Raw genomic sequence first — 57,671 nt, forward strand, 5'->3', positions numbered from 1 at the left:
GACGGCTTGTCCGTCGGTGTTGTGGTACTGATCGAAGGCCAGGACGACCGCGCGGTCGAGCAGCTCAGCGTTCAGGATATGGCGGAGGAGTATAGTCTCCATGGCCGCGTCCGTTTCCTGCAGGGGGAGTCGTCGGGGCACACCGAAGAACCACTTTGCGGCTCTCATGCCGATCGAGTTGTTCATTCGCGGGGACAGGTAGGCATCAAGCGACAGTGGCTTGCCGGCGGGCTCGAAGCTGAAGCGGTCGGGTTCCTGGCAGGGTCTGGCCATCTGCCCCATGTGACAGTGGATGTCGACTCTGAGCGGGGCCGGATCCGGTGTCACCGGTGTGACCTCTTTCCTCGTTTCCGGCGTTTCTGGTTCCTGGCTGGTTTCTGGTTCCTGGCTGAAGGTAGTGCGGGTTCGATTGCTGCCGCCGGCAGGGCCAACTGCAGTTCGCGTTCGGGCACGTTGACAGCCGCGATGGTGACGCGGAGCCTGTCTCCGATGGCGATTCGCCGACCGCTTCGTTGACCGCGGATGAAGCCGCCGTTGACGTTGATGTCCCACCAATCGTCGGCCATTCCCTCGAATCGCAACAGCCCGTCGACCAGGTACCGTTGGAGCTGAACGAACAGGCCGACGTTGGTCACGCCGGCAACCACTCCGTCTTCCTCATCTCCCAGCCGCCGCTCCAGGAGCCGGAGGATCTTGATCTGGCGCAGCTCCCGTTCGGCGGCCTCGGCATGTCGTTCGGTCGAGCTGCACCGTTTCCCGATAGCGGCCAGTTGGTCGGCGGTGGGCATCGAGGCCCGGTCGCGGTGGCTCTTGAGACCGTTACTCAGGTATCGATCGAATGCCCGGTGGACTACCAGATCGGGGTAGCGCCGGATGGGCGAAGTGAAATGGGTGTAGTGCTCGCTGGCGAGAGCGAAGTGGCCGATCATCTTGGATGAGTACTCGGCCTGGGCCATCGAGCGGAGGAGGGCGAGGTTGACCGAGAACGACTCCGGTCGGCCCTTGACCTTGTCGAGTAGACGGGTCATGTCTTCGCGGGTGATTCGGCGGGGTAAGCGGTGGCCGAGAATACGCAGGAAGCGGCCGAGTTTATCCTGCGCGTCGCCGGGCGGACTGGGGTGGATTCGCCGCAGGTGGGGGACTTCCAGGCGGGTGAACAGTTCCGCGACGGCCTCGTTCGCCTCGACCATGAACATCTCGATGATGGTGTGGGAGAAGCTGGTATCCGTGGGGGCGACATCGATCACCTGGTCGTCGTCATCGAGAACCAGATCGACCTCGGGCAGGTCCAGGACGACCATGCCGGCCGCCAGGCGCCGTTTGCGGATCAGCCGGGCGAGCTTGTCCATGCGTTGCAGGAGGGCGACGACGGGGGGGGTGAAGCCTGCGGTGCGGCCTGAGATGAGATCGGTTGCCTGGCCGTAGGTGAGTCGCTGGCTGGAGCGGATGACCGTGTTGGCGAAACGGGTTTTCTTCCGCTGTCCCCGGGTGTCGTATTCGATGAAGACGCTCTTGGTGAGTCGATCCTGGGCTTCCTGGAGGCTGCAGAGCCCGTTGCTGAGGACTTCCGGGAGCATGGGGATGACATGTCGCGGGAAATACACGCTGTTTCCGCGGAGGCTGGCTTCGGCGTCGAGGGGTCCGCCGTCGCGCACGAACGTGGACACGTCCGCGATGTGGACGCCGAGCTCGAACCGGCCGGAGTCGAGGGTCCGGATGGAGATGGCGTCGTCGAAATCTCTGGCGTCATCCGGGTCGATGGTGACGATGGTGTGGGTCCGCAGGTCTTCTCGGCGGGTGAGTTCGTGGTCCAAGTCGTGGCCGGTGATGGCCGCCCGGGCATCTGCGAGAGCAGGCTGGGGGAACTCGGCCCGGAAGTGGTATTGGCGGATGATGCTGAGGGTATCGATTTCGGGATCGCCGTGTTTGCCGAGGATTTCGGTGATGACTCCTCTGGCCGGGCGGTTGGCGGACGGATACTCGGTGATTTCGATGACCACCTGGTCGCCCGCCTTGGCCCGTGTTGCCCGGATATCGCTGATATAGACCGGTTCGTGGAGGACGCGGCCGTCGGGCTGGACGAGCCAATCGCGGCCGTGCCTGAGGAGTTCGCCGACAAAGCAGCTGGAGCCGCGTTCGCTGATTTCGACGATCTCGCCCTCGACGCGGGTGTCCACTCCGCCTTTGCCCCGGCGGGTGATCTTGGCCACGACGCGGTCGCCGGTGAGTGCGCCCAGCGTAGCCGGGGGCGGGATGAACAGGTCGCCGTGTTCGGAAGGGGACTCGGGGACGACGAAGCCGAAGCCCCGCGGGTGGCCTCGAAAGACGCCCTCGATGCGTCCCGACACATGTGGCGACGGCAAGATGCAGTTGCCCCCGCCGAGGACCACCCGGCCGGCTCTCATCAGCGTTTTGACCGCCTCTCGGAAAGCGGGGTATTCCACTTCCTGGATGCCCATGGCCCGGGCGAGGGGGCGAGCGCGCTGCGGCCGATAGCTCCGATCGGCGAGGTGTCGGAGGATGCGATCCGAAATTGCGTTGCGGGGTTTGGTTTTCATTGTGGCGGCATATGATAGCCGAATCTGGCTGCCCCGCCAAGCTGGCAGGGTCATGGAGATGCGGATCGACCTGCTCGGCGCGCCGTTCAAGCCGAAGGCCCCGGTTCCGCATGGGTTGTTTGGCCTTGCACATATTACTTGATAATATAATAACGTTCTTACGATATATAGTATTATAAATCCTGCATTGGATGCGGGACCGGATGGACCAATGGAGATGCAGCGTTATGGCACAGCGTTGTCACCGCCCCGCCGGGGGGCGAATGGCGAAGCCGGACACGGCGGCCGAGGGCGAATCGCAGGTTGCTCGGCCGGTACTTGGATCGGCAACCCGGGGCAGCCGGCGAAAGCGTCGAACGCGTTGCCGGGGACAGGTTCAGCGGGCGGTTCTGGCTGTCGAATTGGCCGTCCAGGTCACCGAGGGCCGGCGACTGAGGCGAGCGGGAGTTCGGGTTGCCGGTACGGCGGTCCGATCCCGGCGTGGGCCGAAGGCGGCGTTTCCAGGCGTTCGGGAGCGAGAACGCATGGCTCAGCAGGTGGTTCGCGGCATTGACGCGGCCAAGCTGGCTGGGATGCTGGCGGCCATTGCTCATCCTCAGCGGTTGACCATTCTGTTTCGCCTGCTGGCTTGCGAGGCCAGGCACCAGTCGCTGGCCCGTGTCACGGGTCTGAAGGCAGGGCCCTTGTACTACCATCTTCGCGAGCTTCGAGCGGCGGGGTTGATCGGCCCGAAGGTCCGAGACCTGTATGTGCTCACGCCGATGGGTACAGAGGTCGTTCTGGTGGCGGTGGCGTTTGGGCGGCTATGCGGCCGAGGGGGATCGGCGAAGGCGTTGCGGTAGGGTTGGGCGGGATGAGGTGTTGGCTGGCCGAAAAGGGTGATGAGAGCCCCCCACCGCGACGTCCCATAATGTATGTTATGTTGCGTTCATCGCTGCGTGGGAGGTTAGGGCGGTCGGCTGGCCCGGCTTAAGGCCTGGCGGGCTGGGCTTTAGCTGGCCGGGGTACCCCGCGAGTTCGAGTCCCAGATCGCGAACCATCTGGCGGTCGGTTTCGGCGGCCCGCCCGCAGGTGGTCAAGTAGTTGCCTATGAGGAAGCCGCTCGCCCCGGCCGCGAAGATCCAGCTCTGCAGGTCGCGGAGGTTGGCTTCCCGCCCGCCGGCGATTCTGAGTTCTTGGGCGGGTAGGATGAATCGGTAGATGGCGATGATCTTGAGGCACTCGAGAGGCTCCGGGGGCTGACGGCCCGCCAAGGGGGTTCCCGGGATGGGGATGAGGAAGTTGATGGGCACGACTTGCGGATTCAGGTTGCGCAGTTCGAAGGCCAGATCCAGCCGGTCCGACCAGGTTTCGCCCATGCCAAACAGGGTTCCGCAGCACAGTTCGATTCCGGCCGCTCTGAGGTGCTGAAGCGTGGTGAGTCGCTGATCATAAGTATGTGTTGTGGTGATCTGCGGAAAGAACCGCCGGGAAGTCTGGAGGTTGTGGTTGTAGCGTTGGACGCCGAGTTCAGCCAGCCGCCGAGCCTGGTGATCGGTGACGATACCGAGGCTGGCACAGGCTCGCAGATCACCCCGGGTCCGGAGTTGTCTGATCACTCGTCCGCAGGCCTCGATTTCCGCGTCCGTCGGACCCAAGCCGCTATGGACGATAGCGAAGCTGTCTGCCCCGCTGATGGCCGCTTCCTCGGCAGCGCGGAGCATCTCGGTCTCGGTCAGGTGCCCGCCACCGAGGACGTGTGTCGCGTAGTGGCCGGACTGGCTGCAGAAGGCACAGTCCTCGCTGCAGAGTCCGACCTTGCCGGCCGCGATACTGCAGCAGGACACCTTCCTGCCGAAGACCTGCTCCCGAATGCGGGTAGCCCCCACGAGAAGGTCCGGCAGACTATCCGGTCCGACCTCGTCGACCAGCCACTCGGCCAACGAGCGATTCACATCCTGGCCCGCGACGACCTTGCACGCCAGTGAGTGGATAGTCTCGGCAATCAAGGATTCGCCCCGGTTGGGTTGAGTCGACTGGATCTGCTCGCACGGGTACGGGGGGCTCACTTCCGGGCCGGACCTCCGGGCTCGCCTGGTCTATCCATGCCTCGCCCGAGCCGTCGAGCCTTCTGGACCGCCTCGGTTATACGTTCCAGGTCGATGCCCTGGATCATGTCGATGCGGCCCATGACCTTGTTGAAGGCGTACACGTTCATTTTCTGGCCGCGTTCGCTGACCACCAGCAGCAGTTCAGTCGTGCCGTCCAGTTGAGCGCTGCTCATGGTGTAGCCTGGTGTTCGGTCGGTCTGGGCAAAGGCCATGGCGGTTCGCGGCTGGAAAGCGTTAAGGAGGAGTATCGCGGTGAGCAGGATGACGGCGGTGATGCTGAGCACGCCGATGGCGAAGTCTTTGGTGGTGAGGTGTTGTGAGGTGCTCATCTGGCTTTCTCCCGATCCCGGTCTCGCTCGCGGAAGTCGCGTGCCAGGTCCCGGCTGTCCATGTAGATGAGGCCGATCGGATCCTCGACGGTTCGTGGGTATGGCATGACGCGCCAGGCGTGGAGAAGGTGATTAGCGCCATCGAGGACATAGACGGCGTCATTGCGCAGTTCGGCCTGGGCGGAGACCACTGCGAAGCCGGAACCGCCCCCCTCGACCTGGGCCATAGCGGCCGGTGGCGAGTAGGCCAAGAGGATGAGGCCGCTCAGCAGGAGCAGGTTCGCGCCGGCCAGCACGACGAACAAGGTATTCCTGGACATTGGTTTGAAGCCTCCTATCGGGAAGCCGCCGGTGGTCTTTGGGGCGCTACTCATTTCAGGTTGGATCGCCGGGCGGGCTTGAAGGCCACTGCCAGGCAACACACCATGAAGATGGCGGCCGCCAGCCATTCCACCGCGCTGCCCTTCTCGGTGGGTATCTTCGGCGCTGGTTCAGTGTAGCTCTGCCCCAGCAACGGCGCTACCCAGACGGTCAGACCGAGAAGCCATGTCATCAGCAATCGCATGCCGCGCTCCAGAAGAGAATAGACATCCAATGCCCGCTATTATGGAATCATCAAGGCCCGGCTGCAAGGTCCCGGATGGGCGAGGCGATCCGGCGGAAGACCCTGGCCGACACGCTCAGGGTCTGCCAGCTCCCCGAACGCGGTCGGCAATGCCGCTCATAGTCCGCCAGGGACACGCCGTAGAACGCGTAGCACTCTCCACGATAGGCGTGCAGCTCCCCTGCCGGCCATCGTTCGGGTGCTCCCTGTAGATGGTAGGTGAAGACGAATCGGGATTCGAACTCGCTCCCGAATACTTCCTGCCACTCCCCGAGGCCCTCGAGGTCTTCGCGTGTGACCCAGTTTTCCCAGTAGCGCTTGTTGCCCCTGGCTGTGGTGTAGGGAAACTGGCGGCCCTTGACATCGACGATCCAATGCGGACTGCTGCGGGGGTAGACCAGGAAATCGAAGGATTTGACCCGGTTGTCGGTGATGACCGTCCTGCGGGTCTCGTCGATCGGAACGAACGGTACCCCCCTGCCACGAAGGTAGTCCGCGAACGCGGCCTCGTAATGGATCCGTCGCCGGAGCATCTTCGATGTTGCGGAGCTGGCATTCCCGTCTAGGCGGCTGACCCGTTGGCGGGCAACGGGCTACGGTGGAAAGCCGTCGAGGGGAACTTCGGACTGTTGTCCGGTAGCCAGGTTCTTCACCACCAGGGCTTTCCGGTCCTGGTATTCTGCTCCCACGATGACCGCCTTGGCCGCCTGCCGGGTGGAAGCCTGCTTCAGCTGCTTGCCGATCGCCTGCCGCCGGTAGCTGAACTCGGCGCCGCGTCCGGCCCTTCGCAACCTGGCGGTCAGCTCGATCACCACCGGGAAGAGGCTTTCTTCGGCGTCGATCACGAAGTAGTCGAGCCGGCTGGTGACCTTGGCGGAGGCCGGAAGCCGGCCCAGGTCGTTGAGCAGGTCGAGAATGACGACATCGCTCGATCCGAATCCCAATCCGGACATCGGCGGGCCGCCCAGGGCCTGGAGCAGGTGATCGTACCGCCCCCCGCCGCAGATCGCCCGCTGCAAACCGGCCTTCCCGAAACCTTCGAACACCACCCCGGTATAGTATGCCAGGCCGCGAACCACGCCCATGTCGAACGTGCAGTAGTCGCTGACGCCCATCAGTGCCAGGGTGTCAAACAACGACCGCAACCGGGCGACTTCTGCTTCGGCGGCTTCATTTCCCCGGCCGAGTGCTGCCAGATCGCAGAGGCCGGACTCCCCTTTTGCCTGAACGATGGTTTCGAGGTCGGATCGCTCCTCGGCGCTTCGCGTCACCTTGTCGAGCACTTCCGCGTATGCCTCCGGAGGCAGCTTGTCGCGCTTGTCGAGCACGACGTAGAGATCGGCATGCCGTTCGGGGGCGAAGCCCTTGGCGGTGAGCAGTGCAGCCAGCAGTGACCGCGAGTTGATCTTCATCACGCAGTCGGCCGGGGTCAGTCCGACGTACCGGAAGAAATCCAGGACGACGAGAATGCACTCGGCATCGGCCAGGACGTCGTCCACGCCGACGATGTCCGCGTTCCACTGGAAGAATTCTCGCTGCCGTCCGCGCTGGGGTTTTTCGGCCCGGCAAACCCGGGGTACGCTGAACCACTTGATCGGGCGGGGCAGCGACTGGGCCTTGGCGCAGATCATCCGGGCCAGTGTCGGAGTCATCTCCGGCCGAATGGCGAGTTCCCGATCGCCTCGATCCACAAAATGGAACAACTCGGAGACGATCCCTTCGCCGCTCTTGGCCTTGAACAGGTCCAGGTACTCGAAAATCGGACCGTCATATTCCTCAAATCCATTGCGAAGCGACACATCCCGCCAGGCCTGGAGGATCCAGTTACGGACGGCCATATCCTCCGGGTAGAAATCGCGCGTGCCTTTGACTGCCTGGAACTTCATGGTGGGCGAATTGTACGGTTCCGTTGGGGTGGCAGCAACCGGCCCGCGGTTGCCGACGGGCGACCCATCTAAAAACCCAGCGCATGGCGATGGCAGGCGATGTGAGGTGTGACGTTCGATCGCGACTAGGTCAGGCGTGTCTCCGATTACCCGGCAGGCCAAGCCGCGGTGTGGCGTGGAACCGCCGGCCTGGCCAATCGCCATCTGCACGGTCGGCGTCGAGTCTGGTATAGTGTCGCCATGCGGATCATCGCGGGACAATGGCGAGGACGGCGAATCGAGCCGCCACCTGGCGATCAGACTCGGCCGATCCTGGACCGCGTCAAGACCGTGTTGTTCGATCAGCTTGGCCACATGCTGGCGATGCCCGGCCGATTGCCGTCCATCGCCGTGCTCGACCTGTTTGCCGGGACAGGCAGTCTCGGGCTCGAAGCCCTGTCGCGCGGGGCGCGTTTTTGTCGGTTTGCCGAGCAGCATCGGGCCACTGCCGCCCTGCTGCGCAAGAATCTGGATGCGCTGGGGGTGATTCGAGAGGCGGAGGTGTTGGAGGGCGACGCGACGGTTGCCGATCTCAAGCCTCCCCCGGCGGCCGGCAATCTGCCCGCCCAGTACGAGTTGATTTTCCTCGATCCCCCCTACCGCATGTTGGCCGGCGCGCGTCCCGCCCCAGCGATGGCCGGTCTTCTGGAGCGGCTCGCGGGGGGCTGGGTCATCGCCGAATCCGCTCTTTTCGTTGTCCGCCACGACGCGCGGAGCGGAGTCCGCCCCGATTTATCTCCTCTGATTGAGATTTCCTCGCGTGTGGTGGGTACGATGGTGCTTCGATTCCTGGCTCGCTCGGGGACTCGTTCGTCGCAGGCGACGGAGGAGGCCCCGTGAGGAAGCGCGACTGGACCATCGAAGACGCCGCTCTGGCGGTGATCGGCACACTCCGAGAGCATGGGCACCAGGCCTTGTGGGCGGGCGGTTGCGTCCGCGACATGCTCCTCGGGCATCCGCCGCACGACATTGACGTGGCCACGGATGCTCCCCCGCCGGTGATCTGTCGCCTGTTCCCCAAGACGCGGAAGGTAGGCGTGCAGTTTGGCGTGGTTCTGGTGCGGCAGGGTCCCCACTGGATCGAGACGGCGACGTTCCGTACCGACCTGGACTACCGGGATGGCCGTCGACCGGCGCAGGTTGTCTTCACCACGGCGGAGCAGGACGCCCGGCGCCGGGACTTCACCATGAACGGGTTGTTCTACGACCCGGTCGGTAAGCACGTGATCGACTACGTCGACGGCCGCAGGGACATCGAGGCGGGTATTGTCCGCGCGATTGGCGATCCGGAGGCCCGGTTTGCGGAGGACCACCTTCGGATGCTCCGAGCGGTGCGATTTGCCACTCGGTTCGGCTTCAGCATCGATCCGATGACGGCCGGCGCGATCTGCCGCCTGGCGGAGAGGATCCGCCGCATCAGTCCTGAGCGAGTCCGAGAGGAACTGGAGAAGATGCTCGTCGGCTCCTCCCGCGGCCATTCCGTGCGGCTGATCGCCGAGGTAGGGCTGCTGCCCCACCTGTGGCCGGGTTCCGACTGGTCTTCGGATCGTTTGGACGAGGCCGTCCGAACGCTTGACGCCCTGCCGGAGGACGCGGACTTTGTTTTGTCCCTGGCTTCCCTTCTCGATCGGGAGTCCCACAGGGAGGCCGAGGGGGTGGCACAGGCGTTGAGATGCAGCAACGATCAGATCGAGGATGTCGCCTGGCTGGTGGCCAACCGGCGACGACTGGCGGATGTCGAAGCGATGGATTCGGCCTCCTTCAAGAAGCTCGCGGCTCACCGGCGGTTTTCTGCATTGCTGGCCCTTCATCGGGCGGCTTGCAAGGCTCGACACGAGCCGTTGACGGCCAGCGAGGCCGCCCGGCGGCGGCTCGAGGCCATCCCTCCAGGGCAGATTGCCCCCCCACCGTTGACAACCGGGCAGGATCTGATTGACCTGGGGCTGGAGCCTGGTCCACGGTTCAAGGCCATTCTGGACCAGCTTTATGATGCGCAACTCAACGGACTGATCCGCGATCGCGTGCAGGCCCTGGCTCACCTTGGCGGCATTATCCGTCGAGGCTCCGGACGGTGACCGCCGAGGACATTCCGGCGGACGGTGAGGGTTGGCGAGACGATCTTACCAGACGCTGGGCTGTGGCCCCCGACCGGACGCCTGGTTTTGTGCTTGATCCTGATGGCCGTGGTGTGTAAAGTATGGTGTGTGACTGGGAGAGGATGGGGTGGTTGACCCGTTACATCTCCGGTTGAATTGTTGTCCTATCGAGGAGAGGAGCAGAAGCATGTCACTTCGGAATCTTTGCGTTACCCTTGTTGTCATTGTGGCCGCGGGGGCGGGCACGGTTTTCGGGAACGTGTACGCCACGAATCTCAGCCAGAGTTCGAGCACCCTGGACTGGGCGGGCGCGGGCCAGACGGTGCACCTCGGTTACCTGTTGAACGAGGACGCCACCGCGGGGGTCAAGGTCGAGGTGCTCGATTCCAGCAACGCCGTTGTTCGGACGTTCAATACTGCCTCGCAGTCCAAAGGGAGTTACAGCGTGGCCTGGAACGGGCGAGATGACTCGAACGCCCGCGTGGCTCCTGGCAACTACTCGTTCCGAGTGACTGCGGCCGCCACTGGCTACGGCTCCTGGACCGAGATCGGGCCCTCCACCGAGCAGACCAGTTTCTACTCGCCGCGCGGCGTTGACGTGAACAAGGATCCGGCGAGCAAGTATTACGGCCGCATCTACGTCGCCGAGTCCAGTGGGGGCACGACCACGTTAGCGGTTGTCAATCGGACGACCCAGGACGGGGTGTACATACTCAATGCCGACGCGACCGATGCGGTGGGCCAGGGTAATACGGCCCGGACCGGCGGGCTGACCTTCGGTGGCACCAACAGTCCGTTCCGTCTTGTCTGCGGGCCCGAGGACAAGGTCTACCTGACCGACTGGTCGGACACCAACTCCAATCTCTATGTCGGCAACGCGGACTTCAGTTCAGCCAACGAGCTGCTGGACAACACCGGTCGGGCCACCTCTGGGAAGACTGCCAATCACGGCAGTATCCCGACCGTGTATGTCCAGGGCGTCGGCGCCAGCCGCGCGGTCTATACGATGGATGAGGATTTTGACGCCGGCACCGATACCGCTCACGGCGGTATCGGCAGCATTCTCAAGTATGATGTGGGCACGGCCACGTCGTTCACCGACCAGCCTTCGATCTTCTACGACGACGGGGCCCACGGGACGTTCAAAGGCCTGATCCAGAACTACTACGACGACATGGTCCGTGCATCCGATGGCACCTGGTGGGTCTCTCAGAACCGCAGCGGCGGGGCCAGCGATACGCTCGCCAGCCTGATCCAAATCAGTGCGGACGGCTCGACCGTGTTGTGGAAGTCCGTGCCCGACCTGGCGGCCAACTCTCTTACCGATCCCCTCAAGAAGAACTATGGCCTGGCCTGGGATCCGGTGCACGACTACCTGGCTCTGGCGACCTCCGATACCGGCAAGATCCTGATCTTCGACGACGACGACAAGGCCGTCATTGCCACCATTTCGTTCGGCGGCACTTCCTCGAGCGCGTGCCGTGACCTGGCGTTTGACGCCGTGGGCAACCTGTATGTTGTGAACAACAGCGTCGAGCGGCTGAAGATCTTCTCGCCCGGCGACGGCGCGAACTCGGCGTTCACCGACTCGTTTGCTGTTCTGGGATCGATTACCGTCACCCCCGAGCCGGCCACTCTGCTGTGCCTCGGCCTGGGTGCCCTGTTGACGCTGCGTCGTCGCTCACGCTGATCGTAAGCCATGGCCGGTTGACCGGCCGCAACGAGCGAGGCTCAATCTGGAGACCGGCGGGAAAGAGTAGCCGCCGGTCTCTTGTTTCATCTGAACTGAGAACCGAGCCAGCCGAGTCTCTGCTGCGCGAGCGTGCCCGTCGCAGTGAATGCAGCAGCGGACCGTTGACTGGGGGGTGCCCTGGGCCGCGATTGGCCCAATGGGGCGCGTTGCGGTATCATCTCCGCCTATGCTTGTTGTGCCTCGCGTTGAATCAGAAGAGTCCGCCAAGAGGTCGCTGGAAAGCACGACCTTCAAGCACTTTCGCCGGCTGTTGCGTTATGCCTGGCCGCACAAGCGGTATCTCCTGCCCGCCGGGGTGTGCATTCTGCTGATGGCGGTCACCTACTCGGCCAGTATTGGCTCCATGCTGCCGCTGCTGACCGTGATGCTGAAGCCGCAGGGTCTGCATGGCTGGGTGGACCAATACATTGCCGAGAGTCGGTTGAGGTGTGAGCTCGGCTACTACGAAGTCCTCCGCCATGGCAAGATCGATGAGGTTCCGGCGGGCGCCGGGCTGATCAGGACCATCAAGTCCCATTCTCCTCTGAGCGGGCAGCTTCACGAAGGCGATTTCATTCTCGCGGTCAACGGCCATACGGGTGATGCGGTGGAGGTTTTTCGCCAACTGGCCGGAGCCGAGCAGGAAGTGAGCATCACTTACCGCACGGCCCAAGGCACGAGTGGGACGGCGGTCGTCCCCATTCCCCCACCCCGGACGATGAGCGATGCCGCCTATGCCAAGGCCCTGGCTGTGGCCAAGAAGGCCGTCGGCCTCATTCCCGGCGGTCGTTCACCCGAGGAGCGATGGCTTACCCTCGTTTACGTGCTGGGCGTGCTCTTGGCCACGGCCCTGATCGGCGGAACCGCCAACGTCCTCGCCGAGTACCTGGTCCTGATTGTGAACTGCCGGGCGATCATCGATATTCGCCGTCAGATGTACCGCCACGTGCTGAATCTGCCCCTGAGCCACTTCAGTCGGAGCACGGCTGATACGATGAGCAAGTTCCTGCAGGATACCCAGGACATCTTCCGGGGTCTCACGAACTTTTTCCAGAAGGTCGTCACCGAGCCTTTCAAGGCGATCGGGGTCACGGTCGTGGCTTTGTTATTGGACTGGCAATTGACCCTTGCCCTGCTTCTCGGTGCTCCGCTGGCCGTCCTCCTGTTCCGCAAGTTGGGCAAGATCATCCGCAAGGCGAACCGCAAGCTGCTGGCAGGATATGGTCGGATGCTCAGTCGTCTGGAGAGCACTCTGGTCGGTCTGCGGGTGGTCAAGGCCTACACCCGGGAGAACTACGAACGCAAGCGGCTGTTCAGGGTGGACCGATCCATGCTCAAGCAGGAGTTGAAGATGGGCCTTGTTGAGGCGTTGACCAGTCCGACCATCGAGTTCTTCGCGTTTCTTGGCGCGTCCGCCGTGATTCTGTATTTTGCCACCGGTGTACTCCATCAGCCCGACAAGCTGGCGGACTTCATGACCATGCTGGTTTGCATGGGGGCGATTTTCGACCCTATCCGCAAGCTCAGCTCCGTCTATCCCAAGCTGCAGCGAGCCAACGCCGCCGCTCAACGGATTTTCGAGTTGATCGACAGCCGCAATGAGTACGAGCAGGATGCCGGTCGGCCCGCGATCCGCCCCATCACCGAGTCGATCCGGTTCGAGAACGTCAGCTTCGCCTACCCTGGCTCCGACCGGCCCGCGGTTTGCGACTTCTGGCTGACCGTCAGGAAAGGTGAGACCATCGCCATCGTGGGGCCCAACGGCTCAGGGAAGACCACGTTGCTCAGTCTTCTGCCTCGGTTTTTTCCTCTGGATAGAGGGCGGATCCTGATCGACGGGCAGGACATCGCGGGCGTCACCCTGCGTTCACTCCGCAGTCAGTTCAGCATTATCACCCAGGAGTCGGTGATTTTTCCCGATACCGTGGCGGAGAACATCGCTTACGGCCGACCGGCAGCCAGCCGTGCCGAGATCGAGGCGGCCGCCACCCAGGCCTTCGCCGACGAGTTCGTCCGGCAGATGCCGGAAGGCTACGAGACCGTTCTCGGGGAGCACGGCGCCAACCTCTCCGGCGGCCAGCGTCAGCGCATCGCGATCGCGAGGGCGATCCTCCGCAACGCCCCGATCCTCATTTTCGATGAGGCCACCGGCCAGGTGGACCCGGAATCAGAGATGAAGATCCACCAGGCCCTCGACGTCGTCCTGAAGAACCGGACCACGTTCATTATCGCTCACCGGTTCAGCACGATCAGCGGTGCCGACCGCATCGTGGTCATGGACCGCGGCCAGATGGTCGCCGCCGGCCCGCACGCCGAGCTGATGGAGAATTGCCCGCTGTATCGATCGCTGTACGAAAGCTCGTTCCGGGAGAGCGGTTGAACGGATATCCGTGACTTCTGCGTGTGGGATGCGGAGATCAGCGCTGCCCCAAAACCCGCTTGCGAACCGCGTGGTAGGCGGTCACGACCAGGTTGTTTCGCACGAAAAGCGATTCGGCCAGCCGCTCGATCGAAACAAAGTTGACCCGTTCATCGAGCAGAGCCCCGTCCTCGGCCACCAGGCCGCTTTTCACGAACAGGGGAACGCGGCCCTGCCCGGACTCCGCCCAGTACTTGCTGTCGAAATCCGCCAGGAAGTCAACGCCGACCTCATACTCGAACTGCCGATCTGGATCAGAGTGGCCGATCATGTAGAGGTTGTAGATTGGACCGCGGAAAATCATCTGATGGTGGATCCGGCCTGTCGGTGTTTTCTTGAACCAGGAGTGCATGTAGGAGAAATCGAACCGGGCGAGATTCAGGCCCGGCAGGTAACGGGCCATCCATCGCGGCGCCGCCCGCCCGATGACGCTTCCGCCCTTAATGATCAGCTCTCCCTGGCCGACCTCGTAGTTCGGGTCTCCGACCTCTGGCAGCAGCTTCTGGTAGGTCTCGTCGATGAGCGTAAGCGGGCCTGTCGCTTTCATTCCTGGAAACGACAGTCGCAGATACCCGTCCACGAGCGGGCCCGGATGGATGTCCTCGGCCGTGTATTTCAGGTGGTAGACCGGGTCGCTGGATTGGGTTGCGGACACGATCTCGCCGGTGATCACGCCGCCGTCGGCCAGACCCTGGAAGCTGACTTGCACCGGCCCCTTCTGGATCAGTGACCGAGCCGCCACCGCGTCCGCGACGATAGGCTGTTTGGGAGGAAGGACCGCTTCCAGGACGTCGATGTGGGCATCCACGGTGACTTCCGCGGAACGAAGTCGCTCAATCACCGCGCGGACGATTGCCCGGCTGCTCCCGGGACTCCCGGGTGTCCCGGTGGCCGGACTCCCGCTGACTGCTTGCAGCCGGCGCCGCAGATCGCCGATGTCCAGGTGCTCCATCGCAACGCCGATCGTGCCGACCTGGGTGTCTCCTTGCTGGCGGACACTGCCGCTGATCACGCCTCGCGAAGCGCCCCACTCGCATCGCAGCTGATCGAAGGACAGGCCGTCCTGTTCGATGGCCACGGCACCGTTCAACTCGATCGGTTGGTCGCGTGTTCCCACCGCCAGTTCGTCGAACTCAAGGCGGCTGCGTCCCAGTCGCAGGCCGCGCTGGTCCTTGAGCAGGTTGAGCCATGCCTCCGCCTTGCCTTCGAGATCGTTGATCCATGACTCTGGCAGCATGGCCGCCAGGCTTCTCGGTTTCTGCACCCGTATGTGGCTGGTGAGGTCCACCTCCACGTTGTCTGGACGGCTCGCGTGGCCGAGCGCGCATCTCAGCGTTCCGGCAACCGATGCCTCGTTTCCATCGAGTCTGAGCACCAGATCTCGAATCAGCAGACTCCGCTCGTCATCCTCCCGCTCGGGTCCGAGGACCGCATCCCAGCTCAGCGAGAGTGGAGTCCCGGTCGCTTTTCTCACCTGCGGGAAGGACTCATGTCCCGTTGCCAGCGAGAATGCACTGGCTCGGGTGTCGAGCGAGCCGGTCAGCGCGAGGCCGTCGGGGCGAGCGTGGGCTTCGCCGCGCCACTCGGCGGTGCCCGTGACCTGGGCGCGGCTGAGCCACTCCTGAAGGCGCGGGTGCATGGATCGAAGCGAGTCGTCAAACGCGATTCGACCGCTGGCCTCGAAATCCGCGAGCCGCAACTGGAACGGAATCGTGCCGGCATTCTGCCCCGAATCGGAGGTGGGGTTCTTCGATTCCGCCACCCGCCCCTTGACGCCGAAAGCCGCCGATGCACGATCGAGCTCCAGGCCCGCGATTCTCGCGCTGCCGCCGGTGATTCTGAGGATTCTCTCGTTGCCGTCCTCCGGAGATGGTTCATGGTTCCATGCGAACGCCACGTTGAGCGGGTTTCCCGCCGGCTTGCGTGCATCCGGGGATCCGGGGATGCGGAATCCCGCCTGGGAGGCCTCGAGGCTAAACGAACCTTGGCTCCGCGCGCCGGTCATCTCCGCCTCCGCACCGACCTTCAAGCGGCCGCTCGGATCCCAAGCTTCCGCTTGTTGCGACAGGGATGGAACCATGTCCAACCATCCGGCGACATCGGTAATGTCTGCCCTGAACTTGGTCCGCTGCGTGGTCCCTTCACTTGGTCGAGGAAGGAAAAAGCCTCCATCCGCATTCACTCGGTCCCGCGACCATGATCCTGATACGGTGCCCCCAGTCCCTTGCAGCGTGACCTCGAGGCTCTGATCCCCCTCTTTCTTTGCCAGCCGGACGTGATGGGACACAGACACGGACAGCGGTACGCCGGTTGCCTTGGTCACCGCGTTGTCCCAACGAAACTGCATCCGGTCGGCGACCAGGTCCGCGCCGGTCCGGAGGGTCCTGTTCGGGCCGACCAGGGCCAGCTCGCCGTGCAAACGGATGCCGGCCGTCCCAGCGACCTCCCGATCAGGACCGGCCTCGCACCACGTTCGCCACTGCGGCCAAAGCGTCAGCAGATCTTCGACGTGTGACGCCTGTGCCGCCAGCGACCAGGATGCCTTCAGCAAGCGCTCTTGACCGGACTCAAGTAGATCTTGCTTCGGCAGCCTCAGTTCATAATCCAGTCGGACATCGTCGGGTCCGGCCACGATTCGGGAACGCCCGCAATCCACCTGCACGCGGAGATCCTTCACCCGGCCAATCGCGGTCGGAGCGAAATCCAGCCATGCGCTGGCTCGCAGGCTCTGCCCCTCAGGTTTATCGAAGAGGTCGCGGTACTTGATGCGCGTATCCGCCTGGGTAATGAGGTCCAGCTTGATGCGCCGATTGTCTGCCTCCGGTTTGCAGGACAAGCCGAGCTGTACGGGCCCACGGCAATCTCGCAAGTCCTCGGTGACGCTCGACGGCGGCAACAACCTGAGGATCTCCTCCATCTGCCGGGAGAAGATCTCGATTTCCCCCTGGGCGCTCGGCAGGATTTGCGCTGCAATCTCGCTGAGGTTGCCCGGAGTCAAATCGCTCCAGGCAACAGGCGACACCCAGTCCGCCCATCCCGAAATCGACAAGCTACCCAGCGTCCCCTCAAATCGTGGCTGAACGCGCTGGGGCAGGGAGTGGCCGGCAATGAGGTCGATCCTGGCGGTCTTGGGGATGTCGGCGATGACGGCCAGAATGGGTCGTTCGCCGCTGGTGATGCTGCACGCGGTCCGGGCGCCATCGATGGTGACGAGCACATGGTCTTCATCGCGGCGTCGTGTTACGTTCAGTCCGAAATCCGTGCCGCCTGAGAGGACCAGGCCAGCCTGCCGGACGCGATCCTCGAGCTGCGGCCACTCCTGGTAGAGGATGCTCCAGTCCTTGACGGTGCCGGTCGTGTGCAGTTCCAGCGACACCTCGCCCTGGGGGTCGATCCTGGCCGCCGGTGATCCGGGGCCGGCGGGGCCAACCAGTTTGATGGCCGGTGTCTCATAGCCCAGCGACTTGAGTACGAGCACATCCGTGGTCGGGTCCCAGTGCCCCTCGCCGAGAACTTGGGCGTCGGGCAACTGGGGCCATCGGCCCCGATCCCCACGCTGCAGTCTGACGCCGTGCAGGGTGACCTTAAGCCCGAAGTCAATACCCAGGTCCGGCTGGGCGTGGATCGTCATTCGCCCGGCGCTTGTTCCCCTGACTTGCTCGAAGGGCAGCTTGGGCACCAGGCCGAGCGGCAAGTCCCGCAAGGACAGCTGGTCCCATTCGATCTGGATTTCTCCGGTCAGGTTCTCTCCCCGTTTCAGACGCGGCACGGTCAGGTGAGCATGAATGCTCAGCCGTCGGCTTGCCGTCGCCTCTCGAGCGGCGAGATTCACCTCCGGAGTCGCTCCTGCGCGTCCCCGATCTTCCTTGCCTGTCCAGACCTGCCCCAGAAGCCGCAGAATGCCCGTGTCATGGTCCAGATGACATTCCAGCGACTCGAGGCCCACCGTGTCGAGTCCCCGGGGCGTGTGCACGTGGCACGTCAACCGCCGTACCAAGAAGTTGCGGGACGGCAGGCCGCGGAATTCCTGGCTGGCCAGATCGTCGATATTCAGTCGCCCATCCTGATCCACCGCCAGAAACAGGCTGGGGTCATCGATTTGGAGTTCCTGGACCCGTCCCTTGACCGCCGTGATGATCGGTTTGAACTCGCACCGGATCCGTCCGAACTGGGCCAATATGGGCACCGTGCTGTCCGGACGATCCTGGATGGTAACCCCCTCGAAGACGATTCCTTCGATCCAGCCGAGGCGCACCCTGTCGATCTGGACCCGCCGGTTCAGTGCGGTCGAGAGCTGGTTCATGAGCTGCCGGGCGAGCCACTCCGGCGGCAGCCAGAACGGCAGTGTCGCATACCCGATCGACAACACGCCCGCCACCGCAACCAGGACGCGGATCAGCCACCACGACTTGGGTCGTCTTCGTGGTGTGCTGGTCGGCAATGTCGGCGCATCCGCTATCCTCACCGATCGCTTCTCACTTGGCCGGAGTTTCCGCCGGCCCGGGCGGCTGGCTCGCAAGCTGCACCAAGGCTTCACGGACACGGGCGATCTGCTCGGGCGTCACCGTCAGGTAGCGGTGCTTTCCGTCTGGCGAGGGCGCGTGCGCCGTGTGTCCTTCGCCGTCGATCAGCACGCGGCCGGGCTCCGACAAGCCGAAGTAGCCCCGTTCCGGCCGGACGGCGAACAGGACGGCCGTCAGGTCCCACGTCGGCCGGTCGTAGGGCATCTTCATGTAATGCCGATACGCCTCGGCCAGGGGGTGGTGCTTCACGTAGCCGTAGTCCTGCTCGATACTCACCGCCGGGTACTGGATCGCCCGGCCGATCTCGAAACCGCTGACCACGATCGGTGTCGGCCACTCGGCGAACACCTTCCTTGCGGCGGGCAGGTCCTCGACTACGTTGTATTCCTTATGCTGGTTGCCTTTCTCGAACATGCCGGCCATGCTCGAGAGCAGGCGGCATTTTCTGGCTACCAGTTCCATGCCTCTCAGCGGTGAATAGCCGTCCGGAGGCGAATCGAGAAGCCGGGCGAGATTGGTGGAGAATCCGACCACGGCGATGACGACACTTCCGTCCGGTTGTCCGGCGAGCACCTGGCGAAGCAGGCCCACCGCTTCAGGGGCGTCCTTGCCGCTCGCCAGATCGTGGGGATAGCGGGGTTTTCCTCCATCCTGGGCCTGGCAAGGCGGTCGAATGTAGTTGCCGTCCTCCGGTGTCTTGCCGTCGCGAACCACACCGACAGGAACGTCTCCCCGGCCGTAGAACGTGTTCACCAGATCCACAAACGGGCCGCTGAACTCATTGTCCTTGCTCAACGTCACCGCAAGCAGCCGGCATTCGCCACGGCTGTGCAGGGCATGAATGACGCCCAGCGCGAGGGCGTCGTCAATGTCGTTGCCCATGTCGGTGTCGAAGATCAGCCGGACGGGTTCGCGGCCCCCACCGGCGTCCGCGGCGGCGGTACCCGGGATCATCAGTGACACCAGAGACAGCACGGTCAATGAGATGCTGATAGATCGACTCATGCTTTCGGGCATCCTTTCTCGGTAGCGCAACGTCGCCCCCGGCAGACTTCCCAGGCTGTCGGTGCCATCATCGCCGTGCCGGATCGTGAAATCAACCTCCCTGTGATGGACGGGCTCAGAACCGCGGTACGCCTGTCCCCGGCCTTGTTCACCTTCGGCCGGATGCGGTATAAACTCGCCGGAATGCGAATTGGCGTACTTTCCGATACCCACGACCGGCTGCCCGCCATTGACGCGGCTCTGGCCGCTTTTGCCCGGGCGGGCGTGCAAGCGATTCTGCACCCGGGCGACCTGGTGGCGCCCTTTGCCGCCAGGCGGCTGCTCGGCTGGAAGGGACCGCTATACGTGACCTACGGCAACAACGACGGTGAGCGGGAAGGGCTCCGGAGCATACTCCCTCAGATCCAGGACGGCCCCGTCTTCGTCGAGCTGGCGGGAAAGCGAATCCTGCTCCAGCACGATCTCGCCCGGTGCAAGTCGACCGACCTGGACAAGGCTGAGATCGTCGTTACCGGTCACACCCATGAGGTGGTCAATGAGGTCCGCGACAATCGACTGGTCTTGAATCCGGGCGAGTGCTGTGGATGGGTATCCGGACGCTCGACGGTTGCAGTGCTTGACACGGACGCCTTTTCGGCGAACATTGTCGAACTGACGCTATGAAGGATACCCGCTTCATCTGCCGGTTGGTCACGACTGCGTGTATCGTGCTCTGCTCGGGCGCGCCCGGCTGCGTACGGCGCACGCTGACGGTCAACACGGTTCCTCAGGGTGCCAGGGTGATCCTCAACGACGAGGAAGTCGGTACCAGTCCGGTCCAGGTCGACTTTCTCTGGTATGGGGACTACGACGTCATCTTGAGGAAGGACGGTTACAGCACGCTGCGCACGCACCAGAAGATCGATCCCCCCTGGTATCAGATCCCGCCAGTGGATTTCTTCGCCGAGACCCTGATTCCGGTCATGCTTCATGACCAGCAGCAGATGTCCTTCACGCTTGAGCCGGCCCAGCCGATCGACAAAGCTGAACTCATCCAGAAAGCCGGCGAAGTCCGCGAGCGAGCGCTTTTCAGTGAGGATTAGCCACCGGCGTCGTGGCGGGCGTGGGCTCGCCCGGAGTCAACTCGTCCTTGTCCGCGTCGAATTCTATCCGCCTACCCTGCCGGAGGGACATGGCCGCCATCGTCGTCGCCAGGGCGGCATCGAAGGCTCCATCCACGCCGGCACAAGGTTGGCGCCGGGAACGCATTGACGAGAAGAAGTCCGACATGTGATCGCGATCCGGCTTTCCCCTCAGGATAACGCCGCCTTTGACTCGGTCGGGCAACCGGCGGAGGGCGTCCGTCGTGTACTCTGGGAACCGTGCCCCCGGGTTCTGCAGTACCACCTCTCCCCCCCCACCTTCACCGAACGCGACGCCAGCCTGGAGATCCAGCGTGCCGTTGGTGCCATAGAACATCAGCTCCCGGGTATGTGCTCCGTTGCCCAGACGCATGTGAAAACTCACCAGGCATCCGCTGGGATACTCGAGCAGGCAATGCACGGTGTCGGGGTTGTTGCGGCCGTCCTGCCACAGGTAGATACCGCCGGACGACACCGCGGTCCTGGGTTGCTCGCCGAGCACGAGGTTGACCTGGTCGATGGAGTGCGTCATCCATTGGCAGATGGGGCCGGAGGAATACGGCCAGAACAATCGGAACTCGCGATAGTAGCGGGCATTGAAGGGGACCTTGGGCGTGTAGCTGATAAACTCGCCCCAATTGGTGTCACTCTCGCTAAGCGACGTTTCCGCACCTGGGATCCGCCACCTCTGCTGGAATGTGGGCAGTGAGGTCTCGACGTAGGTGATTTTGCCCAACTGACCCTTGCGAACGAACTCGCGAGCCGCCCAGACCAGACCCTCGCTTCGGCGCTGGGTGCCAAGTTGGAGAATCCGGCGTGTCCGCTTCACGGCGTCACGAGCGAGCTTGATCTGTCGGAAATCGCAGCCCAGCGGCTTCTCCACAAAGACGTCCTTGCCGGCCTCAACCGCCTGCTTGGCCTGTGGGGCATGCTGGAAGTCCGGTGTCGCGATCACGAGGGCGTCCACGTCTCCCAGATCGCACATCTCGGATAGCGTTCGGCATTCGCGAACCGATTGTCCGAACAACTCGGCGGCCTTCTGTGCGGCGGATTCCCGTCTCTGGTTCCATATGTCGCAGACCGCGGTCACGGTGACGTTGTCTTGGCGTGCAAGTCGATTGATCCATTCCATGAGGACCATTCCACGGTCCCCGGCCCCCACCAGGCCGACTGAGATCCGCTCGTTCGCCCCGGCGGGTCGACTGGTTGGCACAGAACGTGCCGTCGGCGCTGCGGCCGCCAGGACCGCCGAGCCAAGCGAATAGCCTATCAACTCCCGCCGTGAACGATGAACGCCTGCCATCAGAACCTCTCCAAGACTGAGAACCTGTGTGGCTTCAGGATGGTGGCCACCCTGGCCTGCCCTCGCCTGAGATTGCCTATTCTATCATCAACGCCGCTTGACGATGAAGTGAGCGTGCGTTGGTCGGAAATTGTCTCGGAGCCGAGTCAACATTCTGTCCCACCTGTGATAAGATCCTAATTGACAGCAGGTAAAAAGGGAGTATGCTGATCGCAAGTGCTGGCTCGACGGCATTTGTACGAATAGCATCACCAAAGGAAGGCGAGAGGAAAGAGGCGAACCGTCCCTTGGTAATCCCGTTCACCGGGAGGCGTGCGCCATGAGAGTCCTGATGCTTGGCTGGGAGTTCCCGCCTTTCATTTCTGGTGGTCTGGGTACCGCGTGCTACGGTCTGACCAAGGCAATGAGTCAGATCGGCACGGACGTGATCTTCGTTCTGCCCAAGCCCATCGATCCTGATTTTGCCAGCCACGTGCGTCTGCTCTCTCCTCGATCCCTGGCCGCCAAGCGTATGGCGGGTCTTGCAGCTGACTATGAGCTTCAGGAGATGCAGCACGTGAAGTTCTGCGCTGTCGAGGCCGGCCGCGGCATCTCGCCGTATCACACGCCGGAGCAGTATGAGGAGATGGCTCGTGAGCGGACTCGCCGTGTGCGGGCCCTCGATCGAGGTGAAGTCCCGGCCGAGGGAAACGAAGCGGCGGGGGTTCCCGCTGGGGCCTCCAGCCCAACGACGACTACCGACTACGGCGGTGATTTGTTTTCCCAGATCGAGCGCTATGCCCGCCTGGCCACCTACATCGCCGACCACGAGCAGTTTGACGTGATTCATGCCCACGACTGGATGACCTACCGCGCCGGCATCGCCGTCTCCGCTCTGACTGGCCGGCCGCTGGTCGTCCACATCCATTCGACCGAGTTCGACCGCAGCGGCGAGCATGTCAACCAGCGGATCTACGACATCGAACGTCAGGGTCTGCATTTCGCCCGCAAGGTCATTGCGGTCAGCCATCTGACCAAGAGCATCGTCACCTCGCGCTACGCCGTCCCGGCGGAGAAGGTCGAGGTCGTCTACAATGCGATCGATTGGAACGGCACCCAGCCTCCGATCAACCCGCCGGCAATTCGCCGGGACGAGAAACTCGTGCTCTTCCTCGGACGAATCACGATGCAGAAGGGGCCGGAGTACTTTCTGGCCGCGGCCAAGCGGGTGCTCGAGGTCATGGACAACGTGCGTTTCATCATGGCCGGCTGGGGGGACATGATTCGCCGGACGATCGAGCTGGCCGCCCAGATGAACATCGGTCACAAGGTGCTCTTCACCGGTTTTCTGAGGGGTGGTGATGTCGATCGCATCTTTCGCATGGCCGATCTTTACGTCATGCCCAGCGTGTCCGAGCCGTTCGGAATCGCGCCCCTGGAGGCGATGTCCAACGATGTTCCAGTCATCATCAGTAAACAGTCTGGCGTGTCGGAAGTCATCCAGCATGCCCTGAAAGTCGATTTCTGGGACGTGAACGAGATGGCCAACAAGATCATCGCCGTCCTTCGTCACCGCCCGCTGCACAGCACGCTGCGGGAGCACGGCCGGATGGAGATTCACAAGTTGTCCTGGGCTGACTCCGCTCGCCAGTGCATCGACGTCTACCGAGACGCCATCAGCCTGGCCCACGCCGAGTGACGGGCTGGGTCTGAGGCGGGTCCCACCTTGTATACACCAGCCCCCTACCGTCCTGACGCGATGTTCAACGCAGCCTCAGCGCTGCCTTCGCGGAGAGTCTTGAACCGATCCCGCGCGGGCCTGCACAGGCTGCCTTCAAGGAGGTTGGCGCATGGATCAGCGGCCTTTAGCATACGCTGGGACCATGGAGAGAACGGCCCATGCTGCTATCCAGAGTTCTATTGGGCAGCCTGATGATTGTGGCCTTGGGCGGCCTGATCGCCCTTGACGCGTGGTTGTCAGTCGGCGAGCCGCCCCCCGGCCTCGGTTCGGACGGCTACCCCCCGATGGAGACTGGGATCCGGTTCGCGGGCCTGCCCGTGGTTGCGGTTGCCATGCTCCTGGTGGTTCTGGCGGCTTTCGAGTTCGGGGCGCTGCTTCGGCTGGGCGGATATCGGCCGGTGACGCTCTGGGCGGCCTTGGTCAGCGCCGGTCTGGTCGTGATCCCCTGGCTCCCGCCTCGTTTGTCGGTCTCCGGCGAGTCGATGACCGTCGTCTGGCTGATGGGTGGCGTCATTGGCGCCGCCTTGGCCGCCATGGCCCGCAAGACAACGGAACGAGCGACTACGGCCATGGCCACGACGGTCCTGATCATCGTCTACCTGGGGGTGCTCGGCTCGTTTTTCGTGCGAATCCGATTCATCGATCCGGGGCCTGCCGGGGCGATACTCCTGGTGTACACCGTCCTGACGATCAAGGCGGCGGACATTGGGGCGTACTTCACCGGAATGTGCTTGGGTCGCCACGCCCTTGCCCCGTGGTTGAGCCCTAAGAAGACCGTTGAAGGGTTTCTGGGCGCGATGGTCGTCTCGGCCGGTGTTGCGGCCGGCGGGGCGGCCTTCTGGCCGGTGATCGCGCCTGGCTCCCCGCCCTTTGGTGTGCTGCAAGCTCTTGTCTTTGGCGTTCTTATGGCAGTCATGGGTCACCTGGGGGATCTGGCGGAGTCGGCGATCAAGCGAGACATCGGGGTGAAGGATTCGGCCGCCCTGATCCCGGCTTTTGGCGGCCTGCTGGATCTCCTGGATTCGACGTTGTTTGCGGCCCCGGTGGCCTGGTGGATGCTAACGTTCATGCCGAAAATCGGCTAGAATAGCCCTGGGCTGGACCGCCTTACGGTGACCCGATCGCCGTCGAGTTGGGGCCGGACGGGCGGATTGGTGGCACGGGAGTACAATAGCACTTTGGAACTGACCATTACGCTGGAAGACGCCGCCAGACGCGCCGCCCTTTTCGGGTCGGGCGACAGGCATCTTCGAATGATCCGTGGTGCCCTTGGCGTCCAAATCACCGCTCGCGACTCTTCTCTCAAGATCGCCGGCACCACCCAGGCCGTCGGGCGGGCGGTCGCCGTCATTGAGGAACTCCAACGTGGGCTTCGGGATCACGACGATTTGACCGATGATGAGGTGATTGAGGCCATCGCTTTCGCTTCTCGGCTGGGCGAAGCCAAGGAGCGAGACGACCAGGTTATTGAGGTCTACACACGGCAGGCAGTGATCAGCCCCCGCACCGAAGGCCAGATGGCGTACGTCAAGGCCATCCAGGGACGGGATCTCGTCTTCTGTGTGGGGCCGGCCGGTACGGGCAAGACCTATCTGGCCGTGGCCATGGCGGTGTCCTTCCTCAAGGTCGGGGCGATCCAGCGTATCGTTCTGGTTCGTCCTGCGGTTGAGGCCGGGGAGAAGCTCGGCTTTCTTCCCGGCGACATGCAGGCCAAGGTGAACCCGTACCTTCGTCCGCTGTTCGATGCGATGCATGACATGATGAGCTATGACCAGATCAAGCGGTTCATCGCCAATGACGTGGTGGAGGTGGCGCCCCTGGCCTTCATGCGCGGGCGGACGCTCAACAACAGTCTGATCATCCTGGACGAAGCCCAGAACACCACCTGTTCGCAGATGCTGATGTTTCTGACTCGCCTGGGCAATCACAGCAAGATGATCGTCACCGGGGACGACAGCCAGATTGACCTGGAGAAGCCCGAGACTTCCGGATTCACGGACGCTCTACGGCGATTGAAAGACATGCAGGACATCGCTATTGTGCGGTTGCAGCGGTGTGACATCGTTCGTCACCCGCTTGTCCAGAACATCGTCAACGCCTACGCAAATGAGAAGTACAGGTAAGCCTGGAACTTGAGGTCGAAACAGACAAACCGAGCCGAGGCCCTGCGTCAGGAAGCCAAGCGTCAGCTCAGTGAGCATCATGGCACCCTGTGGCGCCGACTTTGCCGAGCCGTCAATCCTGCGACCCTGGCGATCTGGGTGGGCTTCTACGCCATCGCGGTCACGATCCTCGTGGTCGGCGGCGATTCCATGCCCCGCTACCGCAACGAGCTCGTGCAGAATGACATCGTCGCCCGGGTCGGCTTCCAGGTGGAAGATACCGAGCGCACGCAGCAGGAGCGTCAAGCCGCGGCGATCAATGCCCCCGATGTGTATCTTGAGAATCCGGCGCCGCTGGCTTCGCTTCGCAGCGATCTGACTGAGCTCTTGGCCACGGTCAAGGCGGTAACCGAGAATCCTGGCCCTCAGTTGCTCTCCAAAGGGTGGGCCATCAGCGATGCCGGCCTGGCGGCTTTGCGGGCCTACGCCGCCGACGAGTTCCAGAGCAGCGAGTACGACAAGCTGGTCAAGAGGGTACTCAGCGAGCTCGGGGGGCAGTACTTGGTGCACAAGCCGGCCAAGACCTTTCGCGAAGGCACTCCCCAGACGAGCGTTCTGCGTCACAAGGATGCCAAGGATGCGCCGGACATCGAGATACTGACCAGCCGGCTTCAATACGTGGGCGACGAGAAGGTCGTCGATCAAATCGCCACCGAAGTGGCCGAGCGGACGGTGCCCGAGGCGCTGCGTGGACCAGTTCGGGAGCGGATCCGCAGGGTGCTGACCGGCGCGCCCGACAAGAGCGGGACTCAGCCGCAACCGGTTCCGCTCTGGCGATACGACCAAGACGCGACCAAGGAGGCCACCAAGCAGGCCCAGGACCGAATCCCGGTCTACACCCTGCGGTATGAGGTCGGCGATCCGATCGTTCGGGCGCGCACGGTTTTGGCGCCCCAGAAGATCGAGCTGCTCAAAAAGGAGCACGAGGAGTTTCGACGGGCTCAGCGCACCGATCCTACGCTCTACCGCCAGCGCTGGTTGGGCGAGTTGGGCAAAGCGATCATCATTCTCATGGTGACGCTCGGCCTGATCACATACATTGTCATCTACCAGCAGCGGATCTTCCAGAAACCGACGCGCGCCCTGGGCCTGGTGACGCTCCTGCTCCTCCTCCTGCTGTGTACCCGGCTTCTGAACCAGATCCAGTCGCCCGCTCATCCACCCGCCGAGTTCACGCTGGCCTTCGTCGCGACGGCGGCCATGCTCCTGACGATCGCCTACAACCAGCGGTTTGCTTTCGGCACGGGCGGAACCCTGGCCATCCTGGCGACCCTGGCATCCGGTGGTGATTTCGGCCTGTTTCTGACCCTCACTGTCGGCATGAGCGTTGCCGTCTTCACACTCCAGGAGGTTCGAACCCGCAGCAAGATCATCCTGGTAGGGCTCATGGCCGCGGCCGCCGCGTTTGTGGCCGCCACCGCCGTCGGCTTCCACGAGGGCCAGGACGTGAAATACGTTCTCGAGCATTCGGCCGCCGCCGCCCTGGCGGCCCTGTTCGCCGGTTTCTTCGTTCAGGGGATCCTGCCCAGTTTCGAGCGCTGGTTCGGCATCGCCACGAGTATGACCCTACTGGAGTGGTGCGACGCCAGCCGTCCGCTCCTCCGCCGACTGGCCCAGGAAGCGCCGGGAACGTACAGCCACTCACTGGTGCTGAGCCAGATGAGTGAAGCGGCCGCCGGGGCCATCGGGGCCAACGGCCTGCTCGCCCGCGTCGGGGCTCTCTACCACGACATCGGCAAGGTCCAGAAGACCGAGTACTTTGTCGAGAACCAGGAAGCCCGGATGAACCGCCATGACCGGCTATCGCCGACCATGAGCCTGCTGATCATCACCGGACACGTCAAGGACGGTCTGGAGATGGCCAAGGCCTACGGGTTACCGCGCCTCCTTCATCAGTTCATCCTCGAGCATCACGGCACCACCGTGGTTCGCTACTTCCACCACATGGCCACCGAGGCCGCTGCCAAGAAGACCGGCAAACACGATCGCGAGATACCCGAGAGTGAGTTCCGCTATCCTGGTCCCAAGCCCCGCTCCCGTGAGTCGGCGATCCTGATGATCTGCGACGGCTGCGAGGGCGCCGTCCGGGCCCTATCGGAACCGACGCCCGGGCGTATCGAGAGCACCGTCCACCAGGTGGTCATGGACCGGCTCACTGACGGGCAGTTTGACGAATGCGACATCACGCTCCGTGATCTCAACCTTGTCGAGCAGACGATCGTCAAGAGCCTGTGCGCGATCCACCATGGCCGGATCAAGTATCCCAAGGCCGGCGGGAGCGTGCCGCGGGTCCCGAGCCAACAGGAGCCGAAGTTGCTCAGGCCGTCGGTCGAGCCTTCGAAGCCGGCGGTTGTGGTTCCGGCCCAGCCGGTCGCCGACCTGGTCGAACCCGCTCCCGCGAGTAGCTCATCATGACCCCCACTCCTGCCGCTGGTGCCCCAGTCACCGTTCGCATGGTGTGTCGCGTTGCCGGTCTGTCCAGGTCGCGGATTAAGGGGGCGGTGCGGGCCGCGGCAGGCGATCAGCCTATCCGGGCGATCGGAGTGGCCGTCGTCGACGATGCCATGATCGCCCTGTTGCACGGGCGCTACCTCGCGGATCCTCGGGCGACGGACGTGATGAGCTTTGATTTGCGCGACGATCCGCGCGATGGCGAGCTCGAGGGTGAGATCGTCATATCCGCCGAGACCGCCGCCCGGCAGGCCCGGGCGCTGGGCCTGAGGATGGACCAGGAAGTGCTGCGTTACGTCGTTCACGGCGTATTGCATCTGCTCGGACACGATGATAAAACTGCCTCCCAACGCAGGCGGATGCGGCGGCAGGAGAATGCTGTCCTGTCTCGGCTGGCCGATCGGCCTGAGCCTGCCTGTCGCCTCCCACCGCGAGAAAGAAGGGTGTAGCCAACGTGCCCGACTCGGAACTGTTCATCGGGCTGGGACTTGCTGTCCTGGCCACCTTGAGCACCACTGCGAATGTCGCTCTCCGGCATTTCTCGCGCGTGCAGCTCGACGAGCGACTGGAGAGAACCGGGAGGGCGTCCCTGCTCGATCGACTGACCGAGCGCCGTGACGACCTCATCTTCTCCACCTCGGTCGTCCGCATCTGTTCGATTCTCGGGCTGGTCTTGCTGATTGCCCATGCCTTCGGCTTTGGCCCATCCGCCCACGCCCAGGCCGGCTACATCACAGTTTTCACGCTCTCGGTTCTGGTCGTCTTGGTTTTGGGTGTTGCCTTGCCCCACGCGTGGGCTCGGTACGCCGGCGACGGGTACCTGGCGGCGATCCTGCCGGCGTTGCTGCTTCTGCGCACGCTCCTCTTTCCCTTCCTGGCCATCCAGCATCTGTTCAACGGTCTGGTCCGCCGCTTGGCGGGTGTTCCGCTCGCCGACGAGGAAGAAGCCGAGGCTGACCAGATCGAGCAACAGATCCTGGGGGCGGTCAGCGAGGGCGAACTGGCAGGTGCCGTTCACGAAGAAGACGCCGAGATGATCCAGTCGGTGATGGGTCTTCGCGACAAGCACGTTGCCCAGATCATGACTCCCCGGACCGAGATGGTGGCCTTGCCGGCCAGCATCACGCTGGACGAGGCCAAGGAGTTCATCGCCCGCGAAGGGCACTCCCGCATCCCCATCTACGGCGACAGCCTCGACGACGTACGGGGCGTGTTGTACGCCAAGGATCTGCTCATGTTCACCGATCGCGACGAGTTCGAGCCGCTCGAGGCGATGCGGAAGGTGCCCTTCGTACCCGAGACCAAGCGCATTCCCGACCTATTGACCGAGCTGCGCGAGAAGAAGGTCCACCTGGCCATTGTCGTAGACGAGTACGGGGGGACTGCAGGCCTGGTGACGATCGAGGACATCATCGAGGAGATCGTGGGTGACATCGCCGACGAGTATGAGAACCCTGCGCCCGAGAGCATTCGCCACATCGACGACAAGACGGTGGAAGTCGATGCTCGCGTACACATTGACGAGCTGAACCACGAACTCGGCATCGAACTGCCCGAGGACAGGGACTACGACACAGTCGGTGGTTTCCTATTCAGTGAGATGGGCAAGATCCCGGCAGCGGGCGAAGAACTGAGCTTCCGCAACATCCGGTTCAGTGTCCTGGACGCCGAAGAGCGGAAGATCAACCGTCTGCGCATCCAGGTCGTGCCGGACGAGCCCGCTCACTGACGGCGGATACCCGGCCCATTTCCGCGAGAAAGGACACGCCTCATGAACCTGGTCCTCAGCGAACACGAGCGGCGAGTCATTGGCGTCCTCATGGAAAAGTCGATGGCCCAGCCGGAGTACTACCCTATGACGGCCAATGCCATTGTCGCCGCCTGTAACCAACGCAACAATCGCGATCCTATCATGGAGCTTGACGAGGTGGCGGTCAGTGCCACGCTGGATGCTCTTCGAAAGCGCGGACTGGTCGAGCAGATCCTGCCTGCCCCGGGTGCGCGAACCGACCGTTTCAGGCACAAGATCGATGTCTGCTTTGGCTGGGGCCCGCGTGAGCGGGCGATCGTGGCCGAGCTCTTGCTCCGGGGACCACAGACTCCGGGTGAGCTGCGTTCGCGCGGGTCGCGGCTCACGGCGTTCGAGAACCTCGATGCCGTCCACACCGTCCTGGAGGCATTGCGGACCTGCGATCCCCCGGTTGTCGCTCCCCTGCCTCGTGAGCCGGGACAGTCCGCCATCCGCTTCACCCACCTGTTCTACCCGGAAGGCGAGATACCGACGGTGGCCGGTGTAGTCCCAAACACCGGGCGGCACGAGAGCTGTGAGCCGCCGGGGATGGCGCGGCCTTCTCCGGAGCGGGTAGCTGGAACGACGTCGTCTGGCCGGACCGACCTGGCCCGACTCGAGGCCGAGCTGGCTGAATTGCGCAGTCATCTCCTACAGCTTGCGCGGCGGATTGAGGCCCTGGAGGCTGGCCGGAGCTCGTGACCGGGCGAGGTGGTCTTCCAGGGCGGTGGCGAAAGCTGGCATGTCTCGTGCCATTCCGGAGCGCCACGTTCCAGATACACGATGAAATAGAGCGTTTGCCCTGCTTTTCCTCAAGATTTGGAGTTGAAGCCGACGATCATGCCCTTTGGCCTCGCCGCGTCGAAAGCGGACCAGGGCCGTGGAGGCGTGGGGTTCATGCTGACGGTGGAGCCACCTGCCGGCCTGGACCGAGGAGCACAGTTTTGTTCGCCGATGCAGACATCCCGCCGGCCGCCCCGAAATCGCAGGATTCCGTGGTCATTTCTTTTGAGGAGTTCACGCGGCTCTTGGCGCTCATGCAGACCATGACCAGCACGATCGTTGAGCTCTACGTCTGGATGGCCACCGCTGGCCAGCGTGTCGATACCGATCGCCGTTGAGTTGTTACCCCAATACTGAGCCGGTACAATGACCCCTGCTGTCATGCATGTAGGCGATTGGCCGTAATGCACGCAGGCAAACTGTGATGTGCCCGGGCGATTAGCTCAGCTGGCTAGAGCGTCTCGCTTACACCGAGAAGGTCACTGGTTCGAGTCCGGTATCGCCCAATACCCCCACGTGACGCCAAGAACCAGCGCCAAACGAAGCCAATTCAGAATCAGCTGTGAGCCGGAGCGGTGGGAGCTGACCTCGTCCGAGCCTGGACCGCGGCGAGTCAAGCGGCAGGGCTATTAGGATTTCAAAGAGCTGGGAGGCGGACCGCAGGGATCGTCCTCCACACTCATATCACCTGTCCCGTCCCGGGCCAGGAAAGGTGATCAGCGGTCAACGGTCAGCAAGAGGAAACGGGTGGAACCCCTAGTCACCCGTGGCATGAGAACAGCATATCCCGCAAATCACGGAGCCTGCCCCTGTTACCCCTCTTCCGCCTCCTCACGTGGACTGCTTGACGGGGTGCACTTGCCAGCAAGCAGCCGATAGAGCCTGATTGAGATAGCATCGGAACTGCTTACGTACCAACGTTTGCTCTCGATAATACGCGTGAGCTGCCCAGTTTTCGGATCAACTATGCGCCCGTCACGCAGTGCAAGCGATTCGATTGGTATACCCCATTTGACCGAGAGATCCTCAACACGGAGAAGGACCGTAGGTGGCAATTCGCTCGTGGCAACCTGCCACTCGGTCTTCCCGTTCCAAGAGATCGCGCGCAGCAGACCAGCAGACTCCAAATCACTGAACCCGGTGGGCATCCTGCCGTGGGCCTGAACATACAGTTCCAGCACCACTCCGAGGATCACCCGGGTCCGGGACAACAACTGATACTTCGGCACAACAGGTAGCACAGACAGACCGAGCACCGCTACTACTACTACCAGTCCGACGACTGTGATACGACGCCCACGGCTCAATGGCTGGTCTCTCCGAGATCGTTGCAGTCGCCGTTTCTCCAATCGGCATTGCCTGCATCGATGACTCCTGCCGTTAGCCTCATGCCGTTCGGGGCAGAAGCCGTTAGGCCGCCTTCTCGCCTACCTTCCGCGGCCGGCCGACTGGGCGGAGGCTGCTTTCCAGACCCAATTTGACCGCCGTTCGACGCGTCCACGCTTCATCATCGTACGGCTGACCGCGTTGCAGGCAAGTGTGAAGCCGGTCCAGTTCCTTCTTGCTCTGCGGCTCGTTCACCAACCGCCGCCAGCGGCGTGGCCGATCCACAGGCCCATCATCCAGCAGTGCCGTTCCCTTGCCCAGCTTCCCCTCTCGGCAGGCCAGTGAACACCACACCCAAGCCTCCGCCCGCTTGACCAGCTTGGCCCGCAGGGCGTTCCGCTCCACGTGTCGGCACACGCTCAGGAAATGCTCGTTCGCCTGGATCGGGAAGCTCTTGAAGTGCGACTGGTACAGGTGCCCGTGGCCAGCTCTGTGGCGATGGGCGTGCCACCGCTGGGTGTGCGTCATGGTCAGCCACTGCATGAACCGCGAGAGATCCCCGTCCTTTCGCGGCCACAGCACCAGGTGGAAATGGTTGGGCATCAGGGCGTAGGCACAAACCCGCATCCCCGCCCGCTCCCGGGCCTCGGCCAGTACCCGCTCAAACGCCTCATAGTCCTTATCGTCGTCAAACAGGTTCAGCCCGGCTGGACCGCCGGTCCCCTGGTACGTCGACTTGGCGTGGGGGTCGTCTGTCTTGAGGTTTTTGGGGCGGGCAAGCGATTGGGTGACATGCGGAACCACGGCCAGCCGCTACCCCCCGTGGCCTGTGTCCGCGAGGGTGGGGCTGACCGAAAGGTGGCGCCGCAGCCAGCCGCGACTGCAGGCCGGCCATGTGGCCGGTGGGATTCTTGTGCGGTACGGGCGAGTTTCGCCGAGCAAGACGCCACTGGCCGGCACCCCCCGGCGGATGCAGGCTGGGAGATGAACCGAGCAGATCGGGACTTGCCTGTTCTTTGGGCTGACGGTATATTATCAGGTTGACGGTGGCATTTTCCCGGAGCATGTCTGAGGAGAGGAGGAAGATCATGAAGCGTCGTTTTCTGTGCGCGGCATCCTTGCTGGCCCTGATGTGCTCGGGGGCGGCTTTCGCGGCCGGTATCCACGTGGCCGTCGATATCGACAGCGCCCGCCGGTCCGGATCGGACACCTCCGGCACATTCGCTACCCAGAGTGGTTTTACGTCGTGGGACATGACCACGTTTGTTCGCACGCCCGACCCGTCGCTGACATTCGGTGACGTGAAGCTCGAGCTCTTTGGCTTCTCGGCCGACAACCAGAGCCGCGGCCGCGCGAAGGGTGGGGGTGGTGGCCCTTACGACGCCCTTCTCGCCGATTTTGTCTACAACGAAGGCGGCTCTAACCGGGCGGTCGCGCTCAGAATCACCGGCTTGGACGTCGGCACCTATGCGATGCAGAGTTGGCATTACGATTCGGAGATCACCGGGGAGAACTACATCCAGATCGAAGCTCGGAATCAGGGCGATTCCTCATCCACCGTTATCCTCGTGGATCAGCGCCCGTTCGGAGAGGAGCCTGCGTCTTTCACGTTCGATGTGACGGCTGCCGGGCAGGTTAAGGAGATTGTTTTCCGGGAGGACGATTTGGCCACAGTCACGGATCCGACCGACAGCAACCGGGCTCGTCTGAACGGTTTCACGCTAACACCCGAGCCGAGCTCGCTGATCCTGCTGCTTTTGGCGACCGGGGCCTTCTCGACTTGCCGGCGCCGGTAGGCGCCCGTCCCGGGCCCGGAGAAGGAGAAGCGGTCGGCGATCGGCCATCAGCAAGAGGGACGGGATGGCCCCCCTGGCCGGGGAGACGCGGGCCGCAGATCCTGCACAGACCAAGACACCACGGACAGCAGGAAAATCATCCTGACACTTTTTTCAGGGGGTGCCTCTGCGGTCTACGACGGGGGTGGACGGGCCGGCTTCCCGGCGCAGGGACTGGGGCTCGGCGAAGGAGACCCGGGCGTCGAGGTTGAGGACGTTCATCAGCCGATCGCTGATGCCGCGGCGGAGGGTTTCGAGCGTTCGGACCTCATCCAGGGAGGGAAACGCCTCGCACACTTCCACCTTAATCTCGAGCGTGTCCGCCCCGCCGACCCGATCGAGGATGATCTGGTAGTGGGGGCTCGCGCCCTCGACCTGGGCCAGGACCTGCTCGATCTGGGACGGGGTGAAGGCCACGCCGCGGAAGACCACGAGGTCGTCGGTGCGGCCGGAGACGCGGGCCATTCGGACGAAGGTTCGGCCGCAAGCGCAAGGCCGGTGATGGATCGAGGTCAGATCACCGGTTCGGTAGCGGATGAGCGGGAAGCCTTCCTTGGTGATGGTGGTCAGGACGAGCTCGCCTTTCTGGCCGGGGCCGAGGGGCTGAAGCGTTTTGGGATCGATGACCTCGACGATGAAGTGGTCCTCATTGATGTGCATGCCCTGCCGCGCGTGGCACTCTCCGGCCACGCCTGGTCCCATCAGAGCGGTCAGCCCGTAGGTGTCGGTTGCGACGATGCGGAGGCGTTCCTCGATCTGCCGTTGAAGCTGGTCGCTCCAGCGCTCGCCGCCGAAGAGGCCCAGCTTCAGACAGAGCCGTTCGGGATGAAGCCCCATCTGCTCGAGGCCCGAGGCGATGCTGAGGGCGTGGCTCGGCATGGTAATCAGCGCCGTGGTCTTGAAGTCCTTCATGACCGCGATTTGTTTTTCGACGCTGGCCGTCGAGGATGCGGGGATCACCGAGGCCCCGATCTGTTCGGCGCCTTGCTGGAAGCCGAAACCGCCGGGGAACAGGCCGTAATCGAGGGCGATCTGGACCACATCGTGCTCGGTGATGCCGGCCGCGGCCAGGACACGGGCGCTGCATTCGGTCCAGTTCCGCAGATCGTTCCTGGTGTAGCCGACGACGATGGGTGCGCCGCTCGCCGCCGCCCCGGAATGGATGCGGACGATATCGCGCAGTGGAACGGCGAACATGTCGTAGGGATAGCTCTTGCGCAGATCCTCGGGCGTGGTGAACGGGAGACCTGCCAGGGCCGGAAGGTCCCGGATTCGCTCCAGGTTGACGCAGTGGGTATCGAAGGCGTTGCGGTAGAAGGCGACGTTGCGGTACACCCGGTTCAGGGTCGACTGAAGCCGCTCGATCTGGAGTTGTTCCAGTTCATCGCGGCCCAGCGTTTCGCAGCCCGGATTGTGGAGTCGTGCATGGCTCATGGCCTCACCTCACTCGTCGATTCGCTCGTATTCCTTGCCCAAATACGCTCGCTGGACCTCCTGGTTGTCGGCCAGTTCCTGGGTGGTCCCTTCGAGGACAATCTGACCGGTCTCGATGACGTAGCCGCGGTCGGCCACGGCCAGGGCGGCCCGGGCGTTCTGTTCGACCAATAGGATCGTCAGTCCGTTGCGTTTCAGGCGAGCGACGGCCTGGTAGATGTCGCGGACCACGATGGGTGCAACGCCCAGCGAGGGTTCATCCATCATCAGGAGTTTTGGCCTGGACATCAGGGCTCGGCCGATGGCGAGCATCTGCTGCTGTCCGCCGGAGAGCGTTCCGGCGATCTGGCCGTGGCGTTCCTTGAGGATCGGGAACAGGGAGTGGACCTCCTCGAGGCTCGCAGTCACCTCCGCGGCGGACTGCTTCCTCCGGCGGAGGGCGTAGGCGCCGAGGATGAGGTTGTCTTTGACGGTGAGGGTGGGAAACACGTGACGGCCCTCGGGAACCAGCGAGCAGCCGGACTCGACGACGTTTTCCGGGGCACGGCCCTGAATTTCGTGTTTGTCGAATGATACCTTTCCCGATCGCGGTCTGATCACGCCGGCGACCGTCTTGAGAAGCGTGGTCTTGCCGGCGCCGTTGGCCCCGATGATGGCGACCGCCTCGCCCTGCGACACGTGCAGGGAGACGCCCTTCAGGACCCTGAGCGGGCCGTATCCTGCTTCAAGATTTGCCAGCCGCAGCATGATCGTCACCCAGATAGACGCGTATCACCTCCGGGTCGCGCTGAATGGCCCGGGGAGGTCCCTCCGCGATCTTGGCTCCTTGATCGAGAACCACGACGTCGTCCGAGATACTCATCACCAGGGACATGTCGTGCTCCACGACCAGACACGTGATGCCCCGATCCCGAATCCTGAGGATCAATCGGGAGAGGGCTTGCGTTTCGTAGATGTTCAGGCCGGCCGCCGGCTCATCGAGAAGCAGGATTCTCGGCTCGGTGGCCAGTGCTCTGGCGAACTCGACCAATCGTTGGCGGCCGAAGGAGAGGTTGGCGGCCGTTTCCCGGGCGTATTCTGTGAGATTAAGGTCGGCCAGGATCTCCATGGCCTTGCTCCGCACCTCGCGTTCCTCGCGCCAGGTATGGGGCAGGTTGAGCATTCCGGCGATGAAGCCGGACCGGGTCCGCGGATGGCGTCCCATCATGACGTTCTCGAGGACGGTCATGTGCGGGAACAGCTTGGTGGTCTGGAAGGTTCGGGCAATGCCTTGCGCGGCCACGGCGTGCGGTTTCCAGGCGGTGATCGATCGCCCGCGAAAGAGGACCTGGCCGCCGTTGGGTGGGATGGAGCCCGCGACGAGGTTGAACAGCGTGGTCTTGCCTGCGCCGTTGGGACCGATTACCGCCTTGATCATTCCTTGCGCGACCGTGAAACTCACGTCCTTGACGGCATGAAGGCCGCCGAAGTAGCGGTTCAGGTTTCGTGTTTCGAGGAGTGTCTCAGCCATGGGGCTTCCTCTGGAGCCGAGAACGAAGAGCCCGCCAGTTCGGCATGCGCAGAAGGCCTTCGGAGGCGAAGAGCATCATGACGATCAGGATGGCGCCGAAGACCAGGTCGTCGTAGGTACCGAACACGCCTCTCAGGGAGAGGAAGCTGAGCAGGACGCCCATCAGCATTGCGCCCCACAGGTTGGCCATTCCGCCGACGGCCACGATGGCCACGTAGCGCACGGACTTCATCACCGACACCTCGGAGGGTCCGATGCTTCCGTTGTAGTGGGTGAGGAGGATACCGCCCATGGCGGCGAAGAGAGCGCTCAGTACGAAGGTGGCCAGCTTGTAGCGGTAGGTATTGACGCCGAGTGAATGCGCGGCCTCCTCGTTCTCATGGATTGAGCGGAGCGCCCGGCCGACGCGTGAGTGGACCAAGTTGATGGCCAGCACGAGGGCGACCAGGGCGACCGTCCAGGCGATGTAGTAGTTCTGGACGCGGAAGGCCGCCCGCCCGTTGACCTCCAGGCCCCCGAAGAGCTGGAACGGCGGCACGTTGGAGATGCCGTCGGCCTGGCCGAAGACCTGGGCTCCTTGGACGATGCGATGGATGATCAAGCCGAACCCCAGGGTGGCCATAGCCAGGTAGTGCCCTTTCAGGCGGATGACGGGCACGCCGATCAGGAGGGCCACCAGGCCGGTCAGCACCAATGCGGTGATGCATGCCGGCCAGGGGGAGAAGCACAGCATGGGGTGGCCGTAGAGATCCTGCTTCTCAATGAGGAGTCCGACCGACCGGCACCAGCCGACCAGAGCGGCATCGTGGTAAGCGCTGAGGTTACAGGTGGTCATGACGGCGGCGGTGTAGCCGCCGACAGCGAAGAAACCGGCGTGTCCCAGCGAGGCTTGCCCGGCGTAGCCCATCAGCAGGCAGAGCCCGAGGACCACGAGGGCGTAATAGACCGACATCGTGACTTGGGTCATGTAGTAGGGTGCGTGGCTCGCGGACAGCGCGAACTGCAAGACCATCACGGCCACAGCGGCGGCGATGACAGGCCCGTACATGCGCAGGTGCTTGTTCATGCTCGCAAGGCACTCGTCTCTCGCCGAGCGAAAAGGCCGCTGGGTCTGAAGATCAGAACCAGCAGGAGAACCACAATGGACACGACTTCCTTGTAGGCAACCGGAAGCTGGCTGACCGCCAATGTTTCGAGCAGGCCGAGCAGCAGGCCGGCCACGACTGCGGCCATGCTGTTGCCCAGTCCCCCGAGTATGGCCACGGTGAAGCCCTTGATGGCCAGGGGGGCGCCCATGTCGTACTGCGTCTGGGTGAGTGGCGAGATCACGCAGCCGGCGAGGGCCCCGATGGCTGCGCTGAGCATGAACGACAAGGTGACCATCCGCGAGTCCTTGATACCGCAGAGCCTGGCGGCCATCCGGTCGTCCGCACAGGCTCGCATGGCTCGCCCGGTCAGCGTGAACCTGAAGAACAGCGTCAGGGCGGCGACGATCACGGTGCACACGCCCAGTACCCACAGCACCTGCGGCGAGATCCTCGCGCCCATCAGGCCGATGGTGGACAGCGACGATCCCGTGAAATAGGGCAAGCCGCGGACCTGCTCATCCCAGACGTGCAGCATGCCCTCGCGGAGCAGGATAGAGACGCCGATGGTGATCACGATCAGGCGAAGCACGGAAGCATCGCGGACCCGCCGGATGAACACCAGTTCGATCAGGCCGCCCAGGACAGCCGTGATCGCCACCGCCAGCAGGACCGCCACCGGAAGAGGCATGTAGTGGTTAAAGCTGACCGCGGTCATCGCCCCGACGATGAGGAACTCTCCCTGGGCGAAGTTGATGATGCCTGTCGCGCTGTAAATGATATTGAACCCGATGGCAACGATGGCATAGACGCTGCCGACGGTGATTCCGGCGAGGCAATACTGCAGCACCTGGGTGAAGTCCACCTGCGGTCCACTCCTCTATTCTGGGCCCTAAGCGGCTACTTCCTGTAGGTGGCGAACTTGCCGTCCTTGACGGTCAGCAGCTCGAAGGCGTCCATCCCGAGGCCGTTGTGGTCCTCGGCCGACATCTTGAACACGCCGGCCGTGCCGACCACGTCCTTGAGCGTCTCAAGTGCGTCGCGGACCTTCTTGCGATCGGCACTGCCGGCCTTCTTGACCGCCTCAGTGAGCAACAGCATGGCGTCATACGCGTGGCCGCCGAAGGTGCTCGCATCTTCCTTGAACTTGCCCTCGTAGTCCTTCTTGTAGGTCATGAGGACTTTCTTCTGGGCATGCTTGTCGGGAAGCGTGTCGGCGACCAGCAACCGGCCCGCGGGGAAGAGAGTCCCGTTGGCGGCCTCTCCGCTGGCCTGGGCGTACTTGATGTTGCCGAAGCCGTGACTCTGGAACAGGGGTACGTCCAGACCGATTTGCTTCATGGTCTTGGCCACCAGCCCTTGTGCAGGAACGATGGACCAGTTGATCACGGCCTGGACTTGGCGGCCTTTGAGCTTGGTCAGGACGCCGGTGAGGTCCGTTTCCTGCTTGTCATAGGCTTCCGAAATGACCACGGTGATGCCGAAGTCGCCCGCGAGTTTCTCGAGCTGGGCCTTGCCGGCCATCCCGAAACCATCGTTGCTGGTGATCACGCCCACCTTGGTGAGCCCTTTTTCCTTCATGGTCTTGTAGATCCACCTGGCGGCGTCGCTGTCCTTCTGGGGGGTTTTGAAGACGTAACTGGCGACGGGGCTGACGATTGTCTCGGCGGCGGCGCAGGACAGGAGAATCGTCTCGCCTTCCTGGCAGATGTTCTTGATGGCCATGGTTTCGCCGCTGGTCGACGGCCCGATGATGGCCAGGACCTTCTCTTCCTCGATGAGCTGCTTGGTCATCGAGATGGCGCTTTCGGGCTTGCCGCCGGTGTCCTTGATGATGAGTTGGATTTTCCGGCCATTGATGCCTCCCGCGTCGTTGATTTTCTGTACGAACATTTCGGCTGTCTTGGCCTCTGGTGCCCCCAGGAATGATGCGGGGCCGGTGACGGAGAAGACCGCTCCCACTTTAATGGGCGGGGCGTCGGCCGCGGAGGCAGAATGCGCGATGCCCATGCTGAGTCCCATGGCCAGCGCGACGCATAGAATCCCCCGGTTTCCTGTGTTCATGGATCGTCTCCCTTTCTTGATTGTCCCAGCCGAGGCTGGGGAACGCGAAGCGGGCCTTTCCGTCTCCGGCGGCGGGTGGCCTCTTCGCGAGAGTTAATCTGTTGCCAGGGCGAACTTGCCGTCCCTGACGGTCAGCATCTCGAACGCATCGATGGTCAGGCCGCTGTGATCCTCGGCCGAGAAGTTGAAGATTCCGGCCGTTCCGACGATGCCCTTGAGGTTCTCGATGGCGTCCCGGACCTTCTCGCCATCCGTGCTTCCGGCCTTCTTGATGGCCTCGGTCAGGATGAGCAGGGCATCGTAGGGATGGCCGCCGAACGTGCTTGCGTCCTCCTTGAACTTGCCTTCGTAGTCGGTTTTGTAGGCCATCAGGAGGGCCTTTTGGGGGTGGTCGGCCGGGAGGACGTCGGCCACGAGGATCCGGCCGCACGGCAGGAGCGTACCGTTGACGGCCTCGCCGCCGGCCTGAGCGTACTTGATGTTACCGAAGCCGTGGCTCTGGTAGAGCGGAACGTCGAAGCCAATCTGTTTCATATTCTTGGCGACGAGACTCTGGGCGGGAACGATTGACCAGTTGACCACGGCCTGGACCTGCTGGCCCTTCAGCTTGGTCAGGACGTTGGTGAGATCCGTTTCCTGTTTGTCGTAGGCTTCCGAGATCACCACGGTGATGTCGAAGTCACCGGCCAGCTTCTCCAGCTGGGCCTTGCCGGCCATGCCAAAACCGTCATTGCTGGCAATCACGCCGACTTTCGAGATTCCCTTGGCCTTCATCGTCTTGTAGATGAGTCGCGCGGCGTCGCTGTCCTGAGGTGCGACCTTGAAGACGTAGCTGGCGACCGGTTTGGCGATGGTCTCGGCCGCGGCACAGGAAATCAGGATTGTCTTGGCTTCCTGGCACAGGTTCTTGATGGCCAGCGTTTCGCCGCTGGTCGACGGCCCGATGATGGCCAGGACCTTCTCTTCATCGATCAGTTGCTTGGCGAGTGACAGGGCATTTTCCGGTTTGCTTCCGGAGTCCTTGACGATAAGCTGGATCTTGTGGCCGTTGACGCCGCCCGCGGCGTTCATCTTGTCAACCAGCATGGTTGCCGTTCGTTCCTCGGGAATCCCCAGGAAGGACGCCGGGCCGCTGATCGCGAAGATGGCTCCGACCTTGATGGGATCGCCCTCGGTCGACCTGGCTCCCGCAGGCGCGGAGGCGCTCGACGATGGACTGCCCGGCTCCTTGCAGCCCGTCAGGCAGACCGCGAAGCATGCAACCAAACCCAGTAGTGCCACAAGTCGTCTGTTCATGGAAGCCGTCCTTTCTGAACTAAGTGCATCACAGGTTCTGAATAGCGTCCTCCGGGAGAATAGGGATCGCGTTCTTCCTCATGGTTTCCGCGGCCTGGGCCGCATTGTCGATCTTCAGGACCACGATGGCCGTATCCACGTTCTTCCGGAAGAACGTGTACATGTACTCGATATTGACGTTGTCACGATCGAAGACCTCGATGATACGATGCAGGCCGCCGGGTTCGTCCTGGATTTCCACCGCAATCACGTCGGCTTCCTGCACGGCGAAACCGTGGTCCCGGAGTGCCTGGAGGCAACGGAGGCGATCGTCGACGATGAGCCGCAGCACCCCGAGGTCGGGCATGTCGGCCAGGGACATGGCTCGGATGTTGATCTTGTGTTCGGCCAGCAGGCGAGTTACCTCGGCCAACCTGCCCCTCCGGTTCTCGATAAACACGCACAACTGCTTGGTGTACATGGCGTCCTATCCGGCGGAACCTGACCCGGCCCCAGATGATACCTTACCCGCAAAGGGCCTTGCGGACAAGTAGGACTGAAACCCGTTACCGACAATCGAGCGATGTGGCCAGGCCCGGGCTCGCGATCGCGGGTGCCGCCGGCACGGAGGCAGAGGGCGTCTGGGGCGGTCTGCACGATCCGGTTGCCCACTCGATGTCTGGCGGAACGGCCCGCGAAAACGCTCCGCGGCACTCCTGGTATAGTCCGAGTACCGGCGAGGACGCGAGGCGTCGCCCAGGCTTTGGCCCTGGAGTCTCCGAGAAGGGGATTCAGGTTCGATCCCATTTCAGAACTGCGCCGGTGCTGGCGCTGGTCGCCATGGCGGTGTACTTCGCGAGGTAACCGCTCTTGTATCGTGGCTCGGGGGCCTTCCAGTCTTTCCTTCGCTTGGCGAGGTCGGTCTGGGAGAGCCTGGCGTTGAGCTTTCGGCCGGGAATGTCAATTTCGATGATGTCGCCGTTCCGCAGCAGGGCGATCGCCCCGCCTCGAGCCGCCTCCGGACTGACGTGGCCGATGCACGCACCGGCCGTACCTCCGCTGAAGCGCCCGTCGGTGATGAGGGCCACCGATTTCGCCAGCTCCGGGTTGCCCTTGATGTAGCTGGTCGGGGCGAGCATCTCCTGCATTCCCGGCCCACCCTTGGGGCCTTCGTAACGGATCACCACCACGTCGCCCGGTTTCACCTTGCCGGCCAGGATGCCCGCGCAAGCCTCTTCCTGGCTTTCGAAGATGACCGCCGGACCGCTGTGCACGAGCATCTCCTTGTCTACCCCGGCGGTCTTGACCACCGCCCCCTCCAGGGCAATGTTCCCGTACAGGACGCTCAGGCCGCCTTCCTGCGAATAGGCCGCTGGCACGGTTCGAATGCAATCGGTGGGTTCGAACTGTTTGGCTGCGAGCGTGGTCAGCACCCCCGCCCCGCCCTTGCCGGCATGATCGGTAAACTTGCTCAGTTCGCTTCGGGTGGCGGTACTGATGCCGTCCAGGCGCACCGTCTGACCCCTGAAGCGGATATCGTGGGCTCGGATGTTCTCCCCGATGGTTTTTCCCGTGACGGTCGTGCACTTCTCGTTGACCAGGCCGCTCTTGCCCCGCACCAGTTCGCCAAGAATGGTCATGATGCCGCCGGCAGCGTGGCAGTCCTCGATGTGGTACAAGCGCCCGTTATCACCCGACGAAGGGGCCAGCTTGCACAGGTTCGGCGTCTGCCGGGAGACGCTGTCGATGTCTTTCAGGGTGAACGCGACGCCCGCCTCCTGGGCTACGGCCAGGACATGGAGGACGGTGTTTGTCGAGCCGCCCATGGCCATGTCCAGGATCATCGCGTTCTCGAACGCCTGGCGGGTCATGATCTCCCTGGGCAGGGGTCCGCCGGCCCTGGCCATCTCGACGATCCGCCTGGCCGCCTCCCGGTAGAGTGTCTTGCGGTCTTCACTGGTTGCCAGAGTCGTGCCGTTGCCGGGCAGGGCCATGCCCAGCGCCTCCGCGAGGCAGTTCATACTGTTGGCGGTGAACATCCCAGAGCAGCTGCCGCAGGTCGGGCAGGCGTTGTTTTCAATGTCGCGGACCTGGTCCTCGCTCATCAGCCCCGCGGTGTGCTGGCTGACCGCGTAGAAGGCGCTAATGAGATCCACCTTCTTGCCCTCGGACGTGCGTCCCGCTTCCATCGGGCCGCCACTGACGAAGATGGCCGGGATATTGCACCGCGCGGCGGCCATCATCATGCCGGGTACGATCTTGTCGCAGTTGGGGATGCAGACCATCGCATCGAACCGATGAGCCTCGATCATTGATTCCACGCTGTCGGCGATGAGTTCCCGGCTGGGCAGCGAGAACTTCATTCCCAGGTGTCCCATCGCGATGCCGTCGTCGATTCCGATGGTGTTGAAGATGAACGGTACGCCGCCTGCCTCGCGGACGGCTTCCTTGACGAAGTAGCCGACCTTGTCCAGGTGGGCGTGGCCGGGAATGATCTCAACAAACGAGTTGACGATCGCGATGAACGGCTTGTCGATGTCCGCATCGGTGAAATTGCCTGTGGCCTTCAGCAGGCTTCGGTGCGGCGCCCGCTCGATTCCCCGCTTGACCAGATCACTGCGCATGGCTGTTCCTTTCTTGACTACCGGGACTATGAACCCATCCTCAGCCCTGCGCGCCTGGTCTCCAGCTGGTCTGCTCGATGGGCGAGGAGGCGGCTTCCAGGCAATAATATAGCCCGTCTTGGATCGCGTTTCGAGAGCCTTTCCGCAACCGAGCCTTGGGATGGTCGGTATCAGCTTGTAGACATCCCGGCCGCACGACAGACCACCCTTGTTCAAAGGAGCCCATCATGTCCTGTCGAACGATCGTTCTCCTGGTCTTCTGCACGATCCTCACCGGCGTCCTGGTCTTGGCTCTTCATGCCCAGGAGCGGCCGGTGCCACCCGACCCTCCCCGGGAGAGCCGGTCGCGTTCCGAAACTCCGGTGATTCGTGCCACGGCCGTGTCGCCCGGGCAAACCGCTCAGAGCCGGCGTTCGCCCGGCCCTCCGGCTTCCGCCGCACCGTCTCAACCCACGCGGCTCCAGATCGACATCTTCGAACTGGCCTGCACCAGTGAGATGCTTGCTGCCCTGCACCTGGACAGCATTATCGCCAAGAACCCTGTTCCGCCCGAGATGCTGGTCCGCCTGACCAAAATGGGCAAAGCGCGGCTGTTGCTCCGCGCGGACAGCACCGTAGATTTGGGAGCCTCCGCCACGCTGATGCAGAACCAGAAGGTACCCGTGGTGCGGGACGTTGTCGTCAACAAGGAAGGGAAGGCCGTGCAAAATGTCTCCTACGAAAGCATTGGCCTGACCACGGATACCCGTGGCCGTTGGCGGGAGGACAAGCCCGATCGCGCCGACCTCTCCTTCAAGCTGGAGCTCTGCAGCACAGTAGCCGGGGCGACTGAAACCGCTTCGGGCGTCAAGCCCCCGGTTCTCGCCAATCTCTCCACGAGTGGAAGCCTCATGGCGGTCAGCGGGGTGCCGGTCTGGACGATGGCCAGTAGTCTGGCTCTCGACGACGACCAGGCCACGATCACCGTCACGCTCATCCGATTGACGGTAACTCGCCTGGAGCAATGACACCGGATCAGGGGCCGTCATGCTCGCAGTAGGCGATCTGGGTCCGATCGCCCAGGGCGAATCACTTGCCTGGCTGCCTCGCTGTCGGCGTGTTCGTACCGAGCACCTTCAATCCGACGTCGATGTTCTGTTCGCCATGCGTCTGTCTGCAGTGAACTGCAATCACGTTCACCCCTGGCTTGAAGAGGCTCAAGGTCTGCTCATTGCAGGGCAGGCTGATGTAGGTCTTCTCACTTCCCCGGCGCTGAAGGACTCTGTGCCCGTTGAGGTAGATGTCGACGTCTTCATCGTGGTGGATCCGCCAGAGGGCGCCGCGGAGGTTGGCGGGGGCGTCGATCGTGACCCGGGTGCGCAGCCAGATGTCCGGGGTGTCCCAGACGGTATTGACGATCGCGCCTGGTGTCTGCCTGGTGCCAAAGCCGCCGAGGCCCGTTTTCCAGGACCTGGTCTCGTAGTCGGTCGCCATCCACTTCCCGGCCGGCGTTGAGGTCGTGTAGCTCCATTCCGCGCCGCCCTTTTCTGCGGTGGGCAGGACCGTGACCCAGTTTGCGGCCATCCGGGCGACTGCCACGCTTGCCATCGAAGTGAATCCGGCCTTGAGCCCGTGGGGCTTCTCGAATGTCATCAGGCAGGTTGGCTCGAGCGGGTAGGCACCCAGGCCCTCTCCGAACACGGCCAGCCCCCCTTTGTGGGTTGCGTCGGGCGCTACTTCGAAGCGCACGTGCAGGATGCGGTCCTGGCCGATGCGCGATACCAGCTTCCGGAGGCTTTCCCCCTGCAAGGTAGCGCGAGTGAGATATCCGTACGATCCCGGTTCGTATTGACGGAAGTGGGACAGGACCCCCCACGCATCGGCCGGGTCATCGTCAAGCGTTTCCACCTCCCCAAGCACCTGCTTGCCATTGAGAAGCAGGTTGACGTCCGTTGCCCAGGTCTTGACGTCGCTCTGCGGATAGTCCAGCGGGTTCCTGCGTGCCGGCCAATCCAGTTTTTCGGGCCCGGCCTTGCTTGACAGCTCGGCCATCACGGTCAGCTCGCTGAGTGCGTCGAGCGGTAGCGAGGCGGGAATGCTGAGACAATACTCTGCCATGCCGGCACCTCGGCCATGGACCTTATGTGCGGCGACCCCTTCGGGAATTGGGACGCCTTGGGTGAAGGTCCATTCCGCCAAGTCTGCCGGCGACCATCGCATGGCGAGCGTTGTGGCGGTCATGGCCTCGATGCGCGGGGCGGGGCCGCGATCGACCAGTAGATTGATGTAGTTTCGAGCCACGAGCGTCTGGCCATCCAGAAGTTCGACGAGCAGGGCGCCCAGGACGCCGTCGCCGTCGGCCGTCACTCGTACCGCCTGCTGGTCCACGACCCGGTAAGGTTGCCAGGTGGCCGGCTGGTTCTGCCACCGCCCGTGGACGCGCGATGCGAAGCGATCGAACCAGTCCACACGGTATCGAAGAGTCAACGATTCGCCAGGCCGTTCCGACCAGTGGCTGATCTTGATCGGGATTTCGCGGGTCTGGCCCGGCTCGAGTTCCACGACCGGAGGCGCGTCGAGGGCTACGAAGTCCGGACCGTTCAAGTCCTTGAGGGAGAAGCCGGGGTGCCACTGCTCGTAGCCAAAGTCCTTGGGGGTGCGGTCGTAGTTCACGAAACCGTTGTGTTCCCACTCGATGTCCGACAACTCGGTGTACACGTAGCCGCAGATCTTGTCGTGCAGCCGCAGCTCATTGGTCAGGTACTTGAAGCACCAGCTGACGTCCTGGTCGCCCTGGCTTGACCCAATGCCGCCGTACTCGCTGTTGATCAGCGGGGCGTTGCCCTGCCGGTGGCCGCGGGCGTAGTTGAACGTCGAGCCGGGGTAAGTGTGTCTCACGACCTCCTGGATGTGGGCGCGGGCCCTCTGGTGATCATTGATGTAGAAGTGCCAGGAATTAATATCGCTGGTAACGTGATCGTAGAGGCACGGGGAGTTGTCCTCAATCAGCCGGGTCGGGTCGGTTCGCTTGGCGAGATCGAACATCTGGGCCACCCACTGTTGGCGGTCTTCCGAGTACCCTTTGTCGCCGATTCCCCAGGTTTCGTTGAAGAGGCACCAGGAGAAGACGGAGGGGTGGTTGAAGTCCCGCTCGACGGCAGCCGCAAACATCTCCTGCCAGAAGGCCTGGGCCTGTGGGGTATGTCGCCAGTAGCTGGGCATGTCCTGCATGATGAGGATGCCGGTCTTGTCCGCCCAGAACAACTCGCGGGGGACGGGTATCTTGATGTGAATTCGAAGGAAGTTGAGTCCGATCCGCTTGCACAGGTCGTAGTCGCTCTGCATGACGCTGTCGCTGGGGTATTGGTGGATGGCGTTCGGATGGAATGACTGATGCAGGGCGCCTCGGAGGTAAATGGGCTTGCCGTTGAGGAAGATGTACTGGTCGTCGCGTCCCGGGGCGACGCCGACCGAGATCTCGCGCAGGCCGAAGTAGGTTTCCACGGAATCGGATGGCTCCGCCGGCCGGTCGGGATCGCCTAGTGTGAGGGTGACCGGATACAGCGTGGGTGAATCCGGTGACCAGAGTTGGGGGGTGTGAACCCGGAGAGTCGCTTCGACGATGTTCCTGCTCCCGTCCAGCGGCAGGTGGACCGCTTCAAACGCGTTGTCCGGGCTGCGAACGATCAGCGTCTGGTGGGCGGGCTCACCGTCGAGGCGTATCGTGTATTTGACCTGGCCGGTCGCGATTCGCGGTTCTGCCCGGACCGAGCGAATATAGCTGCGTCCCCGCCCCTCCAGGAAGACGGTCTGCCAGATTCCGCTGGTTCGCGTGTACCAGTTGATCTGCTTGCCTGTCGGCTGTTGCGGATCAGTCTTGTCCACGACGCGGATGACAACGGTCACCTTCCGACCGACCTGGCCGAACGGGGACAGATTGACGTCGAACGGCACATACCCGCCGACGTGTTCTGCGGCCAGCCGGCCGTTCACCCAGATCTTGGCTTCCCAGTCGCAGGCCCCGACCACCAGCCAGACGTCGCGTTCTTTCCACGCGTTTCCCGCGGGCAGTTCGATCTCCCGCGCGTACCAAGCCACGCCCCTGTATTCGGTGTCGGTAACGCCGCTCAGGCGGCTCTCCCACGGAAACGGCACGATGATCCTGCGGTTCCACGCGTGTTTGCCCGGGGCAAACCACTGTTCCTTCTCGCCCACGTCCTCGGCGTCGAACGCGAAGCTCCAGGGTCCGTTCAGGTTGACCCACGGTTCCCGTTTGAGATCGGGGCGCGGATGTTCCGGCCAAGGGACTTCAGCGGCAGCGGCCATAGTGATCCATCCCATGAACGAGGGTAACAAGAGCAGCTTCATGATACGAGAATGATACGCTGGCCTCCCTCTTTCGCAAGCCAGGCCGTTGCGATAAGATGCGTGCCACGGCGAGCGTCATCGCAGGAGGAAGACATGATTCGTGTGGGTTTGATTGGTGCGGGATTCGTCGGCCGGAACCACTTCAATCAGTACGAGAAGCTACCCGGCCGGGCTTCAGTCGTGGCCTTGTGCGACCGGGAGGCCGACCGCCGGGCTGGCGACTGGTCCAAGGTTGGCGGCAATCTGGCCGACACCCAGGGGACCAAGCGTGACCTGGGAGCGATCAAGCCGTACACGAACTGGCAGGATCTCCTGGCCGACCCCGACGTCGATCTGGTTGATATCTGCGTGCCGACGACCGCCCACTGCGAGATATCGATTGCCGCCCTCAAGGCCGGCAAGCACGTCCTGTGCGAGAAGCCCATGGCCCTGAGCGTTGCGGACTGCGACCTGATGCTGGCCGCCGGACGTGATGCCCCGGGCAAGTTCATGATCGCGCAATGCATCCGGTTCTGGCCGGAATACGTGTTTCTGAAGTCGGTGTTCGATCAGAAGAAGTATGGTTTGCTGAAGGCGCTCTCGCTCCGTCGGCAGGCTGAGGCTCCCACCTACTCGCTGAACAGCTGGGTACTCAAGCCTGAGTTGAGTGGCGGGGCAGTCCTTGACCTTCATGTGCATGACGTTGACTTCGCGATCCATCTGCTGGGCAAGCCGCAAGCGGTGACAGCGCAAGGCTATCCCTCGCCGCAAGGCTCGCTGGACCATATCCACGCCTTTTGGCACTATGGTCCGGGCCTTGTCGTGAGTCTTGAGGGCTGCTGGGATCTGCCGGCCGGTTTCGGTTTCAACATGGGATTCACGGCCGTGTTCGAACAGGCGGCTATCACCTGGGATCTGGCCACAGGCAAGCCGCTGACAGTCTTCCGTTCGGGATCTGCACCAGAGACGCCGGCGATGCTTGCCGGCGGAGACGGCTACTTTGGCGAGATTGCGTATTTCATCGAGTGCATTGAACGTGGTCAGACGCCGAAGACGAGCACGCCGCAGGAGAGCCGGGATGCTGTAGCCTTGGCCCTGGCCGAGAAGAAGAGCGCCCTTTCGAACAAGCGGGTGAATGTCTGATCTAGCGAGCAGAAGCGGCTGGGCCGTTTCCCCAGCCCAGGTGCTCCGGGGCCACCGGGGTGGAGACGTCGACGTACACCTTGCCCTCGCGAATCTCGTGGCGATAGAACGTAAGCCGCATATGCGGATAGTCCGGATCGGTCAGCCCGGTCCTCAGGTTCCAGGGCCAGCGATGGACGGGACAGATAACGCATCCGTTGGCGACTTCGCCCCTGCCCAGTGAACCCTGGGCGTGCGGACACAGATTGCCCACCACCACGAATCGTCCGGCGTCGTTGCAGATCGCGTACGATTGCTCCCCTACCTGGACGCGTACGGCGCTCCCTGGAGGAGCCTGCGTGACATCGATTGTGTAGACCCATTCCGGGGCCGCCCCGTGACTGCTGCGCATCACCCTGATCCCTCGTCTTGTCTTGCGCGCTCTGTTACCCCGCCCGCAGCTGCCGGCGACATTCGCGACAAATCCACTGGCTCGACTCGATCTGCTGGAGGGAGCCCAGCCGCCCGCAGCCGTCGCACAAATCCACTCTTCCCTTGTGTGAGGCCTTGGCGACTTCCTCGTTGAGCTCGAGGATGTCCTCCAGAAGCTGAACCTGCAGGGAGGCGTTCATTGCCCGGTCGCGATGCATGGCCAGGATCTGCCCCACGGACCCGAAGACCAGGAATCCGACCAGCCCGATGCTGGCCACGGCGGCAGCGCCCAGATAGAGCTGGTTGGAGTTGTATTGATGAAGCAGGCCGGAAAGTGGGCCGCCGACGAGGACGCCGTCGATCAGGGCTTGGGCGCGGAGGACGAGGTAGCCCCCAAGGCCGGCACCGGCGATCAGCACCACCACCGCCAGAGCATAGAAAGAGCCGATGAGGAAGCGAATGATGCCGTATTTGCGTTTCTTGCGCTTACTGGCCATGCGGGTGCCGTCCTACTCACCGGTGGCGGGTCCATGCGGCAGCCGGGCACTATAGCGGCAGAGGAGCCGGCGTTCAATCCGCGCTGACCGTCACCAGCTCCGCCAATCGATCCATCTCCTGCCGCAGGGCCCAATCCGGGAATCGCTCGGACGGGCGTTTCTCGGCCTGGTATGCCCGGATGACCTGCGCGATCGCCAGGTGAACGAGCTCGGCCGGCACCTTGATTTTCCTGTCGCCGTCCCGGCACACAAAACGTCCGAACTCCGGTTGTGAGCCGAGTCGTCCGCCGAGCAGGATGTGATAGTGCTCCACGCCCTTCCGGCCCTTGTAGTTGTACAGCGTCCCCTGCAGTCCGATCTCGGCGATCTGGTACTGGGCGCAGCTGTTCGGGCAGCCGGTTACGGAGATGAAGATCGGCTCCTGCATCGGTACATTGGCTTCGAGATAGTCCAGAATGCGCCTGGCCCGGTCCTTGGTCTCGACCACGGCGAGGTTGCAGAACTGCGTTCCGGTGCAGCTCAGGATTCGCTGCCGAACCAGCGGGGCGTCCGACGGCAGACCGATATCCGCCAGCCCCTTTTTGACATCCGGCAGGTCGGCCCTGGGTATGTTCAGCAGCAGGAGGTTCTGCTTGATGCTCGCGTTGATCTGCCGTTCCGGATCGCGACAATACCGTTCGGCCAGGTCAGCGAGCTGCATCATCTGGTCACCGGTCAGGCGGCCGCAGGGAACCGGGACTCCCACAAATGCCAGACCGTTTTTCAGTACGCCTCCGCCCGCATGGTCATCGCTGGATGCTCCGGCCGGGGCTACGATTTCCTGGTCATGCTCGAGGGGGTAGCCCAGATAGTGCTCCAGCTGAACGCGGAACGCCTCCCAGCCGATCTGGGCGACGTAGAACTTCAAACGGGCTCGCAAGCGGCCTTCGCGGAGATGGCTTTGATCCCTGAAGATGTGTGCGGTTGCCCGGCAGACGTCGATGACCAGGCCCAGGTCCGGTTTCAGAAACACGCGGAGCGACTGCCCGAAGTGCGGCGTGTCGCGCAGCCCGCCACCCACGCTGACGCCGAATCCTCGCTCGCGGCCGTTGGCTCGTTTACGTTCCACGCCGAAGAACGCCAGGCAATTGATCTGTGGCGCATGGCAGTGGACGCGACATCCACTGATCGAGGTCTTGAACTTCCGGGGCAGATTGCTGAACTCCCTGCCGCCCGCCCGGTACATGTCGGTGATGGCCTGAGCGAACGGCCGGGTGTCCACGATCTCGTCGGCCAGCTCACCCGCCAGCGGGCACGCGGTCACGTTGCGAGGGGTGTCTCCGCAGGCGAACTCCTGGTGCATCCCAAGGGTTTGGTAGATGGTGGACAGGGCGTCGGGCAGGTCCTGGACGCGCAGCCAGTGCAGCTGGATATCCTGACGCGTGGTTACATCTCCGAAGTTGCGGCCGTAACGCCGGGCCAGTTGCCCGATCTCCCGCAGTCGAAACGCGGTCAGTGCTCCGCCCGGCATCTTGATCCGGAGCATGAAATGCCCTTCGTTGGGCTTCTGCTTGTAGATGCCGTACCATTTGAAGCGATCCAGATCGTCGGGATCGATGGCCGCGTAGTCTCCTGCGGCCGCGTATCGGTGGATATCGTCCCAGACGTCCAGACCGTCCTTGATTCGCTTGAGTTCTTCTGCCTGAGCAGCTTTGACGGCCATGCCTTGAGTTCCTCGCGACAGCGCTGGAAACCCGGGCAAGCCGTTGCCCGGGCTAGGTTCCGGCGGGCTGGGTGGCGGGTTTTCCAGCGGGCGAGGCGCCCCCCGACCTCAGCCGGTCCACGAACCGCATGAGAGATTCTAGCTCCGGGTGCGTGGTTTGACCGCCGCCGGCGGGCCTGGTGGCCAAGGCTGGATTCATGGCATCGCGGTTTTCGGCCAGTTCCTTGGTCCGGATCGCGATTCCACGTTCCATATGCGTCATACCCAGATCGCTGAGCCCGACGGCAAACTCCGTGTATCCGAGCAAAAACCGAAGCCGGTAGTCGTCCTCCGGCTCCAGTCGTCCCTTCAACTCGATGATCCGATGATTGATGTTCTTGAGGTCGCGGGCGAAGGCCAGGAGATCTGGTTGGGGCTTCTTCGTTTGGTCGAGCAGGCGCACGGCCTGAAACAGTGCCGACGCACTGGTCAGGTACTCACCTGCCCCGAGCAGCGCCATTGACCGGCCCAACGCGGGTGCCGGATCCTGGGGGTCCATCATTTGTGCGATCTCGAACTGGCCCGCGGCTTGATAGTACTTGCCGTCTTTGAGCGATTGGGATGCCTGGCTCAGTCGCACGCCGACCGCGGAATCGCCTTTGTTCATGAAAGGAATGGCGAGCAGAGACGTTGCCTGGTCCGCGCCCGGTGTCTCGGGGGCGGCATCCGGCCATCCGGTCGGAGCTTGCGGCTCGCCCGGTGTGCTGTCGCCCGGTTGCATCGGGCGGTTGATGGGCTTGGCCAACCGTGTCTCCAGGTTGCGTCCGCGTTCGAGAATGGACGCCACCGAGTCCATTCTGGCGGGAGGTACTCCCGGGGAGAGCCGATTGTCCGTTCTGCGGGGATCCTCCGGTCCGGGTGCCTTGACCCGGGTATCCACGAGACTTGTCAGAGGCCTCGGTCCGGTCGCCCCCGTCGTGGCCTGATCTTGGGCGGCATCCCGAACCAGTTGGTCGGCGGAAATCCGTCCGGCGCTAGTCTGGTACAGGTCGGGCAGTTGTGCGGGGACGTTTCCTCCCTGGAGCGATTGTCGGGCGGCAACCAGCGGGTCGAAGGTGGTTGTTCCCAGCAGGCGACCTGATCGGGCATATGGATACGGACCGCCCCCATAAGCTGATCCGACTCGATTATAGCTTTGAGCGGAGGCACCATATCCTGTCGCGTAAGCCGTTGAGGAGTAGTAGGTGCCTGATTGCCATGCCGGGGTATAGGGATCCCGGTTGTCGCTGTAACTATAGCTGTCGCGGTAGAAATTGCTGAGTGGATCGGCTGCATACCCGCTTGTGTAGCCGCTGCGAGTGCGCAGGGTTGAGCTGCTGGTGACTCCGTAGCCGCTCAAGTTTGGGCTGCCCAGGAAGAGCGAGCTGGAATCGCGGATGGGTGAGTAGCCCTGGAAAGCCCGGCCGCCGCTGACGTTGCCGGTGACAATCCGGTTACTCGCGTTGGGCTCGTACATCCGACCGGCGGGGTTGAAGCCGCCGGAGCCGCGCTGAGGATTCGCGTCCAAGGCGTTGCCGTCGCGAATCAGCTGTTGCCCGGTTGCCGGCAGACACAGGACCAGGGCAGATACGATGCCAGGCAGTGAGTACTTGCGAAGGCTCATGTTGCGTCCTTTCACAACCGGGCCGGGTCCGCGTGCAGGCCGCTGCGGAGCCGCCCCCGGATAGTCGTCATGGTGCTTTATCGGCCAACCTCAGGTCCGGGCCGCACAATACTGTCCTGGTGGTCCGGTCAAGGTCCGGATCTCGCCGAGGTTTCGGGCTCACCCGAATTATAGCGGACCTGCGCGCACCTTGTCACCGCAGGTCCCCCCTGTCGTTGGATGCCGTCGGCGAGCCGAAGTTCCGCGTGGAGCCGGGCGTTCCGACGCTGGCGTGTTTGAGGCCGGTGTTTCGGCTCTACTTCTGCTGTTTCCGCACGATCACGTCGAAGTTCTTCACCATGGATCGGTAGGTTCCGGCGACGATCGCGCCATAGAGCGCCGCGGCGATGAATGTCCCTATGCACAGGAGCACGTTGAGGTCGAAGGGGTTTGCCGAAGTACCGAACTGATTCCGCCCGAGGCTGCCCGGGTCGAGCACGTAGTAGATCGCGGTGACGAAGGTGAGGGGAACGGTGATGCTGGCGATTTCCGGGGGCACCTGCGATGTGCTCACGGCACACAGCGACAGGCCGAAGGCCACCACGAGCAGAATACCCATGCTGGCCATCACCGCCTGCACCGATTTCCTGCTTTTCAGCGACATCTGCAGACCGATCATGCAGGCGAATGACGCATAGACGGTCAGGAGGATCGGAAGCAGGACGGCCGACAGGAGCGACACGACCGGCTCCGGTGCTGCCCGGACCATATCGAAGATCGCGGCCGCAAGAACGGTGACGGCGGGGACGGCCATCAGGGGCAGGGCGAAGCTGATGAGCCCGCGAAGCTTACCCCAGACGATGTAGCGGCTGGTCAAGGGGGTGGTCAGGAGCAATTCCATGGTGCCATCGTCGCGTTCCCGGGTAATAGCTGTTCCGGCCGTATTCGCCGCCATCAGCAGGACGACCAGGAATTCGACCATCACGATCCAGATGAGCCACGCCCGGGCCAGAGTGGGTGAGGTTCCGGTCACGGGGTTGAACCACCCGGATCCGTAGCCATACAGGAACAGCACCCCGGTTGTCGCTCCGCCGATGAGGTAGGAGTACCGCATGAAGCCGCTGCTGGCGGCGCTGGCCTTGGTCACCGCTTCGCGCCAGGCGATCGGGTTCGACCAGACGCGGCGAATCCGGTGGCATCGCTCTTCGTCGGTCTTACGTCTGCCGAACCTGACCTGAAGGCTCCGAAGCAGTCCGGCCTCGCCCTGCTTGATGCCGCTCCGCAAGAAGAGCGTGGCGATGCCGACCAACACGGCGGATGCCAGGAGTGTCAGGGTCATGTACGCCCACTGCGGCGAGGCGAGCATGTAGTTGAACGGCCAGGCGCGATGGGCAACCGCCGCGGCATCGGGCGGACGAATGTGATTCAGGGCCACTTCCAGTGCGTAGTAGGGGTGGATGATGGCCAGCCAGGTCATGCCCGTGTTGACACCGGGAATGACGGACTCCGGGACACAAGTCCACTGCAGGTTGCCCAGGCCGAGACCGGCGAACAGATAGACAGCGATGCCCACATAAAACGAGAAGATCGTACCCCGCGAGCCCACGCGTAGCACGCTCACCAGAATGGCCAGCGAGCCGGTCAGGATGGCCGTGCACCCCGCGATGCCGAAGCTCAGGAAGATCTGCTCGCTGGTCACGCCGCCGAAGATCATGGTGATGCAGAAGATCGGCAGGCCGGCGACCAAAAGGGCCAGAACGAAGAACAGCCGGCTGCCCAGTGAGCCAAGCACGATCTGGGCGTTGGTCAGCGGGGTGGTCAGCAGCACGTTGAACGTCTCTGCGTCCTTTTCCTGTGAAATCGCGCCGGCGGTGAAGACCGGTGCCAGGAAACACATCATGGCCAGCTGCAAAACGGCGATAATTTCGAAAATGCGGGTCGAGCCCTTGGCCAGGAGGGTCAGAGACTGCCCGGAACTGGAGTTGGCGAACTGAGCGATGAGCATCACGCCGAAGAGAATGAGCAGATACAGCACGCGGACCCAGAGATGCTGAGTCCGTTTGCCGCCGCCCTGCACGACACGCAGGACGATAGGGTTGGCCGGAAGCAGCCGCCACACCGCCAGGGCCATGTCGTGGAGCAGTGGCTTGGCGATCTCTCGTTTGATCTGCATGCTACAGACGCCTCTCGTGCGACTCCTGGTCAAGCGGCCGAGGTCGTTGGCGGGTTATGGTTGTGCTCCCAGCCCCAGGGCCACGAGATCCGACTCGTCGAACGGCATTCCGTGCTGGTCGGCCCGCTCCCGGATGGGTGCCGCCGCGGCCTCGCGCTGTTCCGCGGTTGCCAGGGCTATCACCGCCGCCTGAAACTCTCGCTGGACCTCCCGGATGGGGCCGGTCAGATGCTCATACTCACGCTCCATGTGGTAGATCCAGGGACGGACGCTCTCTTGGCTCAGCGACCACCGCATCGAGTACTTCATGCGATTCTGCCGGCATTGTGCGCGCCAATTGCCGACCATGAGGGCCTCGGCCCGCTCGCGGTACTTGGCCAGCAGGTCCTCGGCCTGGACCATCTGTTGTTCGTCGTATTTGAAGAACTGCTTGACGGCCGTCAGGTAGCTCCGCCATTGCTTCGGATCGATCTGCTGCAGCTCGTTATCGGCTTGCCACCGAGCCTGGCGCATTGCGGGAGGCTCTTTTGCAGCCGCCTTCTCGTCCATGTCGATTTCCTGCTCAAGCCCGTTGATCGTATCTTCGGAGGGTTTGAGTTCACCTCGAGACCATCGCTGGAGGGTTTCCTCCATGTGGTCGAACTTCCTCCTCATCTCCTCCATGCCCGCGCGGTACTTTGCCCATTGCTCGTCCGAGAGTTCGGCGCGGGCGTCGCTGGAGAAGCCCTTGAACAGCTCGCGAATCGCGGGGGTGAAGCCTGCCCCGCGTCGCCCGAGTTCCTTGGTCATCTCCGGGCCGATCTTCTGGCCGCGGGTCGTCATCAGGGTCTCCATCCAGTACTCGCACAGATCGCGCATCGCCTCGCCGTGCCGGTGGCCCATGTCCATGGTCCGCTCAGCGAAGCTCCCGCTCAGCTTGTCGATCTGCTCGCTGGAAAGCCCGATTTCCTTGTTGACCTCCTTGGCCACGAATTGGCGGGAGAACAGCCGAACGACTTCCGGAGTCAGGCGGAAACCGTTCTGCGTCGGCCGCATCAGCTCATCGGTCGTCGTGGTCTCGTTCGAACCGGTCGCGTCCTGGGCCATGAGCGATCCCGGGAGACCGGCCCCTACCGCGCCGGTCAAGAGCCAGACTGCCAGGCCGCGGCCTCGCCGGACCAGACGTGGTTCCGCACTCATTGGTCTTCTCCTGTCTTCAGGTCGTCGCCGGCGGCAGCGGTCTCGGCCGTGCCAGCCGACTGGCCCTCGACCGTCGAGCCCGCGGGCTGCGAAGCGGCAGGCTCCTGGTAGCCGTGGGCGATCAGCGCCTTTGCGATGCGCTCCTCGGCTGCCGCCCGCTGGGCCTGGGTGGGAATGGCGTCGATCCGCTGCTTCAGGTCGTCGCCGATCGTCTTGATCGGCTGGACCATCACGCTGTGGACGTTGTCCAGGTGGCCCCGAAGCGGGTGGTTCGGCCCGATCCGCAGCTCCCACAGCATATGGTACCATATGCGGTTTCGATACACTTTTTCACGCCACTGGGTATCCTGGGTGATGGCCTGGGCCCGCTCCAGGCACTCGCGAAGCACGGAATCCGCGGTGTTGGACTGCGATTCGTCAAAACCGTAGAATTTCTTGGCCTCCTCGACATATCGCTTCCACTGGTTCGATTCGGCATTGTCGATTTCCCGTTGGGCGATCTGCTTCGCGTTGGTATAGCGTGCCGACTGTCCGCTGCCGTCCTTCCTGACGTCGTTTCCTTCTTCCGAGAAGGGGTTCTCGTAAGGTTTGATGTCACCGTTCTCCCACCGCTGCATGGTCTTATCGAAGATGTCCAGCGCGGTCGTCATGCCCATCAGATCCGCAGCAAAGGTGAGCTGGTCCTTGGCCGCCAGCATTGGGCGGATGTCCTTCGAGACACCCTGGAGCATCTCCCGCAAGGCGGGCATGAACGGCTTGGATGCCTGGCTGATCGCCTTGGCCACACCCGGTTTGACGATCCCTCGATTGTCCTCTCCGCTGTCTTCGATCTCGGCCCGAAGGACCTCGGCGACGA

47 protein-coding genes and 1 tRNA gene (1 of these 48 running past the window's edge) are annotated in these 57,671 nt (G+C 63.1%); 19 read left to right on the plus strand and 29 right to left on the minus strand.

The annotated features are described in order from the left end of the window. The coding region (locus tag KA354_07450; GenBank protein ID MBP7934470.1) for a hypothetical protein at positions 1-327 on the minus strand (327 nt) is incomplete at its 3' end. Then, positions 324-2,558: a ribonuclease R gene (rnr, locus tag KA354_07455; GenBank protein ID MBP7934471.1), complete on the minus strand. Its 2,235-nt coding sequence runs from the start codon at positions 2,556-2,558 to the stop codon at positions 324-326. The genes rnr and KA354_07450, both read right to left, overlap by 4 nt. Positions 2,559-2,785: 227 nt before the next feature. On the opposite strand from rnr, the gene KA354_07460 reads away from it, so the two are divergent. Then, positions 2,786-3,400: a winged helix-turn-helix transcriptional regulator gene (locus KA354_07460; GenBank protein MBP7934472.1), complete on the plus strand. Its 615-nt coding sequence runs from the start codon at positions 2,786-2,788 to the stop codon at positions 3,398-3,400. A 75-nt stretch (positions 3,401-3,475) separates the two neighbouring features. Here KA354_07460 and bioB read toward each other — a convergent pair whose 3' ends face one another. From bioB to KA354_07490, 6 genes are read right to left on the minus strand one after another with little or no spacing between them, the layout of a single operon-like run. Continuing rightward, positions 3,476-4,606, minus strand: coding sequence for a biotin synthase BioB (bioB, locus tag KA354_07465; GenBank protein ID MBP7934473.1), 1,131 nt, complete (start codon positions 4,604-4,606; stop codon positions 3,476-3,478). Further along, a complete protein-coding gene (locus tag KA354_07470) occupies positions 4,603-4,977 on the minus strand; it encodes a hypothetical protein (GenBank protein MBP7934474.1) in 375 nt (124 codons plus the stop codon). The genes bioB and KA354_07470 overlap by 4 nt, the downstream gene beginning before the upstream one ends. After that, a complete protein-coding gene (locus KA354_07475) occupies positions 4,974-5,297 on the minus strand; it encodes a hypothetical protein (protein ID MBP7934475.1) in 324 nt (107 codons plus the stop codon). Before KA354_07475 ends, KA354_07470 begins: the two co-directional genes overlap by 4 nt. A gap of 50 nt (positions 5,298-5,347) precedes the next feature. Then, positions 5,348-5,542 carry a hypothetical protein gene (locus KA354_07480; protein ID MBP7934476.1) on the minus strand — a complete coding sequence of 65 codons (195 nt, stop codon included), beginning with the start codon at positions 5,540-5,542 and terminating at the stop codon, positions 5,348-5,350. 50 nt (positions 5,543-5,592) lie between these two features. Continuing rightward, entirely contained in the window at positions 5,593-6,114 is a 522-nt protein-coding gene (locus KA354_07485; GenBank protein MBP7934477.1) for an HYExAFE family protein, read from the minus strand. A 60-nt stretch (positions 6,115-6,174) separates the two neighbouring features. Continuing rightward, a complete protein-coding gene (locus KA354_07490; protein MBP7934478.1) occupies positions 6,175-7,467 on the minus strand; it encodes a histidine--tRNA ligase in 1,293 nt (430 codons plus the stop codon). Between the two features lie 168 nt (positions 7,468-7,635). On the opposite strand from KA354_07490, the gene KA354_07495 reads away from it, so the two are divergent. The 4 genes from KA354_07495 to KA354_07510 all read left to right on the plus strand — a co-directional run bounded on the left by KA354_07495 (position 7,636) and on the right by KA354_07510 (position 13,714). Then, on the plus strand, positions 7,636-8,346 hold the full coding sequence (locus tag KA354_07495; protein MBP7934479.1) for an RsmD family RNA methyltransferase: 711 nt from the start codon (positions 7,636-7,638) through the stop codon (positions 8,344-8,346). Next, on the plus strand, positions 8,343-9,581 hold the full coding sequence (locus tag KA354_07500) for a CCA tRNA nucleotidyltransferase (protein MBP7934480.1): 1,239 nt from the start codon (positions 8,343-8,345) through the stop codon (positions 9,579-9,581). The genes KA354_07495 and KA354_07500 overlap by 4 nt, the downstream gene beginning before the upstream one ends. A 208-nt stretch (positions 9,582-9,789) precedes the next feature. Beyond that, a complete protein-coding gene (locus tag KA354_07505; GenBank protein MBP7934481.1) occupies positions 9,790-11,292 on the plus strand; it encodes a PEP-CTERM sorting domain-containing protein in 1,503 nt (500 codons plus the stop codon). A gap of 229 nt (positions 11,293-11,521) precedes the next feature. Next, positions 11,522-13,714, plus strand: coding sequence for an ATP-binding cassette domain-containing protein (locus KA354_07510; GenBank protein MBP7934482.1), 2,193 nt, complete (start codon positions 11,522-11,524; stop codon positions 13,712-13,714). Between the two features lie 37 nt (positions 13,715-13,751). On the opposite strand, the gene KA354_07515 is transcribed toward KA354_07510, so the two are convergent. Both KA354_07515 and KA354_07520 read right to left on the minus strand, forming a co-directional pair. Continuing rightward, positions 13,752-18,218 carry a hypothetical protein gene (locus KA354_07515; protein MBP7934483.1) on the minus strand — a complete coding sequence of 1,489 codons (4,467 nt, stop codon included), beginning with the start codon at positions 18,216-18,218 and terminating at the stop codon, positions 13,752-13,754. 10 nt (positions 18,219-18,228) lie between these two features. Beyond that, positions 18,229-19,281 (minus strand): nucleoside hydrolase, encoded by a 1,053-nt coding sequence (locus KA354_07520; protein ID MBP7934484.1) that lies wholly within the window; start codon positions 19,279-19,281, stop codon positions 18,229-18,231. 105 nt (positions 19,282-19,386) lie between these two features. Between KA354_07520 and KA354_07525 the strand changes: the two genes are divergently transcribed. Further along, on the plus strand, positions 19,387-19,944 hold the full coding sequence (locus tag KA354_07525) for a metallophosphoesterase (GenBank protein ID MBP7934485.1): 558 nt from the start codon (positions 19,387-19,389) through the stop codon (positions 19,942-19,944). Continuing rightward, positions 19,941-20,363: a PEGA domain-containing protein gene (locus KA354_07530; GenBank protein MBP7934486.1), complete on the plus strand. Its 423-nt coding sequence runs from the start codon at positions 19,941-19,943 to the stop codon at positions 20,361-20,363. Before KA354_07525 ends, KA354_07530 begins: the two co-directional genes overlap by 4 nt. Here KA354_07530 and KA354_07535 read toward each other — a convergent pair. Further along, a complete protein-coding gene (locus tag KA354_07535) occupies positions 20,350-21,705 on the minus strand; it encodes a Gfo/Idh/MocA family oxidoreductase (protein ID MBP7934487.1) in 1,356 nt (451 codons plus the stop codon). The two genes, KA354_07530 and KA354_07535, sit on opposite strands and share 14 nt — an antisense overlap. A gap of 319 nt (positions 21,706-22,024) precedes the next feature. Between KA354_07535 and KA354_07540 the strand changes: the two genes are divergently transcribed. The 9 genes from KA354_07540 (at position 22,025) to KA354_07580 (ending at position 31,116) form a co-directional block, all read left to right on the plus strand. After that, complete coding sequence (locus tag KA354_07540; protein ID MBP7934488.1) at positions 22,025-23,383, plus strand: glycosyltransferase; 1,359 nt, start codon at positions 22,025-22,027, stop codon at positions 23,381-23,383. A 200-nt stretch (positions 23,384-23,583) separates the two neighbouring features. Further along, entirely contained in the window at positions 23,584-24,510 is a 927-nt protein-coding gene (locus KA354_07545; protein MBP7934489.1) for a phosphatidate cytidylyltransferase, read from the plus strand. 168 nt (positions 24,511-24,678) lie between these two features. Beyond that, a complete protein-coding gene (locus KA354_07550; protein MBP7934490.1) occupies positions 24,679-25,548 on the plus strand; it encodes a PhoH family protein in 870 nt (289 codons plus the stop codon). A gap of 9 nt (positions 25,549-25,557) precedes the next feature. Beyond that, the gene (locus KA354_07555) at positions 25,558-28,002 is read left to right on the plus strand and encodes an HDIG domain-containing protein (protein ID MBP7934491.1); all 2,445 of its coding nucleotides are present in this window, start codon (positions 25,558-25,560) and stop codon (positions 28,000-28,002) included. Next, on the plus strand, positions 27,999-28,487 hold the full coding sequence (gene ybeY, locus KA354_07560; GenBank protein ID MBP7934492.1) for an rRNA maturation RNase YbeY: 489 nt from the start codon (positions 27,999-28,001) through the stop codon (positions 28,485-28,487). The genes KA354_07555 and ybeY overlap by 4 nt, the downstream gene beginning before the upstream one ends. A 5-nt stretch (positions 28,488-28,492) precedes the next feature. After that, complete coding sequence (locus tag KA354_07565; protein ID MBP7934493.1) at positions 28,493-29,767, plus strand: HlyC/CorC family transporter; 1,275 nt, start codon at positions 28,493-28,495, stop codon at positions 29,765-29,767. A gap of 42 nt (positions 29,768-29,809) precedes the next feature. Next, positions 29,810-30,529 carry a YceH family protein gene (locus KA354_07570; protein ID MBP7934494.1) on the plus strand — a complete coding sequence of 240 codons (720 nt, stop codon included), beginning with the start codon at positions 29,810-29,812 and terminating at the stop codon, positions 30,527-30,529. 242 nt (positions 30,530-30,771) lie between these two features. Further along, positions 30,772-30,948 (plus strand): hypothetical protein, encoded by a 177-nt coding sequence (locus KA354_07575; protein MBP7934495.1) that lies wholly within the window; start codon positions 30,772-30,774, stop codon positions 30,946-30,948. A gap of 94 nt (positions 30,949-31,042) precedes the next feature. Beyond that, positions 31,043-31,116: transfer RNA gene (locus KA354_07580), tRNA-Val, on the plus strand. A 904-nt stretch (positions 31,117-32,020) separates the two neighbouring features. On the opposite strand, the gene KA354_07585 is transcribed toward KA354_07580, so the two are convergent. Beyond that, positions 32,021-32,638, minus strand: a complete 618-nt coding sequence (locus KA354_07585) for a transposase (protein ID MBP7934496.1) — start codon at positions 32,636-32,638, stop codon at positions 32,021-32,023. Between the two features lie 386 nt (positions 32,639-33,024). On the opposite strand from KA354_07585, the gene KA354_07590 reads away from it, so the two are divergent. Next, on the plus strand, positions 33,025-33,732 hold the full coding sequence (locus KA354_07590) for a PEP-CTERM sorting domain-containing protein (GenBank protein ID MBP7934497.1): 708 nt from the start codon (positions 33,025-33,027) through the stop codon (positions 33,730-33,732). 153 nt (positions 33,733-33,885) lie between these two features. On the opposite strand, the gene KA354_07595 is transcribed toward KA354_07590, so the two are convergent. The 9 genes from KA354_07595 to ilvD form a co-directional block, all read right to left on the minus strand. After that, the gene (locus KA354_07595; GenBank protein ID MBP7934498.1) at positions 33,886-35,205 is read right to left on the minus strand and encodes a phenylacetate--CoA ligase; all 1,320 of its coding nucleotides are present in this window, start codon (positions 35,203-35,205) and stop codon (positions 33,886-33,888) included. A 9-nt stretch (positions 35,206-35,214) separates the two neighbouring features. After that, on the minus strand, positions 35,215-35,952 hold the full coding sequence (locus KA354_07600) for an ABC transporter ATP-binding protein (GenBank protein ID MBP7934499.1): 738 nt from the start codon (positions 35,950-35,952) through the stop codon (positions 35,215-35,217). Then, positions 35,930-36,715, minus strand: coding sequence for an ABC transporter ATP-binding protein (locus tag KA354_07605; protein ID MBP7934500.1), 786 nt, complete (start codon positions 36,713-36,715; stop codon positions 35,930-35,932). Before KA354_07605 ends, KA354_07600 begins: the two co-directional genes overlap by 23 nt. Further along, entirely contained in the window at positions 36,708-37,781 is a 1,074-nt protein-coding gene (locus tag KA354_07610) for a branched-chain amino acid ABC transporter permease (protein ID MBP7934501.1), read from the minus strand. The genes KA354_07605 and KA354_07610 overlap by 8 nt, the downstream gene beginning before the upstream one ends. Continuing rightward, positions 37,778-38,665 carry a branched-chain amino acid ABC transporter permease gene (locus tag KA354_07615; GenBank protein ID MBP7934502.1) on the minus strand — a complete coding sequence of 296 codons (888 nt, stop codon included), beginning with the start codon at positions 38,663-38,665 and terminating at the stop codon, positions 37,778-37,780. Before KA354_07615 ends, KA354_07610 begins: the two co-directional genes overlap by 4 nt. 35 nt (positions 38,666-38,700) lie before the next feature. Next, positions 38,701-39,822: an ABC transporter substrate-binding protein gene (locus tag KA354_07620; protein ID MBP7934503.1), complete on the minus strand. Its 1,122-nt coding sequence runs from the start codon at positions 39,820-39,822 to the stop codon at positions 38,701-38,703. Positions 39,823-39,957: 135 nt separating this feature from the next. Then, positions 39,958-41,160, minus strand: a complete 1,203-nt coding sequence (locus tag KA354_07625) for an ABC transporter substrate-binding protein (protein ID MBP7934504.1) — start codon at positions 41,158-41,160, stop codon at positions 39,958-39,960. Between the two features lie 28 nt (positions 41,161-41,188). Next, positions 41,189-41,620: an ACT domain-containing protein gene (locus KA354_07630; protein ID MBP7934505.1), complete on the minus strand. Its 432-nt coding sequence runs from the start codon at positions 41,618-41,620 to the stop codon at positions 41,189-41,191. A 310-nt stretch (positions 41,621-41,930) separates the two neighbouring features. Next, the gene (gene ilvD / locus KA354_07635) at positions 41,931-43,763 is read right to left on the minus strand and encodes a dihydroxy-acid dehydratase (GenBank protein MBP7934506.1); all 1,833 of its coding nucleotides are present in this window, start codon (positions 43,761-43,763) and stop codon (positions 41,931-41,933) included. A 227-nt stretch (positions 43,764-43,990) separates the two neighbouring features. Between ilvD and KA354_07640 the strand changes: the two genes are divergently transcribed. Continuing rightward, positions 43,991-44,770, plus strand: coding sequence for a hypothetical protein (locus tag KA354_07640; protein ID MBP7934507.1), 780 nt, complete (start codon positions 43,991-43,993; stop codon positions 44,768-44,770). A gap of 61 nt (positions 44,771-44,831) precedes the next feature. Here KA354_07640 and KA354_07645 read toward each other — a convergent pair whose 3' ends face one another. Beyond that, the gene (locus KA354_07645; GenBank protein MBP7934508.1) at positions 44,832-48,068 is read right to left on the minus strand and encodes a hypothetical protein; all 3,237 of its coding nucleotides are present in this window, start codon (positions 48,066-48,068) and stop codon (positions 44,832-44,834) included. Positions 48,069-48,203: 135 nt separating this feature from the next. Between KA354_07645 and KA354_07650 the strand changes: the two genes are divergently transcribed. Further along, entirely contained in the window at positions 48,204-49,232 is a 1,029-nt protein-coding gene (locus KA354_07650) for a Gfo/Idh/MocA family oxidoreductase (protein MBP7934509.1), read from the plus strand. 1 nt (position 49,233) lies between these two features. Here the strand turns inward: KA354_07650 and KA354_07655 are convergent, their stop codons facing one another. The 7 genes from KA354_07655 to KA354_07685 form a co-directional block, all read right to left on the minus strand. Continuing rightward, complete coding sequence (locus KA354_07655) at positions 49,234-49,623, minus strand: Rieske 2Fe-2S domain-containing protein (GenBank protein MBP7934510.1); 390 nt, start codon at positions 49,621-49,623, stop codon at positions 49,234-49,236. 34 nt (positions 49,624-49,657) lie between these two features. Continuing rightward, on the minus strand, positions 49,658-50,140 hold the full coding sequence (locus KA354_07660) for a hypothetical protein (GenBank protein MBP7934511.1): 483 nt from the start codon (positions 50,138-50,140) through the stop codon (positions 49,658-49,660). A gap of 73 nt (positions 50,141-50,213) precedes the next feature. Next, positions 50,214-51,842 carry a nitrite/sulfite reductase gene (locus KA354_07665; GenBank protein MBP7934512.1) on the minus strand — a complete coding sequence of 543 codons (1,629 nt, stop codon included), beginning with the start codon at positions 51,840-51,842 and terminating at the stop codon, positions 50,214-50,216. Positions 51,843-51,894: 52 nt separating this feature from the next. After that, positions 51,895-53,484, minus strand: coding sequence for a hypothetical protein (locus tag KA354_07670; protein MBP7934513.1), 1,590 nt, complete (start codon positions 53,482-53,484; stop codon positions 51,895-51,897). A 295-nt stretch (positions 53,485-53,779) separates the two neighbouring features. Then, positions 53,780-55,636 (minus strand): ABC transporter permease subunit, encoded by a 1,857-nt coding sequence (locus KA354_07675; GenBank protein ID MBP7934514.1) that lies wholly within the window; start codon positions 55,634-55,636, stop codon positions 53,780-53,782. A gap of 54 nt (positions 55,637-55,690) precedes the next feature. Continuing rightward, positions 55,691-56,815, minus strand: a complete 1,125-nt coding sequence (locus tag KA354_07680; GenBank protein MBP7934515.1) for a hypothetical protein — start codon at positions 56,813-56,815, stop codon at positions 55,691-55,693. Further along, a protein-coding gene (locus tag KA354_07685; GenBank protein ID MBP7934516.1) for a hypothetical protein crosses the window boundary here: on the minus strand, positions 56,812-57,671 show its 3' portion. 310 nt of this gene lie beyond the right edge of the window; the window shows 860 of its 1,170 coding nt (coding positions 311-1,170); its start codon lies beyond the right edge, outside the window; the stop codon is at positions 56,812-56,814. Before KA354_07685 ends, KA354_07680 begins: the two co-directional genes overlap by 4 nt.

The organism is Phycisphaerae bacterium (genome assembly GCA_018003015.1).
GTDB lineage: Bacteria > Planctomycetota > Phycisphaerae > UBA1845 > PWPN01 > JAGNEZ01.

Bases quoted from the DNA above. Each gene is read 5' to 3' on its own strand.
- KA354_07570 (MBP7934494.1), top strand. From the start codon at position 29,810: ATGAACCTGGTCCTCAGCGAACACGAGCGGCGAGTCATTGGCGTCCTC.
- KA354_07655 (MBP7934510.1), bottom strand. From the start codon at position 49,623: ATGCGCAGCAGTCACGGGGCGGCCCCGGAATGGGTCTACACAATCGAT.
- KA354_07605 (MBP7934500.1), bottom strand. From the start codon at position 36,715: ATGGCTGAGACACTCCTCGAAACACGAAACCTGAACCGCTACTTCGGC.
- KA354_07630 (MBP7934505.1), bottom strand. From the start codon at position 41,620: ATGTACACCAAGCAGTTGTGCGTGTTTATCGAGAACCGGAGGGGCAGG.
- KA354_07645 (MBP7934508.1), bottom strand. From the start codon at position 48,068: ATGGCCGCTGCCGCTGAAGTCCCTTGGCCGGAACATCCGCGCCCCGAT.
- KA354_07600 (MBP7934499.1), bottom strand. From the start codon at position 35,952: ATGCTGCGGCTGGCAAATCTTGAAGCAGGATACGGCCCGCTCAGGGTC.
- KA354_07485 (MBP7934477.1), bottom strand. From the start codon at position 6,114: ATGCTCCGGCGACGGATCCATTACGAGGCCGCGTTCGCGGACTACCTT.
- KA354_07680 (MBP7934515.1), bottom strand. From the start codon at position 56,815: ATGAGTGCGGAACCACGTCTGGTCCGGCGAGGCCGCGGCCTGGCAGTC.
- rnr (MBP7934471.1), bottom strand. From the start codon at position 2,558: ATGAAAACCAAACCCCGCAACGCAATTTCGGATCGCATCCTCCGACAC.
- KA354_07625 (MBP7934504.1), bottom strand. From the start codon at position 41,160: ATGAACAGACGACTTGTGGCACTACTGGGTTTGGTTGCATGCTTCGCG.
- KA354_07510 (MBP7934482.1), top strand. From the start codon at position 11,522: ATGCTTGTTGTGCCTCGCGTTGAATCAGAAGAGTCCGCCAAGAGGTCG.
- KA354_07490 (MBP7934478.1), bottom strand. From the start codon at position 7,467: ATGAAGTTCCAGGCAGTCAAAGGCACGCGCGATTTCTACCCGGAGGAT.
- KA354_07545 (MBP7934489.1), top strand. From the start codon at position 23,584: ATGCTGCTATCCAGAGTTCTATTGGGCAGCCTGATGATTGTGGCCTTG.
- KA354_07480 (MBP7934476.1), bottom strand. From the start codon at position 5,542: ATGCGATTGCTGATGACATGGCTTCTCGGTCTGACCGTCTGGGTAGCG.
- KA354_07475 (MBP7934475.1), bottom strand. From the start codon at position 5,297: ATGTCCAGGAATACCTTGTTCGTCGTGCTGGCCGGCGCGAACCTGCTC.
- KA354_07460 (MBP7934472.1), top strand. From the start codon at position 2,786: ATGGCACAGCGTTGTCACCGCCCCGCCGGGGGGCGAATGGCGAAGCCG.
- KA354_07470 (MBP7934474.1), bottom strand. From the start codon at position 4,977: ATGAGCACCTCACAACACCTCACCACCAAAGACTTCGCCATCGGCGTG.
- KA354_07640 (MBP7934507.1), top strand. From the start codon at position 43,991: ATGTCCTGTCGAACGATCGTTCTCCTGGTCTTCTGCACGATCCTCACC.
- ilvD (MBP7934506.1), bottom strand. From the start codon at position 43,763: ATGCGCAGTGATCTGGTCAAGCGGGGAATCGAGCGGGCGCCGCACCGA.
- KA354_07675 (MBP7934514.1), bottom strand. From the start codon at position 55,636: ATGCAGATCAAACGAGAGATCGCCAAGCCACTGCTCCACGACATGGCC.
- KA354_07665 (MBP7934512.1), bottom strand. From the start codon at position 51,842: ATGGCCGTCAAAGCTGCTCAGGCAGAAGAACTCAAGCGAATCAAGGAC.
- KA354_07520 (MBP7934484.1), bottom strand. From the start codon at position 19,281: ATGAGTCGATCTATCAGCATCTCATTGACCGTGCTGTCTCTGGTGTCA.
- KA354_07535 (MBP7934487.1), bottom strand. From the start codon at position 21,705: ATGGCAGGCGTTCATCGTTCACGGCGGGAGTTGATAGGCTATTCGCTT.
- KA354_07670 (MBP7934513.1), bottom strand. From the start codon at position 53,484: ATGAGCCTTCGCAAGTACTCACTGCCTGGCATCGTATCTGCCCTGGTC.
- KA354_07525 (MBP7934485.1), top strand. From the start codon at position 19,387: ATGGACGGGCTCAGAACCGCGGTACGCCTGTCCCCGGCCTTGTTCACC.
- KA354_07595 (MBP7934498.1), bottom strand. From the start codon at position 35,205: ATGAGCCATGCACGACTCCACAATCCGGGCTGCGAAACGCTGGGCCGC.
- KA354_07550 (MBP7934490.1), top strand. From the start codon at position 24,679: ATGATCCGTGGTGCCCTTGGCGTCCAAATCACCGCTCGCGACTCTTCT.
- KA354_07540 (MBP7934488.1), top strand. From the start codon at position 22,025: ATGAGAGTCCTGATGCTTGGCTGGGAGTTCCCGCCTTTCATTTCTGGT.
- KA354_07530 (MBP7934486.1), top strand. From the start codon at position 19,941: ATGAAGGATACCCGCTTCATCTGCCGGTTGGTCACGACTGCGTGTATC.
- KA354_07660 (MBP7934511.1), bottom strand. From the start codon at position 50,140: ATGGCCAGTAAGCGCAAGAAACGCAAATACGGCATCATTCGCTTCCTC.
- KA354_07650 (MBP7934509.1), top strand. From the start codon at position 48,204: ATGATTCGTGTGGGTTTGATTGGTGCGGGATTCGTCGGCCGGAACCAC.
- KA354_07505 (MBP7934481.1), top strand. From the start codon at position 9,790: ATGTCACTTCGGAATCTTTGCGTTACCCTTGTTGTCATTGTGGCCGCG.
- ybeY (MBP7934492.1), top strand. From the start codon at position 27,999: ATGACCCCCACTCCTGCCGCTGGTGCCCCAGTCACCGTTCGCATGGTG.
- KA354_07620 (MBP7934503.1), bottom strand. From the start codon at position 39,822: ATGGGACTCAGCATGGGCATCGCGCATTCTGCCTCCGCGGCCGACGCC.
- KA354_07590 (MBP7934497.1), top strand. From the start codon at position 33,025: ATGAAGCGTCGTTTTCTGTGCGCGGCATCCTTGCTGGCCCTGATGTGC.
- KA354_07610 (MBP7934501.1), bottom strand. From the start codon at position 37,781: ATGAACAAGCACCTGCGCATGTACGGGCCTGTCATCGCCGCCGCTGTG.